Below are 55,485 nucleotides of genomic sequence, written 5' to 3'. Positions count from 1 at the left end.
TTCGAGTCTGAGGAGAGAAGTCAGAATCAACGCGGCGTCGCCCGTCAGCAGTGCGGAATCTCCCTCGATCTTGTGTTCGACGAGGCAATTCCGGAGGACCCATTCGACGTGATGCAACGTGATGTCGACCCGAACGTCACGTCCCTCCAGCCTGCTATTCTGACGGACCTCGGCCAAATCTGCGGGGCTGACCCTGTCGAATCTGGGAGTGTACGTTGGATGAAGTGGTATCCCTAGTGCTTTCGATATCGCCAGTGCCTCGGCGGCGGTTGGGGTCAGGCCTATGCCTAAGCTGAGCTGGGCCGTCCTTTCCGAAGCAACTCCGGCAGCTCCTAGTCTCTCTGTGGCACCCGGTGTGGTCGCGAGGGCCTGGGCGAAGTCCTGGACCCACCATTCTGAAACGTAAGGCGAGGGAGGTAGGTTCTTGTTGTTCTCTAGGAAGTCGCCGTAGCTGATCAGGACGTCCCCGAGGTCGATGATCTTCTCTAGGTTCTCCCGTCCCTGCTCTGCGTCGAGGATTGAAGAGATTCGTCGTATGCTGCCGTCCTTGAAGAGCACCGTCGGGCCCTCGATCGAATCGACGAATGCGATGGTAGCTGCTTTTCCTGGAAGGTCGACCTTCACCTGGGTGCCGCAGACGACCGGATAGTCGAGCAATACGGCCACGGCCGGGTGAATCCCCAGAGTGGAGAGCCCGGTGTTCATGGACCGTCCATATCTGAGCCTGAAGCCTCCCCTGGTCCGGGGCCTCGAGAGGACCGCCCTCCCTGAAATGACCTCCTCGAAGTGGGCCCCACCCTGTTCCGTCTCATTGCTGGTCTGCTGGGTCCCACCCTTGATCTCCGTTAGCCACTCCCAGCCCGAGATGTTGAGGGCCCCTAGCTTCTTCGCGAGCTTGTGGGCTCGGCCTATGACGCCGTCGTTCAGGACCCTGAGCGCCCCTCCCCTGAGCCTGTCGGTGGAGACCCGCTTCAGGTTCCTGTGGACTACAACTTCGATGGGGTCTGTTTCGAGTCCGTCGATTTCCACCGGAAGGTTGCCGATGGCCCTTCTGATGTCGTCGTCCGTCACCTTGTACTGGAAGTTGCCGACCTCCCTCTCGTAGATCCTGAGCTCCTCTGCGAAGCGGTCGATCTCCTCCTGCCTCGCCCTGTAGTTTGACAACCCGAGCTTCTTTCCAGTCGCGTCCGCTATGACGAGAGAGAAGGCGGCTTCCGTGCCACCTGCAGAGCGCATCGGGCCCGCATATGAGACCGAGACGTAGTCGCTGTTGTCGTCGTTCTGTTTTATCGTGACGCCGGAGATGCCCTCGAGGGGCGCCACCGTGACCCCGTCGGTCATTACCGCAAGGCCTGCCCGGACCCCGTAGCTCAGCGCTTCCTGCCTGTCGAGTGCGCCGAACTTGCCCAGTGCTATCTCCTGCGAGATGGTGAGCGCCGCCCGTTCCTTCGACACCGTGTGGAGGAGTTCTCTCAGCCTGTCGACCAGGCCTTCGAACTGGTCCAGCCGGAGCATCTGGTTGACCCTGTCGGCCAAGTCGAACACCGTCTTGCTCTCGATGTTGTCGACCGGGTCCAGTCCCATGGCCCTTGCTTTGGAGGCCGTCTCTTGCATGGATGCGTACTGTGAGAGGATGTCGTGGTAGTAAGAATCAAGGCTCGCCGGGAATGGTGCAAGCTTGCGGGCGCGCTCCCATGCGACTTCGGCGGAGAAAGACATTCAGGCCGCAGAGCCCCAAGTAGGTCTTAAGCTCTATCTTCGCTTAATCGCTTTTGTGATTTGTTTGAGGGTCTTGTCGAAATGCGGGGTTTGCAACAGGTTCCCCACGACAAGGATGTCCGCTCCAGCCTTGGCCGCCCTACCAGCCGTTTCGCCGGATGTGACTCCGCCACCGACGATCATGATTCCGTCATAGAACTTTCTCACGGCCCTGATTGTCTCTGCGGGGATAGGCTCGTTGGCTCCGCTGCCAGCTTCCAGGTAGAGGGTTCTCATTCCGAGATATCTAGCTGCAAGGGCGTAGATCACGGCGAGGTTCGGCTTCGAAGGCGGGAGGCTGTTTACCTGGCCGATAAAACTCGTAGCACTTGCGTTGCCAAAGACCAGATAGGCCATGGGTATGCTTTCGATTCCTGACTTGTAGACCTCCATTGCGCCCAGGGCCTGGGCACCCACGATGAAGTAGGGGTTTGTTGAGTTGAGGAGGCTGCTGAAGAGGATCGCGTCGGCGTGACGTGATACACCTGTGACATTCCCTGGAAACAGCACCACTGGTGATGTCACGCGCTTCTTGACGGCCTGCACAACCGCGTCTAATCGCCCTTGGTCCGCCAAAGTGGACCCTCCAACCAGAATCAGGGCTGCTCCGCACCTGATCGCGATGTCGGCAGTCTCCGCTGCTTGAGCTGGAGAGAAGTCCTCTGGGTCTATCAGAGCAGCACAGATAGGACTTCGTTTCGTTCTCACGATGAGGTGTTTCTCAATTGGTCCGGGAGGGTTCAACTCAGGCCCCTGCGCGAGCGAAGTCGTCTACGAACGTGTTGTAGACGTCGATGTCGGCCCTCTTGGTCGGGTACCTCAGCTCTCGGCGCAAGGCGCAGCCTAGGTTACCGCATGCAACAAGGAAGACTGTGTCTTGTGATGCCTCGTCTTCTTGTGATGTGATTCTGATCGTAATCATTCCGCACCGGGGACACGCGAAGACCTTTGGCAGTGTCCGCCTTGTTATCCGAAGTGCTTTCTTCCTTCTCCTACCCAATTAGTCTCACCCGTTCGTCTGTTATCTTGAGTAAATAAGCAGGCGTCTCAGGTGATTGGGGCCCCTCCAATGAAATCTGGCGCTGGAAGGGGAATACTATGCAAAAATACTCGGTCTACTCCGCTGAAATCGCCATTAGTTGCAAACTGGGGTTCCCAAGCCTTTATACGATTTAGTATGAAGGTGTGGGCGTTGAGCCTTCCCCTCGCGCTAGCTGACCAGTCGGTCCTCACGACCAAGCAGGTTGAATCTCTCCTGAGCTACGTTCGAGTGGTCAATGGTGAGATGCACTTGAGAGAGGCGGCCGGACTGAGAATCGGAAACCGAGGAAAACCAGTGTCTATCGGGTCTTACTATCGGACGGTGCAGCAAGGCAGACTAAAGATCAGGGGGTCGTTGACTACGCTCGCAATTGCCATGGCGACTGGACTTGTCCGAGTAGAAGATGTACGCCGGCTCTTCGATCTGGTGGGAAGAGGGTCGTCAGAGCTGTCTGAGGAAGAGGTTGACCGGTTTGTTGCCGTTTTCCGCTCTCTTCTCGATAAGATTGTGATGTGACAGCCAGAGGACATCACCCTTAAATCACGTAACGTCACGGCTTGCAACACGCATGGACGACCTTGTGACGTACGCGTTGCTTGCCTCGTCGGCCTTCTTCGTTGCGCTCGCGTTTGGTCTCCTGGTTCGCTATAGGCAAGCCTCACAGAAGATTGTTGCCTCGACTGACATGGGCAGGGACCTCTGGCAGGCTCTGGAGCAACGCCTCAGGAAGCAGGATGAGAGAATACTGGATATCATGGGCCGGATGGAGGTCATTCAATCCCGCGCTGCTGATCGGGCTGCATCGCCCGCGCCGATGGTTGCCCCTGCTCCTATCCCTATTGAGAAACGGATCATCCCTTCTGCTCAAGCCCCTGCGAGTGTCAGGCGACCTGTGTTGGTGACGTCACCCGACGCGACCGAGATGGCTGTGATTAGGCTTCTTGGCGATGGGTCGAGGAGTTCCGTGGAGATTAAGCAGTTGATTGGGAAATCAAGGGAGCATACCGCGCGGTTGATGAAGAGTTTGTTCGACAGGAATCTTGTAGTGCGTGATGACTCGAACCGGCCGTTTGTCTACGAGCTCACCGATGCCGGTCGGCGCTACCTTTCGGCTGGATGAAACGTGTACTGACTCCAGCCGATTTGTCACTGTAGTCTTCACCTTCCGGGCAATTGTTTTAGATTCTGTTTCTCTTCAGTGCCACTGTCGCCGTGGAGGAGATGCCGTCCTCTTCTGGCAGCCTCTGGAAGATCGGCCTGATCCCCCAGGCCGTTGCAAACGGACTTGCGAGCATACTCGTCCTGTTCTTTCTGATTTCTGACTTGAAAGGAGGGCTCGTCGATATTGGGTTGGTCGCCGGAGTGTCGGCCCTGGCCCTGATACCCTCGCAGATGCTGTGGGGGAGGCTGATCGACTCCGCTGGAAGGTGCAAGCCATTCCTCGTCTTCGGCTTCCTAGGCATGGGCGCCGCGTTCGCCGCCTTCCCTTGGGCAGGGAGTGTATCGGCGCTCATAGCCCTCGTTTCTCTGAAGTCGGTCCTCTACGCGGCGACCCTCCCTGCCCGGCAGCTCCTCACTGTGGAATCCGAACATCGGGATGGGTGGCAGAAAGGACTGGCGAACATGCAGTTTCTGACGGCTTCGGGCGAGACCATCGGGATGGGCATCGGGGCGGCTTTGGTGAGCAGCGTGGGTTTCGCTCAGCTGTTCCTAATGTGCGGAGCGCTCTGTGGAGTTTCTGGAATCGCGCTGGGAGTCCTCGCCCAAGAGCCAGGCCTGATGATTCAGAGGAGGCTCGTGGCGCTTGAACGTTCTACATCTGCCATAATCACCGTGTCGCACGTCGTAGGGACTCTGAGAACCTCATCCCATGGGTTCGATTACGGGAAGCTGTTAGGGTCACTGAACCGCTCGACGAAGTGCCTGATGCTCGGCATCTTCGGCTTCGCCCTCGCCGGATCGGCGTTCTATTCCCCGCTCCCGGCCTACTTCCTCCGATTCTATTCGCCGCAGTCGGTGTTCCTGGTGTTCTTCGGGGGTTCGCTGGCAGGGGCCCTGTCCTACCTCGTCGTAGGGCGTCGTGGCTGGGGTGCTGGTAAGAGCTTGGCCCTCTCATCGTCCGTGAGGGTGGTGGTGTTACCCCTCTTGCTCTTGGCGGCCCTGGGTGCTACTCCTGGGCTCGTGGCAGCTTTGGTGGTGCTTGCGGTGCTGGAAGGGGTCTGGTCGCTCTTCGATGTCTCCAGTACGTTCGCGTTTCTTGAGACTGCGCGGGTGGGACGGGCCGGGTTCTACGGCGCGCTTATGGGGCTGGGAAGTGCCGCGGGTGGATTCCTCGGAGGGTTCGTCTCAATGCGGTTCGACTTCGCGTCCCTGTTCGTGCTCTGCAGTGTAATTTGCGCGGGGGCCTTTGTGGCTTTCATGTTGCAGTTCAGGGGCTCGGGTTTGTTTGCGAGTTAGCCAGTTATCTTTCTGCCAGCTGGCTCGTCCTGAGATAGACCCGTCTGTACACCCAGGAGTTCCCGAAGCGTTCGCGTTTGATGTACTGCTTGTCGGCCAGCCTTGCCAGGTAGGTGGAGATCGTGCTGAGCTTCACCGGCTGGTTGTACTTGTCCTCGAACTCGCGCGCGACGTCTGAGGAGGAGAAGTCGCCAGCCGCGAACGTGGTCTCCAGCAGCGTCATCATCTTGCCGAAGAAGGTCCCTTCGTCGGGGGCCCTAGGTGAGTGCTCCAGTGGGACGTCCATGACTTCCAACATGTCCATGGCCTTCATCACCTTGTCGCGCGAGACCTTGCCTTCGAGTGCCAGTGTGTACTTGGTTCCTTCCTCGTCTTCGAGCTCAATCTTAATCCGTTTTCGCAAGGTGCCCGCGCTCTCGGCTCCCACCGTGTTTTATCTGCTAGTGGTGTGAACTTGTGAACAGGCCAGTAGGATAGTTTGACCATGCGTTGATACCGTTTTGCGCGTTCACCTGGCTTCACAGTGCATAAAAACGAGAGGGCCCGATACTGGTTCCAGTGGAAGCAATGGGGTCGGAATTGTGCCCGTTGAGCCCTTGGGGGCTGGACGGGCTCCACTGGAAACATTGGGGTGTATTCTCTCGCTAGGATCCTTAGATGGTTCACCGGTCTTCACCGTGTCCCCCGGCCCCCTATACTTCCACTGCGCCCTCTCCCCCTCTTGGTCTGACCTCTTGGTTCGTTCATCGCAAAGCCATCGTCTCTTGTTGTAGACCCCAAGGCATATCCCATCAAAATCGCATACCAAGTACGGGACATTATACTAGCGTATGATTCTCTTTCGCCCCCGAGAGACATAGAGCGGAAACAGGAGAAACCAAGGGGCGGCGGGGTAGGCTTATCTAACCAGTGTTTCCACTGTTCTTCCTTGTCAGGCATAGACGAGATCTTTCGGAGAGCGAAAGAAGGGAAGGCGCTTTTCGTCGACCGGAACGCGCTCAGCCCTGAGTTCATCCCCCAGAAGCTACCGTTTCGAGACTCCCAGACCAAAGCCGTGGCCGAGGTCCTTGCCCCAGTCCTGCACGGATCGAAGCCATCCAACCTACTTCTCTACGGAAAGACGGGAACGGGAAAGACGGCGGTTGCCAGGTACGTCCTTTCCAAGCTCAAACAGGAATCCGGAGGAGGCTCACTTGTGGTGGCTTACGTCAACACCAGGCTGGCCAACACCGAATATCGGGCTCTGGCCGAGCTCGGTCAGGCCGTCGATGTCCCGATTCCATTCACGGGCCTTTCAATCGGGGAGGTCGTCGGACGGGTCTTCAAAGAAATCCAGTCAAAGAAATCGCACGTGGTCCTGGTCATGGATGAAATCGACTACCTCGTCAAGACCTTCGGCGACGGGATACTCTACGAGTTCACCCGATCGAGCGAGAAGCTCACTCCCGGGTTCCTTTCTCTGGTCGGAATATCTAACGACCTGAAGTTCAAGGAGGGCCTGGACCCACGGGTCCTGAGTAGCCTGAGCGAAGAGGAGCTGGTCTTCCCACCCTACACCGTTGAGGAGCTCAGGGAGATACTAACCGAGAGGGCGAAGATGGCTTTCAGGCCTTCGGCCGCATCGGCAGCTGCAATCAACCTCTGCGCAGCCATGGCAGGCTCAGAGCACGGGGACGCGAGGCGGGCAATAGACCTCCTGAGGATAGCAGGAGAGGTGGCAGAAAGAGAAGGCCTCAAGCAGATTGACGACGACTGCATCCGCAGGGCCTCAGATAAGATGGAACACGACAGGGTCGAAGACGCAATCCACTCGCTGCCGGTCCAGACCAAGGCGGTCCTCCTCGCAGTCTCGAAGTTCAAAAGCGGGACCAACACCGGAGAGCTCTACCAGATGTACAGCAACACCTGCAAGAAGGCAGGCCTCGAGACGCTGACGCAAAGGCGGATCAGCGGGATACTCGCCGAGCTGGATCTGCTGGGCTTGATCGAGGCCTCGGTGGTCAGCAAGGGAAGGCGAGGGCGGACCAAGCGCATCCAGTTGCTGATAGACACTAAGGCCCTGGACAAGATACTCTCAGAAGACACCACGTTCGGCAAGGCAAGTTAGGAAGCTGGGAAGCCCGCCGCGCCGAAGTTCCGTCTGATCGCTTTCACCGTTGACAGGTCGAGGACGGGAATTACGCTCGGTGTCGGCTCGAGGCCCATGTTCGATTGGAAGTTAGTCTGCCCCTGCCACGTCCCGGAGTTGACTAGCATCGTCCCCCTGTAGTTCAGCTCTCCGAAGGTGTGGACATGTCCTGAGTGCAGGACGTCTGGCACCGGGTCTATGACCATGAAGTCGCGGAGCTCAGGGGACAGAGCCGTCCGCTTGCCATAGGTTGGCGCCAGATGTCTGGACCGCAGCAGGAGCTTCATCGCATCAGTCGGCCGATCATAGGCGAGGTCGGGGGTGGTCGCTATGATGTCGTCTAGGCTCTTGCCATGGTATACCAGGAACATGACACCGTGCAACTTGATGTATGCAGGGTCGCCCACCCACCTGACGTTGTCCATTCCGTACAGCGATTCCGCGAGGTCCACCGACACGGCCGGCTGGGGCAGGGCCTGCCTGACGGCGTCGTGGTTCCCCGGCGAGACCACGATCTGGACGTCCCCTGGAATCTGCTTCAGGAGCTCGGCTGCCATCTCATACTGCTTCTTGGGGTCCTTCTCCGCCAGCTGGAACTCCTGCCCAGGATAGACGCCTACCCCATCGACCAGGTCTCCTGCGATCACCACATACTTCACACGGTCCACTATGTCCTTGTCCCCCAACCCGCCGTTCATCCACTGCAGGAAGCGCCGGAAGTCATCTCCCAGGAACATCCTGCTCCCGATGTGTAGGTCGGAGAGGAGGACGGCGTAGACTCTGTGGGACGAAGACATTGGCTTCCTGTTTGGGACGTCGGGGAGGACGACCGAGTGGGCGTAGAGCTGGCCCGTCCTGCCGCGCGACACCTCGACCACGACCATGCTGTCCAGGGGCGCCTCCAAAGCAGACCTCTCGGCCAGCGGGTCTTGGCAGACCACACGCATCGTCCCGGACGGGTCGTCCACCTTCAACTCGACGCTTCCCCGCCTGCTGCTGCGCTCCATCAGGAGTCCTGCGACCTTGACCTTCTTGTTCGGCGGGAGGCCCTTCGTCGTGGAGACGCTGGCGCTCGTCTTGGTGTCCATCCTGCCGCGGAGGATTGAGTAGAGCCTCTGGTACCTGTCCCGAAAGAGCCGGTTGAACCCCTCAGACGCTTCAGCAGGAGCTATGGCCAGGGTCGGGTCCGAGATGACTTCCAGGTCCGCGAACTCGCCAAGGACAGCCTGGTCCTCCCGCCCCCCATGGCTCAGGCCCTCGGGGATGACCTTGGCGACGTCGCTCTCCGTGATGACTTTGCCCTCGCCCCCCGACCCGGCTTTCTGCTCGAGCAGTTTCTGGATGATGCCTTCGACGTCGAAGTCGGACGGAATCTGATTGATCATGTCAAACGCCTTCGCGTCCAAGATGTAGCCTGACGCCAGAACCCTGGCGACGGCCTTCGACTCGGACATTAGAACTCAGAGGCCTCGGACGCTATATAGAAGATTCGACGCACTGGATGCCCTGCTGCACCAGGACTTCGAGCAGCTGAGGGTCTTTCGATTCGCAGTAGACCCGCGTCTTCGGCTCGGTGCCTGACGGCCTGAACATGACCCACGAGCCGTCTGAGAAGACCAGCTTGTAGCCGTCCAGGGTCCGCTCCTCCCGCAGCCGATACTTCCTGAAAGAGGCCCTCGCCCCCTCCACCAGGGCCGGCATCCTTGCGGCGACGTTGAGGTTCACCTGCTTGTACCTCCACTGGATCTCCTGCATCACCCTGGCCAGGAGTCCTCTGTCCTTCGACAGCAGGCCTGACACGAGGGCCGAGGCGTTGATCCCATCTTCCCACAACCCCCACCTGGGATCCACGATCTTGCTCGGCTCCGCGGCGAAGACCCCGCCTTCCGCTTCCAGAAGTGCGAAAGACTTCCCGACCCTGCTCCTGACCACGCGCAGGCCGAGCCTCTCTGCCTCCTCCTCCACGGCGGTGGAGGTGTTCTCAGAGATTACCGCCACTCCACTTGAGACGTCCAGTGCGCGCAGGGCCAGAATTGCGAGGACGCAATCCTGGACCACGTTCCCTAGGGCGTCGAGCATCACCAGCCGGTCCGCGTCCCCGTCGTGGGCCAGGGCAAAATCAACCCCAAGGTCCGGGATCATCTTTGAGAAGCCTGCAAGGTTTGCGGAGGTCGGCTCCGGAGGCCTGGCAGGGAACCTCCAGGAGACCTGAGCATTGACAGGGATTATGTGATGCCCCAGCCTCTCTAGAATCCGTGGTGTTACCGAGCCTCCCGGCCCAGAAGCACAATCGATCGCAATGCGGAGCGGGTCCGAGGCCCTTTCGTAGCGCGCCAGGACCGCCTCGACGTAGTCGTCCACGGCACCTTCGTCGGGAACGAGCTCCCCGAAGACCCCCGACGGCTTCATCACGTCGACCCCCATCGCCCGCTCGACCCTTTCCTCGTCGGACGTCGGCAGCTCCATCCCCTTGGAGTTGAACACCTTCACCCCCGAGAATTCAGCGGGGTTGTGAGAGGCAGTCACGGCGAAGCCAGCGACGCAGGAGCGCGACCTAGTGGCGAAGGCCACCACTGGCGTCGGCACGAGGCCGAAAGAGTAGGCATCGCTCCCTACCACGTTGACCGCAGACATCACGCACCTGGCCAGAAGCGCCGAGGCCTTGCGCCCGTCCCAGCCTACCCCAAATCGACCTCTCCCCGACGCGAACGCGATGGTCTCAACCAGGCGGTAGACCTGCTCCGGGGTCTGAGTCCTGTTGAAGACGCCCCTGACTCCAGCCGTACCGAAGGCCTTGACCAAGTGTTATCTCTCGATGATCTTCGTCCAGAGTTCGGGCGTGGCTTCGCGGGCTAGGTTCAACAGCGTCTCCGCGAGCTCCCTGATCTCCCACTGGGCCTGAAGGGCCGTCCGCTGCCAGACCAGGTGCATGAGGCTCCTCGCGCTCAAGGTCATCACAAGCTTCGTCTTAATGGAGGTGGGGAGGACGTATCGAGCGTCTTCCTTCGGGACCCCTGCGGCGACCATCTTCTCATAGGCGGCGTAGACGGCCTTGAGGGCCTCATCGTAGGCCTTGTAGGCGGCCTCGTTGGACTGGACGCTCGGAGGGGTGACGACCCCCTCTCTGGTGGCTGCGGAGAAACGCTGGGATTCCTGGTCGTAGGACGCGACCCGGTGGCGGACGAGCTGGTGGGTGGTCACCCTGCTGACGTCTTCGATCTCGAACATGTAGACGACGTGGTCCATCAGCGCCTCCGGCTCGAAGGGCACCCCCTTCTCCGAGAGGACCCGCTTCAGGGCTCCCAGGTCGGTGCTGTAGAGGAGCTTAATTCGCATGGGCCCTTTCACCGAAAGCGACGGCGTTGAAGATCGGGCTGACTTTCCTTCCATCCAGCTCCGATACGATTGGCTCCGCGAAGGCCTTCCCCGCGGCGTCCCGCCAGAGTTCGACAAGAGTCCGCGCGTTCATCGAGACGAGCCAGTCGGTCTCGTTAAGGCGCAGAGCGCGGAGGTAGGGAAAACGGAGGACGAGTTTGCTCGCCTCGACTTCGCCGAGGCCCTCGACCAGGACGCTCATGGTAAAGTGCTCGAGGACGTCGAGAGACTTGTCCTGCATGGCCTTCGTAAGAAGATACTTCCAGTACTCAGCTCCCTTCTGCTCCAGCTCCGCTTCTATCTCTTCAATCACCTTGGTGCTGAAGCATCGCCTCATTGCGACGGCTATGGTGCGCTCGGGGTTGGGACTAGCCCACACCAATGAAACCTTCATCGTAGGTTCAAAGCTGAACTCAGATTCAATTTAAACATGGGGGATTCAGAAGTCGCTGTAATTGCCCAAAGGCACCCGGACGCGGACCAAGGCCGACTTCTGGGTCGTCCCGAAAAGCGCTTCCGGTTGCGTCGTCGTCTTCCACGAAGTGTGGGGCCTCGTCTCCCACACAGAGGACGTCTGCAAACGACTGGGCAAACTTGGGTTTGCAGCCACGGCGCCTAACCTGTACAAAGGGCACGACGACATCCTCACACCAGACAACATACAGCGCACCATGGAGGGGGTCTGGGAGCTCTCTCTGGCCAAGAGGCTCGACAAGGCAAAGGTCGCCGACGCCCTCGACAAGAAACACGTAGGCCGGGAGGTCAAAGAGGCGGCATCGATCATCTACAACCAAGAATTCAGGGACAGGATGCTCGCCGACGCAGTCTCTGCCGTCGAGGCCGCCAATTCGAGATTCGACGGCGTGTCTACCTTGGGGTTCTGCCTGGGAGGGGGACTCGCCCTGAAGGCCTCCACCAGGAGCCGCCACCTTGTTTCAGCGGCGGGGTTTTACGGCGTGCCTCCGACCGGCGAGGAGGTCAGGCGGATCACCATCCCCATCTTGGCAATCTATGCGAGCAAGGACGAGATCATCAACCAGAGCGTGCCGGCTTTCGTCGGAGCGATGCTCACCGAGGGGAAGGACCTGACGCTGAAGACGTACCCGCGGACAAGGCACGGTTTCTTCAACGACAGCAGAAAAGACGTCTACCAGAGGAAATCCGCGGCCGAATCGTGGGAGCTCACGAGGTGGTTCCTTGAAAGAACACTTGGAAAGCTCTGAGCTGATCGACTGTTTCGTGACCTGGAGCTACATCGAGGAGAAGAGGCACCGCACCCAGCGTCCTTCTCCCTCAAAGAAATTATAGAGGCTCAGGCAGGCACCAGTTCGGCCGGGGTGGCAGAGTGGTTAATGCGCGGGCAATCCGCAAGGCGACGAACGGATCCGCAACTCGAGATCGGAACAACCAGTCAGCCCGTGACCTTTGGGTCTCGTGGGTTCGAATCCTACCCCCGGCGTCCAAGGGGCGTATCCCCGCTGACTACCCAGTCGCCGTCCCGTTGAAAGTCTGGGCATCACAACCCGCCCATTGACCAAAAGGCCGTTTACCCCTCTCTGGTTCTAACTGTCGAACGACTCTCTTTGGTCTAATGTCTGGGATCACACGTTACGCCGCGGCTGGAGGTTACTCAGACCTACGCGGTCTTGAACGACTCGCCGCATCCGCAAGTGGAGACGGCATTGGGGTTGCTGACGACGAAACCGCCGCCCATCAGCTTCTCCGACTTGTAATCCAGGGTCGACCCAGCGATGAACGGGGCACTCGACCTGTCGACAGCCACCCTCGCTCCGTCGACAACAATCACATAATCATCATCCGATGGCTTCTCGTCCACGACCATCCCATAGGAGAGCCCGGAACACCCACCCGCGGTCACGAAAATCCTGAGCGCGGCTTCTGGCTTCCCCTGCTTTGCGAGGTAGAGCTTCAACTCGGCTGCGGCCCTCTCGGTAAGCTCGACTATCGGCTTCACAGCCGTCTCTTGGGTCAATTCAAGATCATCACGACTTTCCTCGTATAAAAACAAGGGGTTACCTCGACTACAGAAGCGTCAGAACCAGGGGATCGCGAACCAGCGACCCCTCAATCGGCTCACCTTCTCGGCGGCATGGCCAGCTTCTGGGCCGCTTTCACGACCTCAGCGTATGGCGGCTCGTCGGAAGGCACGTCGGTGACCCACTTGAAACGCAGGGCGCCCTTCTTGTCTACCACGAAGACTGACCTCTTCGCCACCCCCTTGTACCCGAGGCCCACCCAGGGGTCCTGAAGCACCCCGTAGAGCCGCGTGACCTTCTTGTTGAAATCGCCGAGGAGGGGGAACTGCAGGTTGTAGGTCTGAGCGAAGGCCTTGAGTGAGTAGGAACTGTCCACGCTGATTCCAACCAACTGCGCGGCCGCGCCTTGCAGGGCCCCGAAACCATCCCTGAATGTACACATCTCCTTGTCGCAGGTCCCCGAGAACGCGAACGGGAAGAAAGCGATTACGACCGTACCCCGGCCGGTGAACTCGGCCAGCGAGCGGGTCTTTTTGTCAGAGTCTGGGAGGGCAAACTCCGGCACCTTCTGGCCGATTCTGAGAACCACGACCGCGAAAACTGTCAGGTTTCCGATTTAAGGCCTCTGCTACTTCTGAGGGAGTTTCTGGAGAAGGTCGAAGTACTTCGTCATCAGCGACACGAGCTGGTCCTGCTTCGAGCGGTCGGTCTCGGTTCCCAGCGCTGCCGCGGCTTCATTGAGCTTCGAGAGGAGCACCTGCCTGGTTTCAGCGACGGCCGTCTCCATGGAGACGACTTCGGTCTTAAGAACCGAGGTGAGATCCTCATGGCCCGTGCAGTAGACCTTCCCATGGTACCTGACCTGGATTCCCCCGCACTGCGGACAGGGCTCGCCGAGTATGGTCGCGCCCTTCCTGACGAGCTCCACAGCCACTTTTATCTTGTCCTTGGTAGGCCTGCTCAATGCCCCGCCCGCGCTCTGCTTCTATAAAAGACGCCTTGCGACGAAAAGCACTTATCCCCACCAGTACGGAGACCTACTCGACGAACCCCGGGATTCTACATGAGCACCAAATTGAAGAAGCAGCAGGAGAACGACGCCAAACTGGCCAAGGCTACGGTCAACCTCAACCAGATCGCCGACTCGAACCTTACCCCGCGGAACATCCGCAAGACAGTCAAGGACTCGATAATGATGCTCCAGGACCAGAAGCAGAGCCTGGCCGTCCGGGCAGCCAACGCCATCAGCCTCCTCGACGACGTCGCCCAGGACCCGAATATGCCTTCGTTCGCCCGGGTCACCCTTTGGTCGGCCGTCTCCGAGCTCGAATCGATTCGCGAACAGTAAACCTTTAACACGTTCTCACCCGCCAGAGACGCGATTGCCAAACTGCCCGAAGTGCGGGAATAAGGAAGCCCTGCCCTCAAGAAGTTTCACAGTGATGGTCGAGCCATCAAAGGGCGAACGCGGTATGACCGAGCGAAGGGTCGGGATGTACGAGTGTTCGAGATGCGGGACGAAGTTCCCGACCGTGATCAGCAGGCAGAGATACCTCATCGTGGCCGAGGAACAACTGAAGTCCATTCAGGACGAGCTCAATTCGATGAAGAAGGGGAACGAGGACCTCAACGCGAAGGTCCGCGGGATGGCCGAACAGCAGAAGGAATTGGAGAGCGGCATGGAGAGGACGGCCAAGGAAAACGAAGTAAAGCGGCTCCAGACGAGACTGGCTGACCTTGAGAGCTTCGTCTCCTATCTCAGAAAAGAAAAAGGCGAACTCGAGCAGAAGGCATCGAAGCTTCGGTAGGCTTTAGACCCCTTCGGCCGCGGTCTGCGGAAGTTCGTATCCCGCCTCAGCTTCGTAGGTCGCAGCCTTCTCGTCGAGCACTGCCTTCTCCGTTCGAAGCGCCTGCACTTCGCTGTCGAGAGTCGCAGCGGACTTCTCCAGCTCGTACGTGGCGACCTTCTCCTTCAGAGAGGCGATGCCGGCAAGTAGTGAAGCCTTCTCAGCTTCCAGCGACCTGATCTTCTCCTCGAGCTCTGTCCTTTGGTCAGCATATTCAGTTACCACTTCCATGGTTGTCGAACTTACACGCCGCCAAAGCTTACTTGGCATGTCAAACCAAAAACTGTTGATAAGCTCGTAAAAGTGATTCAATCGAATCGAGTCAGGAGGGAATCACATCGGCACGGTTTGGGGAACGCGGTTTTGTCCGAGTTCCTGCCAGACGGCCATCAGAAACACCACCAACGGAAGAAAGAGCAAGAACTGCTGGACGCTGTATTTCCGAACCAGGTGCTTGTTGCGGGCCAGGTCCTCGGCGACTTCAGCTTGGGCAGAGTCCTTTCTGACGATTACCACCGTGTAGATCAGCAGCGGCAGATAGTTCACTCCAGTGAGCACAAGATAGATGCCCAGGATCAGGGGGCCTGACAACGTCAAGGTGGTCCCGACAGCAATGATGGCTGGAGTGCCTATGCCGAACTCGGCCATGATGAAGCGCGGACCGTGCAGGGTGATGTCCAACGCGACCAGCCGGCGTACGTTGACGAGGCGACCCTCCACGAGAATGCCTTTCCAGCCTTGAATTAGAACATTGGGAGCTTCTCATAGGACGACGTCGTTTTCAGGCTGAGGTGTCGATTGGTTTCAGCATAGTGCGGGGGGAGGGATTTGAACCCTCGAACCCCTAAGGGATGAGGTCCTGAGCCTCACGCCGTTGACCAGGCTGGGCGACCCCCGCGCAGAGTCGCGAGCCCATACCTTGGATTATTAATCTTGAAATCCACAAAGCCTCGAGGTCATATCTGTAACCGAGGATAATCACAATTCCAGAACGACGACCAGAACGGCCTGTCGGACGGGTTGACCGTCGAACCACTTGGCACCTCGATTCCAACATGACCTACGAAAAACCCACATTGGAAGAACGCGAAAGACGGCGAAACCAAAGCCGCGAAGTCTGGCCCTCCGCCGAAGTTCGCCGTTGTCTGGGGAAGGAAAGGCGTGAGGAAGAAAACGACTCCGACAACCAGAACAATTCCGCCGAGCCGCATTGCTCTCCTCATTCACCACGTTCGGACTGACAGAAACTAATAACCATCACCCGAACACTTTCGGCCGTCTCCCTCTCAGACAAATCCATCTATCAGACATCCCGCGTTAAATCCTCTGAGAACCTTCGGCCTTCGTCACAATGTCCAGACTTCATTATCTGTACGAGCAACAGGGAAGCGGCAAAGAGCGCTTCGTCTACTACTGCCTGAGCTGTAGCTGCGTCCTGCGGGTGAGGCGGGACCTCGGGCCCACGAGCGAGACCATCGACTCACTGAGCGGCAGGTGCCTCGGATGCGGCCGCCCGCTCGAGGGCAACATCGAATGCAGGCTGGCCCCGGTGCCCGACGAATGGTCTGACATCTACCTGACCAAGACGACCGCTTTCGAAAGGAAGAGCACCCCGTTCCGGCCCGCGTCATCATTCCCGCACTTCTCTCTGGGCTTCCCGCGCCTCGATTCGCTGCTGAGGCCGTTCACCCAGGAACGGCTGATCGTGCTGAGCGGAGGCCCGGCGTCGGTCGTGGCAGAGCTCGCGGCGTTCAGGGCCCAGCTTCCCCTGGAGGCGGGCGGCCTCGATTCCAGCGTCCTGTTCGTCGACGGGGGGAACCGCTCCGACCCGTACCTCTTCTCCTCCTTCGTCAAGCAGCGCGGCCTAAGACCCACCACGGCGATGAGAAGGGTGGCCACCTGCCGCGTCTTCACGATGTACCAACTCGCGGACCTCATCTCGAAGCACCTGGTCCGCGCCGCTGAAGACTACGGCGCCCGGCTCGTGGTGGTCGCCGACCTGCTCGGCACATTCAACGAACCGGAGCTGGACGAGAGGGAAGCGAGGCGTCTCCTGAGCGCGGTCGAGGACGGGATCAGGCGAGCGAAGAAGAACGCGCTGGTCATTACCACCCTGGCTTCGCCCAACAAATACGACGACATGGTCGCCTCCTGGGCCGACACCTCGGTCCACATGTCATCGTCCAAGGGCGTCGTAGAGGCGGAGCTCCTGAAGCACCCGAGCAAGCCTGCTGCAACCTCCACGTTCAAGCTCAAGCAGCTCCTGAGGCCTTTCAGAGCGAGGTCGGGGAGCTGATGGGCCGGACCATCCCGTCGTTCAGGATAGCCGAAGCTCAGGAGGTCACGGAATGGAAGGCCTTCAGGAAGGCCCTGCCGAAGAGGGACAGGGGGGCCTTCGACCAGATGCTCAACTCTGCCAGGCTCTACACGTCGGCCTCCTCCGCCGCCGTCAGGACCTCGAGGTTCGAGGGGATGGCCATGGCCCTGGTCTTCCACCACTACAGGATGCTGGCGCGGACCCTGGGGACGATAGCCGAAACCAGGCGGACGGAGGCGGGGCGATGACCCTCACCGACGCCGAGATCATAGAAGAGCTGGACAGCTGGGGGCACTTTGCGGACGCCCTCAGGGCGGAGGACAGGGAGCTCTTCAAGGAGATGCTGAGGCTCTGCTACGAGTACTTCCCTGCCATGCAGGCGAGGGAGTCCCCCTTCCCCAGCGAGGCGCTCTTCATGAGCATCCTGCTGACCCAGCACAAGACCATCGTCTGGCTTGCCGGGGAGGTCGAGAAGCTGAAGGCAGAGAAGGATGAGGGGCTGGATACTTGACGCCTACCCGGGCGACCCTGGGGAGATGGTCGTCTGGCTCAAGCGAGAAGACGGCCAGGCCGTAAGGCTGGTTGACCACTGGTCCCCCTCGATATTCATCGCCACCGACCAGATGTCCGACCTGAGCGCCCCCCTGAGGATAGTCGGCGCCGACCTCGCATGGACTAGGACGGCCCAGAAGCGCGAAAGGGTCACCGACGCCGAGAAATCGGAAGTCGTCGAGGCCAGGGTCAGGGACGCCAGGAAGGCCCAGCAGATAGCCGGGAGGATCGAGCGGCTGGGGCCCTTCGGCACCTACAGGCTCTACAACGCCGACGTCCCACCCAACCAGAGCTACCTCTACGAGCGCGACATCTTCCCCCTCGCCTGCTGCGAGGTGACGCAGACGGGGGACACCCTGGAGTGGGACCCCAAAGACGACGTCTGGGCCTACGACTACACCGTCCCGAACCTGAGGAAGGTGAAGGTGGACGTGGAAATCGAGAAGGAGGGGAAGCTCGCCCGCTTCACCGACCGGATCGCGGCCATATCCCTCCAGAGCGACGCAGGGAGGATCACGATCGACGGGGGCAGCGAGGCGGACAAGCTGCTGGAGCTGGTCCGGACCATCAAGGAGACCGACCCGGATTTTGTCATCACCAACGACGGGGACACCTTCCTCCTCCCCTACCTGGTCAGACGGGCAGAGGCCAACAGAATCGCGGACAGGCTGACCCTCGACAGGGACGGCGCAGTCCTGAGGGTCCCTTCGAAGGGGGGCACCTCCTACTTCAGCTACGGCAGGATCCACTACAAGCCTTCGGCCATGAAGCTCTACGGCAGGATACACATCGACGCCAACACCTCGTTCACCTACTCGGAGGCCGGGCTGGAGGGCCTCTTCGAGCTGAGCAGGACATGCAGGATGCCGCTGCAGACGTCCAGCAGGGCAAGCATAGGGAAGGCTCTCTCCAGCCTCCAGTTCTATCACGCCTACAGGACCGACCTACTCGTCCCCTGGAAGCCGACTCTGGTGGAGCACTTCAAGGACAGGAACGAGCTCCTGGTCGCGGACCGCGGGGGCTTCATCTTCGAGCCGAAGATGGGGGTCCACGAAGGCGTCGGGGAGCTGGACTTCCACGCTTTGTATCCGAACATCATGTTCAGGAAGAACATCTCCGCGGAGACAGTGAAGTGCCGGTGCTGCCCCGACTCCAAGAACCGGGTGCCGGAACTCGGCTGGAACGTCTGCGAGAGAAGGACAGGGCTAGTCCCCACGGCGATCAAGATCATAGTGGAGAAGAGGCTCCACTACAAGGAGCTGAAGAGGAACTCGAAGGGGACCGACTACGACAGGTACAATGCCCGCCAGGCCGCCCTCAAGTGGCTGGGGGTGACTACCTTCGGCTACCTGGGATTCAACAACGCGAAGTTCGGCCGCATAGACGCCCACATCGCGGTCTGCGCCTGGGACAGGAAGGTCCTCCTCGACGCGGCCAGGCTCGCGGAGCGGCGGGGCTTCGAGGTGATACACGGCATCGTCGACTCCCTATGGGTCAGGAAGGAGAGGGCGGGGCGAGACGCGTATCTCGAGCTGAAGTCCGAAATCGAGTCAGAGACCGGCTTCGCCATGTCCTTCGAGGGGATCTACAAGTGGGTGACCTTCCTCCCTTCGAAGGTCGACGCGGACGTGCCCGTCCTCAACAGGTACTTCGGGGCCTACCAGGACGGAGAGCTGAAGGTCAGGGGCATCGAGGCGAGGCGCCACGACACGCCGCTGGCGCTCAAGAAGTGCCAGATGGAGATCCTGAGGGTCCTTGCCAAGGCCGACTCGAAAAGGGAGGTCAGGACCAAGACCTCCGAGTGCGTCAACATCTTCCTCCGGCACGCCGAGGCCCTCGAGCGCCACGAGACCCCCGCGTCGGAGCTGGCCTTCACGACCAATCTATCGAAGGGCCCGGAGGAATACACTACTATGACAGTCCAGCACGCGGCCATCAATCAGCTGGTCGGGGAAGGGGTCCAGCTCCACGCCGGGGAGGGGATACGCTATGTCGTCACCGACTACGGGGGCCGAGACTCGAAGCGGGCGACCCCCGTGGACATCCTGAAGGATGAAAGCGCCTACGACTCGAAGCGCTACATCGAGCTCCTGGCAGAGACGTGCTCGTCGGTCCTGGAGCCCTTCGACCCGCGCCTGTCGGCCGAGGGACTGCATTCGCTCTACGAAGCCCACCGAAGCGTGCCGCTGGTCTGACCCGGCCTACCACATGACGGCTTTGGTGGGTTTGACCTTGAGTATCGGAGACTCGCCTTCACCCCAGGGATTCCTCCTGTAGAAGACGAACCTGTCGAAGAGAATCTGAAGGAGGCGGAGGTATTCCTTCCCCCGCTCGGAGAGCTCGCAGTCCCCCTCGACCATCAAGCCGCTGTTAGGCCGGTATTCGTCCACGACCAAGGCGACCTTGGGTTCTCCCTGAGGTTCTTCAGCTTCTTCGTCTTGTAGTCTATGGCGATTATGATGTTCTCCCCATCAACGGCGTAGACCACGGGGACCACATGCGGCTTCGCGTCCTCGGAGGCCGTGGCGAGCCTGCAGACCTCATGGGCCTTGAGGAATGTCAACTCCCGCGCCTTCAGGACTCCCATGTGGCGAAGAGCTCCCGGGGGCTGGAAAAGGATTGCTCGACTAACCCTTTAACGAAGCGCATAGCACTGCCAGCCCAGCGTGAAGTTTACCACCTTGGGAAGCACAGGCCTGAAGGTCTCTAGACTCTGCATCGGGTGCATGAGCTTCGGAGGACCGGACGCCCAAGGCTTCGAATGGACCCTCGGCTACGAGGACTCGAAGCGCGTCATCGACAGGGCCGTCGACCTCGGAATCAACTTCTTCGACACCGCCGACGTCTATTCCAACGGCAGGTCGGAAGCCATAGTCGGGAGGGCGCTTCAGGGAAGGAGAAACGACGTGGTCATCGCCACGAAGGTCGGGCTCCCCACTGGTGCCGGCCCCGACGAACGCGGCCTGGGCAAGAAGCACGTCAGACGTAATCTGAAGAGGTCGCTCGCCAACCTGAAGACCGACAGGATAGACCTCTACCAGATCCACCGCTGGGACTACAATACGCCGATAGAGCAAGTGCTCAGGACCCTGACCAAGGCGGTGAGGAAGGACAAGGTGGTGGACCACGTCGGCGGGTCGAGCATGTGGGCCTGGCAGTTCGCCAAGGCTCTCTACACCAGCGACAGACTGGGGCTGGAGAGGTTCAAGACTATGCAGGACCACTACAACCTGGCCTACAGGGAGGAGGAGAGGGAGATGATACCACTGTGCAAGGAAGAGGGAATCCCTGTCCTTCCATGGAGCCCTCTGGGAAGGGGATTCCTGACAGGCAAGTACAAGCGCAAATCGCAGCCGAAGAGCATCAGGTACAGGAAGGACGCCTACCTGGGCAAGAGGTACTTCCGGCCCGAAGACTTCGACGTCCTTGAGCGATTGGAGGAGGTCGCCAGGGAGAAGGGGGTCAAGCAGGTGCAGCTGGCGCTCGCCTGGCTAGTTCACAAGAGGGCAGTGGCTTCTCCGATAGTCGGGCCGACGAGGGTCGCACAGTTGGAAGATTTGGCGGAGGCCGTCGACATACATCTGAAATCGGATGACATCAAGAGGCTCGAGGAGCCCTATCGACCTCACCCGGTCCTGGGACACGAATGAATTGCACTGACTGAAGGACAAGAGCCACGGGTGGGATTCGATCCCACGACCTACGCCTCTTTGTGAGGTATACCAAGGCGTCGCTGTGGCCGAGTGTTTCTCTAACCAGGCTGAGCTACCGTGGCCCGAACCGACACCAAACGGACGCGGTTTTTAATCGTTGAAGCAGAAAGTGGAGTGCCGAGGGAGGGAGTTGCGCCTTCGGCGAAGGTTTCGCACCCTCGACCCCCAGATTTCGCATCCTAGCCCAGGATTATGAGTTTCACCCTTGCGGGCGAGCCTGGTGCCATGACTAGGCTAGGCCACCTCGGCACTGGCGCAAGAGGCCACCAATTGACGTTAAAAGACTAATGATGAAACGCCGTGTCGAGAACGGCTCTCCAGTAACGCTTATTATGAGACAATCGCTCGCGGGCCAAAGGAATTGCACCTCCCATTCCTAGACCTGAACAGCTACTACAATTTCCTCGGCACCATGATGATGGTGCTCTTCATCGCGGGACTGGTGGTGGTCTTCGTCTACGAGTACGAAGCCCTCAGGCGTTCCAAGACCTAACCCCGACCCTTCAGTTTCTCAATCACGCTGAGATTGGACACCTGCAGCACCCAGGCACCCAGCTTGGTTGACTTCGGCGAGACCCCCACCACCCTTAGCCTCTGGCCGGGCTGGATCCCCGCCATCCGCTCCGACAGGTCCCGCCATGCGACGAGCTTCATCTCGCCTGTGTCGTCTCCGATGGTGAGCTCTCCCTTCTTCACCACCGAACCATCCTTCAGGGAGACCTCTTCCACCGTTCCATGAGACAGCGCGATGACCTCTACCATGACCTGTGAAGCCTCGTCCTTCGCATCTTTCAGCTTCGTGGCCAGCGCATCCAGGGCAGGGAGGGCCGCTTCGTCGCCGACCTCAAGAGACCCCTCGGTCTTGCAGTAAAGCCTCCCGTCTGTCTCGCTGTCAGGCGTCACCACCACGACCTCATCTTTCGAAGGCTTCTTCGCCTTCGCTCCCACTTCCACCACCCAGACCTTCCCCTTTTCATCGAGGGCCAAGAGGACCGCTCCGGAAGCGAGAGGGCTCACTGCCGCCACCCTGAGCTTCGTCGGCTGAGCGCTCGTCATCGGAACGATCGCGCTTCCGGCGTCCCCGTGGATTTCATACTCGCCGTTCGTCGAGCGCTTCGACCTCACATTCGTCACGACCAGCCTCTGCCCTTTCTTCAGCTGCGGCTGGTTCGTCGGACTCCAAATGACGATTCTTATCTCCCCCTTCGCTCCTTCGCTGACCACGCCGAACTGGAAAAGGGAGCCCGGAGACCCATCTTGCCTTACGAATTCACTATAGCGGGGCTCAGAGCTCACCACACACTCGAGCGCCACGAACTGCTTCTCCTGAGAGACCTTGGTCAGCTTTTCTGTGACACTCGAAAGTGTCGGAAGCCTCGCCACCGCTTTCTCGTCGGACACACTCTCCATCCGTCCTCGTTTTCCGAGGTTCAGGTTGGGTTTCCCGTCAAGCCCCTGCTTGACGTATCCGTTGGCCACCCTCACCGCCGAGCCTACCTCAAACCCCGACTTCGCGATTTCATCTGCTTTCTCATCCCAGGCAGTCAGCTTGGCCGAGTTGCGACCGTCGAAAAGGACGACCCTGGCGTACTTCCCGGTGCCGCCGTCCTTCTTCTTGAAGCTCGCGGCCGGGTAAAGTGCGAGCAACCGCGCGACGACGGTCACATCGTTGGCGCCGATGTACATGTCCTTGATTGTCAAATCAGACGAAGCGTCGGCCTTCCGCAGGGAAACGCCCAGCTCCCCCGCGACTAGGAAGAGTGCACCCTGGTCGGTGAGATAGCCGGCCCCGACCGTCCGCTTCTTCTCTTCGATCCTTCGGATGAGCTCCTCCCTGCCAAGCTCTGGCTTGCTCTGCAGAAGTTCGCCCAGCAGGGCGTCGAAGTCAGACATGACCTAGCCTTTCGTGACCATCGAATTGGTCTCGGCAATCCCTTCTTCCAGGATGTCCAGGCCCTCGTCCAGTTCGGCCTCCGAGACCATCAGCGGCGGAATCACACGAAGCGTGTTCCTGCCCGCAATGATCACCAGAAGCCCGTGCTTGAAGCAGTAGTTCATTATCCTCTTTGCCTCCTCTTCTCCCCTCGTCTTGCTCCGCTTGTCCTTGACAATTTCGACGCCGATGAACAGGCCCATGCCTCTGACGTCCCCCACCACCTCGTACTTCTCCTTCATCTCCTGAAGTCGTTTGATGGCCTTCCCTCCGAGCCTCTCAGCATTCTCCATCAACCGCTCTGACTTGATAACCTCCAATGTAGCTATGGCCGCCTCGACGGCAACTGGGTTCGCCCCGAAGGTCGACGCGTGCTGGCCAGGCTTCCAGGTGGCCATCACCTCGGACTTGGCGACCGTTACGCTGAGAGGCAGGCCAGAAGCTATCCCCTTAGCGAGCGTGACCACGTCAGGGACTACGCCGAAGTGCTCGACCCCGAGGAACGTGCCCGTCCTTCCCACTCCAGTCTGGATTTCGTCCGACACGAAGAGGACCCCTTCCTTCCTAAGGAACTCCATCTTCTTGAAGTACTCTGGCGGAGGCACCACGTACCCTCCTTCTCCCTGGATCGGCTCGAAGAAGTATGCCGCAATCTCGTCGACGGGGACGAACTTCTCTAGATACTGCTCCTTGAAGTAGTCGACGCAGTAGTAATCGCACTCGGGGAAGGTCTGCTTCCAGGGGCATCGGTAGCAATAGGGGAACGGGAAGTGGACCACATCCTGGACGAGGGGAAGCGAGCCTTTCCTCTGGATTGGCTTGCTCGCCGTGAGGCTGAGGGCGCCCATGGTCCTCCCGTGGAAGCTCCCGGAGTGGGCGAGGAATATCGGCCGTCTGCTGTAGTTCCTCGTAAGCTTCATCGCCGCCTCGATTGCCTCGGCGCCGCTGTTCCCGTAGTAGACCATCTTCGAGAACTTGCCGGGGATTAGGGAGACGAGCTTCTCCGAAAGGTCCACCAGGTTCTCGTAGTAGAAATCAGTGTACGAGTAATGTATGAACTTCTCAGCCTGGGTCTTGATGGCTTCGACCACCCTCGGGTGGGTCGACCCCGTGCTAAGGACGGCTATGCCGGCCGCGAAGTCGATGAACTGGTTCCCGTCCACATCCTTGACCAGCGCCCCGTGGGCCGATTCCACCACCAGGGGATAGAAGTGTGATATCGAAGGCGAAAGGTACTCCTGGGTCTTCTTCACGACCTCTGTGGCCTTCTTGCCAGGGACCGTGGAGCTGACCTTGGCGAATTTCCTGGCTTTCAAGAGAACCTCGGCTCGGCCAGTATTGTGGGGCTAAAATACCTATTGAGGAATGGAGAGTTCTATCTCAAGGACTGGGAGGTTCAGCTGCCTTCCGTCCCTTGAAGTGACGTTCTCGCCGTCGATGGTGATATTCGATATCTTGACGTTGCTGATGAAGTGTTTCTTGAGCTCCTGGTAGACCTCCACCGCCATGTTGATCGCCTCTCCCCTGGCCCTGAGAACGACCTTCTTTGCGCCGCCGTTGAACATGGTTATGCACGCGGTCACGTAATTGAGGAGTGGTTTTGACTGACCGACAATTACCGTCTTTGTCTCTTCAGACATCCTGTGAGACATCCCCCGCGGTCGGGCTATAAACGCTATCCTCCGAAGCCCACTCGACCGAATCGTATTTCTGGACGAACCTGAAGGGAGGCGCCCCGATGGTCAACAAGCCCCGGGCGAGGAAGAAGACCAGCCACAGCAGGGCCTACCTGAGCGCCGGCGTGGTCGCGGTCCTTCTTATCGCGGGAACGGGATACCTGTACGTTTCAGGGACATACCCATTCGCCAGAGGCGAATCCACCACCACAGCGTCCTGTTCGCCGCTCACCCTGCCGGTCACCTACACCACCCTCTCGTCCTCCAACCCCGTCTACGCGCATTTCAACACGAGCCTGGGCAGCTTCGAGGCCGAGCTCTTCCCCGCATCGGCGCCGAAGACAGTCTCGAACTTCGTCAGCCTGGCAGACTCTGGCTTCTATGATAATCTTGTATGGCACAGAATCGAACCCAAGTTCGTCATCCAGGTCGGAGACCCCACGACCAGGTGCGGCCTCGGAGACAGGTCGACCTGGGGACAACGCGGCTCCAACGTCACCGTCCCCCTCGAAATCGACAAATCACTTCACAACTACGAAGGATACCTAGGCATGGCGAGGAGCACTGACAACAACAGCGGCAGTTCCCAGTTCTACGTCAATCTGGGGAACAACACCGCGTCCCTGGATGGGAGATACACTGTCTTCGGCGAAGTCACGGGCGGCATAAGCGTCGTCCAGGCCCTGGGAAGCGTGCCGGTGCAGACCTACGGGAACCAGAATGAACCGGTGAACCCGGTGTACATCTACAGCATCAACATTACCAGCGTCCCTTAGTCTTCAGCTGGGTCTGGCCTCGGGGCCTTCTTTGCCGACGCTGTCCGACTGTGAGCAGCAGTCTGGGGGACAGCAACAGCAGCAACACGACACCTCGTTCACCTCGTCCATGGTATGACCCCGCAGGTAGTTATTGACCGACCTTCCGCCTGTATTTTCCCCTGACTCGTTCTATGGCTCCGTAGACCAGGAGCCGCTTCAAGACACGGGACACGATCTCCTGGTGGTACCCCACCGACCTCTTGAGGGCCGAGAAACCGATTGGAGTACTGCTGGAGCAGACCGCCTCGCAGATCTGGAGCTCCCGTTCTGTGAGCTGAAGGGGGACTTCGTTGCAGGTCGGACAGGAGATGCAGCAGGCTTGCGACATTTTCCTCTGGATAATCATCTGGCAGGTGCTATTTATTGACCGACTGCCTCGAAGCCTCTGATAGGATATAAACGGAGGCAGTCCCGGCCGGTTGTTAGGGGTCGTCGGCTAGTCTGGTCTAGGCTTTCAGCCTCGGGCGCTGAAGATCGCTGGTTCAAATCCGGCCGACCCCACTTTCAAAACACCTTAAATTCGGACTGGGGCCCCTTTCTCATTCTTGAACCGGGTCATCGGCCACATCGACCTCGACTACTTCTACGCCCAGGTCGAGGAGGTTGAAAACCCCTCAATCAAGGACAAACCCGTCATCGTATGTGTCTTCTCCGGAAGGACCGAGGAGAGCGGGGTCGTCAGCACTTCGAACTACAAGGCTCGGGCGTTGGGCGTAGGGTCGGGGATGCCGATTGCGGCCGCCAAGGCGAAGCTTCAGGGCCACGACCCAGTGGTCATCAGGATGCAGCACGAGAAATATGAGGCCGTCTCCGACCGAGTCATGCAGCTGGTCGCCGAGCGCGTGGACCTGCTCGAGAAGACGGGAATCGACGAGGCCTTCTTCGACGTCTCAGCATCCACTGAAGGAGACTACTCGGCCGCGACCCAACTTGCCAAAGGAATCAAGAGCGTCCTCTATCAGAGCGAGCACCTGACCTGCTCCATCGGCCTCGGTAGGAGTAAGGTGGTCGCCAAGGTCGGGTCAGACTTCGCCAAGCCTGACGGCCTTACGATGGTGTCGCCCGAGTCGACCGAGACTTTTCTCAACCCACTCAAAGTGACCAAACTCTACGGAGTGGGGCCGAAGACTGCGGCCTCCCTCGCCGAGGTCGGGGTGAAGACTGTGGGGGACTTGGCGAGGGCCAACCCCTCCGAAATCGACCGACGCCTCGGAAGGAAGCTTGCTTCATACTTGCTTGCCGCTGCAACGGGCACAGACGCGGACCCAGTCCTGGTCGACCAGCAGCCCACGCAGTTCAGCCGCATCGTCACCCTCAAAAGAGACACCCGAGACGCAGAGGAGGCCTTCGGTCAGCTGGCGCAGGGGGTCGAGCACATACAGGGAAAGCTTTCGGCGTCCGGCAAATCCTTCAGAACGCTATCAGCCATCGGCATCCTGACCGACCTTTCCACCAAGACGAAGAGCAAGACGTTTGACACACCCATCAGCGACGCGGCCACGATCAAAGATTCGGGGCTGGCCCTCTTCAGAGACCTGGCATCTTCGGTGGACAAGGACTTCCGCCGAGTCGGCATCCGCGTCTCCGAACTCAGCGACGTCGGGGGCCAAAAGCCACTCTCCGAATTCCTGGAGGAGGCCCGGTGACACAGTGGCCGAAGAGCGGGATGAACTGAGAAAGAAGGTCGAGGAATTCGCGAAATACGGCCGCAAGTTCGAGAAGGCCCTGGACACTGTCCTGGCTGGAGGGGTCAAAGAGTGCAGGTTCGCCCCGAGTGAGAGGAAGGTCTTCACCGTCGTGGGAAAGGCGGGGGACGAGTTCATCGACCCCGAGAAGCCCTACTGCTCCTGCAGCGACTTCTTCTTCAAGGTCACCAGGGGAAGGGACGAACTCTGCTACCACCTGTTGAGCCACAGAATCGCGGCAAAAACAAACAGGGTCGACGTGGTCGAATTCAGCGATGACGAATACCTCTCATACATGTCGGCGACAATCGGGGATGTCTTCCAAGTCCTAGCCAGAAGCAGCGACTAGAGAATCCGTGCGGACAAAGGAGATAAACCGAGAGCGGGGGCGCCAGAGTCGCGCCACGGTAGCTCAGCCTGGCTAGAGCAGCTGCCTTGTAAGCAGCAGGTCGTGAGTCCAAATCTCACCCGTGGCTCGCTGTCCAGCAATTCCTCTTGACGCGCTAGGTCTAAAGCAACAGAAACTCCTGACCCTGGCCTGCATGGAATACAGGAAGCTGGGGAGGACAGGGGAGAAGGTCTCCACCATTGGGATGGGAACCTGGAGAATGGGCGTCTACAGCCACCCCGGAGAGAGATCCACACAGGTGGCGGCCCTCAGGAGAGGGATTCAGTTGGGCATCAATCTGATCGACACCGCAGAAATCTATGCGGGCGGAAGGTCGGAAGAGGTGGTGGGGGAAGCGGTCCGGGGCGTCCGCGATGACGTTCTGATCGCCACGAAAGTCTCCCCCAGCAACCTCGGCCACGACTCGGTCATCTCGGCCTGCGAAGGAAGCCTCAGGCGGCTCGATACTTCGTACATCGACCTCTACCAGGTCCACTGGCCCAACCCCAGCGTCCCCATCAAAGAGACCATGGCTGCCATGGAGGAACTCGTCCGCGCCGGGAAGGTCAGGTACATCGGAGTGAGCAACTTCACCGTCGACCAGACCGTGGCCGCCCGCGAAGCCCTGGCGAAGGAGGAGCTCGCATCCAATCAGGTGGAGTATTCCTTGCTGAACCGCAGCGTAGAGGCTGACCTGCTTCCATACTGCGAGGAGGAGCGCCTGTCGCTCATCGCCTACACGCCGATCGCCAAGGGGAAGATACCTGAGTCAAAGACTCCTAGGGCTCTTCTTGAGAAGTACGCGATGACCCCGGTCCAGCTCGCACTCAACTGGGTGACGCACAACGAACAGGTCCTGGCGATCCCGAAATCATCGAGCATCGCACACACGGAGGAAAACGTAGGGTCGGTCGCGACCCGATTCACCGACTCAGAGTACGACCTGATTTCGAAGGCCTAGGCGAGCTACTCCGTAGGGAGGGGAACAAGGCAATCGGCGCAGGTCTCGTAGACCAGCTCAAGGCTGTTGGTCGGGTTCACAGCGTTACCACACCAGATGCACCTGACGACGGCGAAGCTCTGCATCCAAATCCCACGGTGCGGGGTTCGTATTTAAGCAAGGGCAATCAACGAATCAATCTACTGCAAACGACGATGTTGGATGAAGCGCAGCTACTTCGTCAGGTGGTGCATCCGGACGAGGTCCTTCTCGAAGTGCTTGAGGTTCGCCGGAATCTTGGCATTGATCGAGTCCTTGAGCGCCAGCCCCTTGTCCCGCTTTGTCTTCCACACCTGGGCGTTGAACTCGAGTATGCCCTCGTTCATCTTTTCCGTTACGTCGAACCTCTCGGCCCTCGGCAGCCTTTCCAAATGGATGCTCTGGGTCCCGTAGATCTTCCTCCAGACGTAGTCCGTGATGTACGGCGTTATCGGAGCGAGCAGCAGCAGGATGCTCTTGACCACCTTGTGTAGCGTGTACCATGCGGCCTCCTGCTCCTCCTTCGTACCGTCTCCGTAGGCCCTGCCCTTCGCCATCTCAAGGTAGTTCGACGCGAAGACGTTCCACAGGAACTCCCTGACCTTGGTCGAGACAGTGAAGACGTCGAAGTTCTCGTAGGCCTTGGTGCACTCTTCCGTCAGCTTCCCTAGTTCGTTGAGCATCCACTTGTCCGTCCAGTTGAGCTGGGCTGTCTCCGGTTGCGGGAAGGAGCTGATGAACCTGCACGTGTTCCAGAGCTTCGTGAGGAACTTCCCGGCGCCGAGGATCCTCTCTTCGCTGAATCTGAAATCGTATCCGAGGCCCGACTCCGAGGCTCCCCAGTACCTGAAGGCGTCCGCTCCCGACCTCGTCAGCACTGGCTCGATGTCAACGAAGTTACCTAGGCTCTTCCTCATGGCACGGCCCTGTGCATCCTGTCCGAGGCCTCCTATCCAGGCGTGCTTGAAGGGCGCCCTTCCAGTCAGCTGGTAGCACTTGAGCAGGGTGTAGTAGAGCCACGTCCTGACGATGTCCTTCCCCTGCACGCGGATCGTCGCAGGGTAGGTCAGTGAATGGAACTTCGCATTCTTCAGGTACTTCGTGATGAAGAGTGGAGAAAGGCTCGAGTCCATCCACGTGTCGAAGGTCCTCGTCTCGCCGTTGAACTTGATGTTCCCGCACTTCTTGCACTTCTTGAACGGCGCTTCGTCCCTCCACGGCCTGTAGTACTTGCCTGGCTTGGGCAGGTGCGGCGTGTTGCACTTGCTGCAGTACCAGACCGGAATCTCTGTGGAATAGTACCTCCTCCTGGAGATGGGGTAGTCGGTGGTCAGCACGTCTATCCAGTCCAGCAGCACCTGCCTATGCATCGGCGGGTGGAACTCGATCTTCCTCGCGAGCCTCTTCAGCGCGGCCTTGAACTCCAGCTGCTTGAGGTAGTACTCCTCCATAGGTATGATTTCGATGGGGGTGCGGCTCCTCTCGCAGAGGGGCGTCCTGTGCTGGATCTGCTCCACCTTCACAGCCAGGCCCATCTCCTGCAGGTCCTGGATTATCTGGGACCTCGCGTCCTTCACAGGAATCCCCGCGTACTTCCCTGCGACGGCCGTCATCTTCCCGTCCAGGTCTATGGCCACCACTTCCTTCAGCTTGAACTCCCTGAACAGCATCACATCGTTGTAGTCCCCGTAGCTGCAGACCATCACCACGCCGCTCCCGAACTTGGGGTCTACGCTCTTGTGGGCCCTGACGGGCACTTCCTTGTTATAGATCGGCACCACCGCCGTCTTCCCGATCAGCTTCCTGTACCGCGCATCGCTCGGATTGACCACCACCATCTGGCAGGCCGCAAGCAGCTCGGGCCGAGTGGTCGCCACCTGGAGCTCCTGCTTCGTCTCCTTTACCTTGAACCGGTTCGTCACCAGATATGTGGGAAGTTCCTCATATTCGATTTCAGCATCAGCTATCGTCGTATTGCAGTCGATGCAGTAGTTGTTGGGCCTGTTCGCTAGGTAGATCAGCCCCTTCCTCCAGAGCTCGATGAAAGACCACTGGGTCAGAGCCCGGAATTCCTCCGAGTCCGTCCTGTACTTGCCCCGGAAATCCCCGGAAATGCCCAAGGTCTTCAGAAGGCCCACCATGTAGGCCTCCAGGTCGTCCAGCGCGTGCTTGCAGAGGTTGATGAACTCCTCACGCGGCGTCTTGCGCATCTGGACCCTGTACTTCCTCTCGGCGAATATCTCGACCGGAAGCCCGTTCCTGTCTATGCCGACCGGGTATAGGACCTGCAGCCCTCTCATCCTCGCCGCCCGGGCCATCATGTCTATCTGCGAGTACTGAGTGAGTGCACCCGGGTGCCAGGGCTTCCCCGACGGGTAGGGGGGCGGGGTGTCCATCACAAAGTTGCCATTCTTGTTGTTCTTTGGATGAAACTCAAAGATATTTTCAGTATCCCATATCATCCTCAACTCGGCTTCCAACCTGGGGTCCCAAGAGGTGGCCTCAAGCTTGGCCGAGAACTGTGGCTGCAAACGCTGTGAGCGTGCCTCTCACGGCCTATTTGAAGTTAAGACGGTTTCTGGGTCGCTGGGATAGTCCTTCGGTTGATCACCCTGTCCACCGCCTTCAAGAGGGCATAGCCCCCTATCCCGACTGCTACTATCTCCCCAGCGGCGATTTCCAGGAACATCAGCCAGAGTGGCGTATCAGTGAGGCCTGCCAGATAGCTCCCCACGATCAGGCTGACCGCGATCACCTCGGCAGCTATCGCCGCTACCCAGGCTCCCGTAAACCTCCTCCTGCCTATGTACAAGGCAAGGGCTGTCGCAACGAAGTTTGCTATCGTCCCGCCTATGATGTCGACCCCGCCAAAGGGACTGGCGTAGAAGTTCCCGACAAGCACCCCCAAGGTGAGGCCTGCCACTGCGGCCGGTCCGAACAGGATGGACAGCGGGAGGAGCACGTCGGCGATTCGTACCTGGATGGCCTGGAAGCTTATCGGAGCGAAGAAGACTACATCAGCCGCATATAGAGCAGCAAGGACGGCGGCAAGCGCAACATCCCTCGTTTTCGACGGTTTCTTTCTTGTTTCCACTTCCTCCAACTCCGGGATTTCTATGGCGGATCGGGTGGAGGTCACTCACCCGCCTTGCCGGCAGGCCCCTATTCCAGCGATTTAAGCGATTACAAGAAACGGGCTTCCAACTCTGCCGCGTCCTCAGCCGTGATCTCCCAGTCGCTCGCGCCGGCGTTCTCGACAACATGTCCTGGCGAGGACGCCCTCGGAATCGGGAAGACGTTCTGCTTCCTGGCCAGCCATCTGAGCGCAACCTGCGCTCGGGTCTTTCCGTACCTAGCCGAAACCCCATCCAGTCCAGAGTTTGAAACGAGCTTCCCGTGCCCCAGCGGATAGTAGGCAAGGAGCGCGATTCCTTCTCTTTCGCAGTAGGGGAGTATTTCACTCTCGATGTTCCTGTGGATCAAGCTGTAGTCCAGTTGTACAGCACTGAGCTGTGACTTCGGGAGGGCGGCGTTCGCCTCTTCCACTTGCGTCAGGTTGAAGTTGCTCACTCCGATGTGCATCAACTTGCCGGCCTCGACCAGCTCTTCCATGGCAGCCATGGTCTCTTTGATGGGGACGCTGGGGTTGGGCCAGTGGACCTGGTAGAGGTCGATGTACGAAGTATCGAGCCGCCTGAGGCTCTTCTCGAACGACCTGATCAAGGCGTCCCTGTGTAAGTGGTTCGACCAGACCTTGGTCGCCAGGAAGACGTCCTCTCTCTTCCTATGCCTGATTGCTTCCGCAACCAGTGGCTCAGAGCCGTAGATCTCGGCTGTGTCCACGAGCGTGATCCCCGCATCCAGTCCCCCCTCGACGGCCTTCACCTTCTCGCCGCCCCCCCTCTTCCACCCAAGGAAAGACGTCGCAATCCAGAGCGGGTCGTAGTAGGTCCCCATCCCGACCTCGGAGACCTTCCGTCCTGTTCTCGCGAAATCTTTCAGCTTCAACTATGCCTCGTCCGAAGTCGCTGGTATCTATTGCTTAAGAAAAAACAGGCCCGGCTGCCTGCCAAGCCCCAGACGTGCTCCGTACAACCGATTGCTACGGCTGAGCTCGCTTGGCCCCCTTCGGGCTGGGGGCCGCCTCCGCGAGGAGGACCTCCTTCGGTAGGAGGGAGTAGATGTCCGGGTGCTCGGCCTTGATCGTCGAGAAGGTCGGGGGCAGGAGGCCGTTCCTCCGGGCCCTCCTGACGTTGTATTCCACGAAGCGCTTCAGGTCCCTTGTCTCTCCGCCCACCGACACGAAGGCCCTTATCTTATCAATCGCCTCCACGTCGTCCACCTTCTTGACGTTGACCAGATAGGGTGCGAGGACGAGCCAGACGAGCCGGTGCCTACCATCCGTGACCGGATGCTTCAGCAGGTCTTCGACGTAGAGGTACCCCTTCCCGGTCTTAGGCCTCTGGGCCGGCACGTACTGCATGACCTTACCCTTGGCTTCGAGAAGCTGCTTGGGGAACGGAGCCCGCCTCAGGTTCTTGACTCCCTCCGCCACCACTGCCTGTGCGCAGTCCCCGAAGAGGTCGTTGAGGAGGTTGTCGCTGACGAAGACAACGCCGTCTTCGAGGGCCTGCCTGGTCAGCTTCCACTTCGGCGACTTCGCCAGCTCGAACTTCGAAACCAGGGAAAGATATCCCTCGAAGGGCACCGAGTACCTCGGCCGACCGTCCCCACCGCCAGCCTCCTCGAACTTTCCCCCGAAGCACTCCGACATGACGAACACCTTCTCCCTCGGCCCCTCCCGCATGAAGTACTGCTTCGCCAATTCCGCCTCCTTCTTGGAGAACCTTGAAGCAAGCACCGAGTCCTGGCTCGCGACCAGGGCCGAGGCAAAGAAACTCGAGAACTCGATCAGCCCGGACATATGCGGTTCGTACCTCACCCTCCCGAGGGCGCTCAGAAGCCTGTTCTCAGTCTGCTCCAGGACTTCGCGGCTGGCCAGCCCCTCCTCGACGGGAATGGCTTCGAAGAACTTCCTCGATTTCGGGGCGAAGGGGTACCTGAGCTCCAGGTCTGACAGATGGGGCCCTCCGTGTGACAACTCTCTCTGAAGGAACAGAGCACTCAGGCTCTTTAAGGCTCTCGTTAGCTTCTCTTGGCAGTCGATATGATGGACAGGACATCCCTGTCGTGGAGGACGTAGTTGGTCGGGAGGTGCAGGCCTGTCCTAACGTCAACGGCGTACACCAGGCCCTTGACCAGGTCCGAATGGACGGTCCCTGCGAGCTCTTCCACCGTGGACCCCGTCGGCATCAGATAGACGTCGGGCAGGACGCGTCCATGTTTGTCCGTCAGCTTCTCAGCGTCCGCCACGGGATAGATCGCGTTCATCTTGAGCAGCTTGAAGACAGCGATGTTGAGCGCGAACTGCACCCCGGTCCTGAGGTACTCCCCGAAAACCTTCCGCCTGATATAGGCCAGGGCGCTCCTCTGGGCGTCATTCAGGTCCTGGGGCTTCAGGATCTCAAACCTCTCCTCCCCCGGCACGTATTTGATCAGCTTCTTCGCCTCGGCCCGCCTCAGGGTCAGCTCCGCCTCTCCGCTCGTCGGCACGACTATCAGGCCCTTGTACTTCTCCCTCAGATTCTGGAAATTCTCCGAAGCGAAGGGCAGGTCCATCTTGTTCGCTATGACCAGGGTAGGCTTCGAGAACTCACGCAGCGACCAGCAGAAGCCCTGGATGTCCTTCTCGTTCCACGAGTCGAAGGCCTTGTCGCCTAGCACGACCTCGTTCATCGCCATCACGACGTGCTCCTTCCTGACCCCTATGCCCCGCATCACCTCCTCCACCGCCGTCGGCACGCCATATCCCGGAGTCTTCGAGAGCTTGGAGATCTTCGGCAGGTTCGCGGTGAACAGTTTGGTGTACCAGAGCACGAGCTCGAGCTCGACGTCCGCCAGGTCCGCCATCGGGTCGCCGGTCCCTGGCTCTGAAATCTTCCCGTCCTTGTCGACGCTCCCCGACGCGTCCACCACATGTAGCAGCGCGTCCGACTGCGCCGCCACGCTGAGGAACTGGTTTCCCAGGCCTTTGCCCATCCAGGCGCCTTTGATCAGGCCGGGCAGGTCTGTCACCTCCACCGGAACGAACCTCCACCCGTCGTCGCATCTGGAATTGGCGGGGTTGTCCAGGACCCCGAACTCCTTGTGGACGCAGGGCGTCACCGCGCTGGCTATCCCTGTCTCCGGGGTCTTCGTGGTGAACGGATAATTGGAAATCTCCCCCGACAACAGCGTCATCGAGTTGAAGAGCGTCGTCTTTCCCGCGTTCGTCTTCCCGATGAGCCCGATTCTTATCATCGGTCTTGGTTTTGGCGCAGGCCGTCCTACTTATACTTGAAAGACCCGTTCGCCGAATCCAGCGAATCCTATCAGGGAGACGGAACCGACCGCCACGCTCGCTGTGCCTCGTACCAGAAAGCGGCGGCCGAGAAGACCAACGCGGCAGAGAACCACCCGAGTACGGGGAGCAACTGGAAGTACGGGTAGGCCACCACAGTCAGGTAGGCTGCGAAGACGCTGGTGAAAACGGCATAGAAGATGAACCTCGGCACGATGAGCGTCCCTACCCTCAGGAAGTCCCTCATCACGTCGACCTTGACTTCATTCACAACCTCGTACTCGCCATTGTTCTCGGCTACGAGTCCCAGCTCCCTCAGTTTGTTCAGGTGGTACTGGGCAAGCGAGGGGTTAGACATCAGAAGAGCGCGCTGTACCTCCCTGACCCCAACCTTCCTCTTCTTGATGGCGTAGACGTACACCCTGAGAGTGTTCCCCTTCAGCTCCGCGTCCACCATCCCTGAGGTCTTCTTCTCTGGCGGGGGTGGAGCGGGCTGACTCAATGAAACGACCGGGTACCGCACCCAGGCACTCCACGTTCAAAAACGTTGGTTGATAACCTCATGATGCACTGGTTGAGACGTGGAAATCAAAATCAAGGCAGCGGCCTACGGAGTCGTCGGCCTAGCCTTGGCTGCCGTCATGATCTTCTCTGGAGCCACTCTTGGCGTCCTGGGTCCGACGGGGGCCCTGAACGTTGGTTCTCCAGGCTCGGTCTCGATTCTTCTTACTGACCCGCCGACCGTTCCCGAAGGGGTCTCGGCTGTGTACATCTCATACTCGAACCTGGCCCTGCACCTCACCACCCTCGGAGACAGCGGGTGGGTGAACGTCGAGGGGCACGGCACAATCGACACCATGGGCCTAGTCAACCTGAGCCAGACGATTTCGACCGGGAACGTGCCGAGCGGCAGGTACAACCTCCTGGAGTTCAACATAACCTCGGCGAAAGTCAAGTTCCTCGGGACGAACTACTCCGCTACGGTGAACAGCGGGAAGCTGATGGTCCCGATCATCGGGGGCCTCGAGGTCAACTCCTCTACAACTGCAGCAGCGCTGGTGGACATACAGCCGACGGTCCTCAACCTTGGCAACGCATCCAACCCGAATTTCGTCATAACGACGGGAGCCAAGGCCTTGCAGCTCCCACAGGGCGAAGTGGTCCAGTCGCTAAAGCACGTGGGTCATCAGTCCTCCATGGAAGGGCAGGACTGGTTCCACTCCTTCGTCTCCAACCACTCTGACAACCTTACGATCAGCGGACTATCACTCTCGACCCACTCCTTCTCCTTCTCTGCTTCCAACCCCGGCACCGATTCCATAGTCATCCGAATGGTCATCCTGACCGCTACCTCTCCCGGAGAGAGGTCTGGGTCGGCGCTCGCCTCTGTCGGCAATTCTGTTGTCTTCGCTGTCGGGTCCGACGGCTCGTTGCACCTGTTGGGCGCGGGCTCCATGAATAGCAACCACGGCGAAGGCAACGAAAACGACGCCGTCGACTCTGCCCTTTCCTCAGACGGCTACCAGCTCACCGGGGGCGCCTCAGCCACCTTCACCTACTCGGGGACCATCGCTTCGATGATGTCGTCGGGAGGAATCTTGAGCGGGGCGACCTATTACGTCGTCATCATGGGCTCGCACACTCTCGCCCTAGAGACCGTGAAGTCTTCCTAGTCAGTTCGTTCTGTATCTAAGCAGCGCCGCAACTCCGCCGAAGCTCTTGAACATGCTCCCCTCCTCAGTCCCCGACGAGATCACCTCGACCTTCGAGCCTACCTGGTAGGCCGTCTCCTCGAGGACGTCAACCAGGTCCCTCTCGAGGAGGTCGTAGTCGGTCGCTCCGCACTTCGTGCATGCCGCGGAGATCAGCTCCTGCTTCTTCTGCACCTTCCCCGACCCCAGGGTCACCTCCGCCTTGACCATGCCGCACTTCCTGCACTTCGCCTCCACCCTGACCGTGTCCACCGCGTCCGATACCAGGACGACCTCCACGTTGGCTTTGCTCATCGCGTCGAAGACCCTCGGGATCCCGTACACCGCCAGCCCTCCCGGCCTGTTCACCTCTGACAGGAACTTCTGCACCAGCTTCTTCTCCTCCACGAGCCGCACATCCTTCAAAGTATCCGAGGCTTTTTCGACCAACTCCCTCACTCCCTCCCTGCCGGAGTATCCGAGGTCTATGACCGCCAGCACCTTGTTCTGCAGCTCGTAGTGCAGGAACCCTCCCTTGAGGAACTCCTCCTTTGTGGGCCCCGGTCCTCCCACTATCATCCCCGTGACCTTGGCACCCTGGATGAAGACCCTGGTGGCGTGCTCCGATACCCTGTGGTAGTAGTAGGTGAGCTCCATCTCCCTGCCCCTCTCGTATCTCCTTGCCGACTGCCCTCCCTTCCTCGTCTTCCCCGAGATGCCGGAAGTCAACACGTCGGGAATCTCCAGGCTGTCGCCGCTCAATATCCCCAGCCCCGCCTCGCTTGCGTCGATCGCAAGGATCCCGAAGACCTTGTCTTCCCTCAACATGTCCTTCAGCCAGTCGAGGTGGAAGTGGTCGTCGCACATGTACAGGTACGCGGTGACGGGCTTCGGCGGCACAATCTCGTAGAGGTTCACCACTTCGCTCCCCGGACCGTTGGTGGGGAGGGCACCGGAGAATATCACCAGCCCAGTCTCAGGCGCAGTCCTGTACAGCTTGAGCTTCTGCATCGTCTTGGTGAGTGCGTCCTGCACGTGGTTCCTGGTCGTGTCCGACTTGATGTTGCCAGCCGTCCCCCACTCCTCCCGCAGGTTGGCAATGACCTCGTGAATGGGCTTCTTCGGGGGCACGTAAAGGGACACCAGCTCGGTCCCCCTCCCTTCCTTGGACGCGAGTTCGGAGATGAGCTTCCTGACCTTGTATAGCCTGACCGAGTCGGGTTTTGTAGACAATGCGGAGCTACCTCTGCGTCAGGCCGAAGTGGCGGACGCGGAACGGGAGGTAGCAGACATTGGAACGGTAAAATGACCCCTCACCCATTTATAAAACCTATCGCGCAATGAAACCGCGAAAGGGAGAGTTGACCAATTGAAGACAGTGCTCAGGATCGGTGGGTCGGTGCTGAAGTCTCCGCCCGACGCGAAGATCGTCGACGCCTACGCAGAGGTCGTCTCCGACCTGAACTACGAAGGGCACTCGGTCGCGGTGATTGTCGGGGGCGGCACAGTATCAAGGGAGTACATCAAGTCCGCAGAGCAGATGGGCCTGTCACCCTACCAACAGGACACCATCGCTATACACGCGTCAAGGCTGAACGCCCGCCTGGTGGCCATGAAGCTGGGCGGAGTAAGCTCGGTCCCCACGTCCATAGACGGCATGCTTCAGAGGCTCGCGAGGAACAGGGTGGCCGTGATGGGAGGACTGAAGCCGGGCATCACCACCGACACCGTGGCCGCGATGGTCGCCCAGAGGTGGAGGGCCGACCTCCTCGTCAAGGCCTCGGACAGAGACGGGATCTACACCGCAGACCCGCGGACCGACAAGAAGGCGAAGAAACTGGATCAGATCTCCTACGAGAAGGTCAAGGAGATCCTCGGCGGAGAGCACAGGCCCGGAATCCACAGCATCGTCGACCCGGTAGCCGTCAACCATCTCGTAGAGTCGAGGATCAGGCTGGTGGTCCTGAACGGGGCCGACCCCAAGGGAGTCCTGAAGGCCGTCCACGGCGAAAAGATAGGAACACTTGTCACCTGAAGGCGGTAGGCCGGGCAGAGGAATCTCCATTTGACCAGTCCAATCGTCTACATCGCCCTGGTGGCCGCTATCTTCGTCGCCTTCTGGTCATCCCTCATCGAGGCGACCTACCTGACGCTCCGCCCGTTCTCCCTGAGCTCCTCCATCGGCGGCGGCTCGAAGAAAGCGGCCCAGGCACTCGAAATCGTGAACGAGAAGACGAGGCTGGTAAGCGTGACCACGTTCATCGACACCGTCTCCAACGTCGTCCTTGCTACGACAATCGGTCTGGTATTGTCAGATTATTTCGGGCCCATCGGTTGGGTTTACAGCGCTGTCGCGGGCTCTTTCGTCATCATGACGCTCGTCTCCCTACTTCCCAAAGCCATCGGAATCGAGAACGCCCTGAGGATGTCGATACTGCTGGCCCCAACCTCAAAGGCGTTGACGAGCCTGTTGGCACCTATTGCGGTCCCTATGACAACCTTCGCACGGTGGCTTTCCGAAAGGCTGGTCGGCAAGCCTGGGTACAAGGAGGTGGACCTCGCCTCGGAGTTCGAGGACGTGGTGACAATGCTCGAGAAGGCCGGCCATATCGAACCTGACGCGGGCAGGCTCCTCAGAACTGCCTTGGCTTCCTCGAAGAACACGGCGATGGACGCCCTCACTCCGATCGAGGGCATAGTTTCGATAGAGAGCAGCGCGACAATACTTGACGCAGTGAAGGCCATGGGGAAGACCAACCATCCGAGGATGCCGGTCTACGACAGCAAGAAGAAGACATACGTAGGGGCGGTCACCTTCCGAACCATATCGAAGGCCATGGGCAGGGAGCTACTGGACGCCAACATCGGAAACTACATGATCCAGCCGGCCAGCGTCGACAAGGACGACGGCCTGGCCTCGGTCATGGAGAAGATGCAGGACTCTGGCACCACCATCGCCTTCGTGTTCGACGGCGAGCGCATGGTCGGCATGATCACCCTCTCCGACATCATCGAACAGATACTGGGCGTAAAGGTCTGAGAAGAGTCTTCTATTTCCTGGGAGACGCCAAGGAGTTCAATTCGTCGAAGCCGACCGCGCCCTCTACCAGAGTCTCATAGGTCCCTTTCTCCATGACCTCCTTGGCAGCACGCTTCAGCAGGCCCATCGTCGCGTAGGACGCGCTCGGACCGAAGCTCACTCTTGCGACCCCCAGCCTCACGAGCTCCGATATCGGCGGAAGCCCCTTCCTCACCATCACGTTGACCGGGAAATCTACCGCGTCCACAACTTCTTTTATCGAGGCGCCGTCGACGAGTCCCATCGGGTAGACGCAATCCGCACCGACATCTCTGTAGGCGACGCATCTTCTGATCGCCTCATTGAGCCTCGACCGTTCATCTCCGGGAGCGAATCTGTAGGCGTCTGTGCGGGCGTTAATCACGAACGGGACTTTCATTGACGAGCCGAGCGCTTTCAGGACCTTCAACTTCTCGACCTGCCTTTCAACGGGGACCAGTTCCTTGGATGCGTGAACGAAGTCTTCGATGTTTATCCCCACCGCTCCTGCCTGGACGACCTTCTCGACCATTGAGGACACCTGGTTGGGGGACTCGCCGAAACCCCCGACGACGTCAGCGCTCAGCGGCACAGTGAGCGTGCCCGCAATCCGCTTGATGGCAGAGAGGAACTCATCCTTGTCGATGACCTCCCCGTCAGGGTAGCCCAAAGAGACCATCATCCCCGCGCTCGACGTCGCGACTGCGGGGAACCCCGCCTCCTCGAACATCCGGGCGCTCGGCACGTCCCAGCCGTTGGGAAGTATCAGGATCCTACCCGATCGATGGAGATTCCTGAAAGTCTCTGCTTTCTCTGCTTGGTCCTTCAAGATGGCCTTGGGACTCATCTATCGAGTTAAACCTTCATTTCAGGGGCTCCTTCATGTCCCTGGAAATCAAGCCCCACCGGGCCAGCTACTTCGGTCTTCGCCTGTCCCTACTTAGATTGCCCATAAGGGGGCCGAGATAACTGTGGGCCTTCAGCACCTCATGAAGTCTCTGTCCTAGATTGGTCTTCACATATTGAACTCTCCCATCTTGCGTCTCCGCCCTAATCAGGTTGCATTGCGAGAGGTAGTCCACCCAGTCGTTCAGAATCGCTTCATTCCCAGCAATCCTGAGGAAATCCATCCGTTTCGCTCTGCCTGACCCTTCGTCTATCTTGTTTAGATATTGGAGAATCTTCTCGGAGACACGCGGGAGAGAGGACGACTCGTCCACCCCCTCAACTTAGTTTCTTGGCTGATTCGTATAGTTCGGAATACTTCTTTCGCAGTCCAGAGTATTTTGTTCGATATCGCACGCCCGTCAAGGATGTCAGGGCTCCAACCCCTAGCATGAAGCCCGCTATCAGTCCAAGACCGGTGGACAGAGTGAACCCCACTTCGCGCGTGGTGAGCGACCCCCACACGAATAGCGGCACGAGAGCGAATGCCACAAGAGCAAAACCAAACGACATCCGTGAAGCGGACTTCCAAAGCGAGACTCCCTCGAGCAAGTCCAGCAGCATGTCCTTCACGTCCCTCTTCAACACGCCATAGACCTCGGCCAAATCCTCGAATTTCTCTTCGTCGACGCTTTGTTCGGTCACGAATGCCAGGATATCACTCCGCTGATTTATGTGATGCGGATGTTACCTTGGCCTAACGTCTGGACAATCTGTTAAGTATTCTCTGGGTGTCTGCAAGGTCCAGCTTGAATCCGCTCCCGGCAATCCTGCAGCTGGTCTCGCCGAACACGGGGCCGAGTCTCGAGAACCTCGTCTTTGATCCCACGTACTATGGATTGACGGCCCTGATTATCATTGTCGCAGTGGCTGCCGCCGTATTCGGCCTCAGAATGAGGATCAAATTCACCGACCACGGACTGAGGACTCGAGCCACCGGCACAGGACTGGCTGCCTTTGGCTTTGCGATGATCTTCGTCGCCACGACTTCCTTTTTGGCACTCGACAGGGCCGCCCTGCTCGGAGGTTTCCTCTATCAACAGGCGCAATTCGTAGTTGTGTACGTCGGGGCAGCGATGATGCTCTATGGAGTGACCAGGACTGTGTTTCCTGAGGCGGACGCCGGCTTGGAGACTCAGCGCGCCGATCGCGAGAAAAGATTTCTGGCAGCTCTATGGATTGCATTCGTGGTTTCCGTTGTAATAGCTCTCACGTACTTGTTCAACCCGTCAACATACACCGTGACCGTTTCGGGAGGAACGCAACGCGTAGCCCAAGAGGGGATATTCTACCTTCCGCCCTTCGTCATCTTTGTTGCAGGTGCGGTGGGCTTGCCTGTCTTCGCTCTGAGGCACAGGGATTCCTCGATCCGAAGGCACGCGATTTGGTTCGGCCTGTTCTTCGTTCTGGAGCTCTTTGGAGTCCTTAGAGAATCCACGCTGATACCGTCCGCTGGCGACCCATTCGTAGACCTCCTCGTGGCCTTCATCCCGTTCACTGCTGGAGGGTTCTGCCTTTTCGCGAGTGCCCTTAGCCTGCGTCCGACCGGGCTTCCCCCCTCGAACCAGGTTGCGGCCGGCTCTGGGTTAGCCTAGAACACTCTTCAGTTAATCGACTTACCCGCAAAGAACACCAGATGTCTCAAGTGCGGAAACATGAAGGCCAAATCGTCCAACTCACCAAAAACTGCTAGGCTATATCCGCCCAAGATACTCCAAAGGCATATCTTCATCCAAGTCTGACCAAGGGGGTAAGAGGATGAAGGCAAGCGAATTCGCAATAGCGTTCGTCATTATCTTGGTGGCTGCCTCAGTGATAGGAGGAATGCTATACTACTTCAGGAATGCTCCTGCGACCCAGACGGTTAGCGAGACAACCCCGAACGCAAGAGCGACTACGTATTCGACAGAGGGATTCCAAGAAACAGGAAGCGTATCTTCGGTAGATTCAGGGGGAGGACACTATTCAATTCCAAGTGTCGCGTTTGGAAATCCGCTATTGATAGAACTGACCTCCAGCCAACTTTCTCTGGTTCAATACGGGGAGGACTTTGAGGTCAGAGTGACATACACTCCATCGCAACAAACGATGCTTGAGGCGATGGGGAAGGTTATCGACGTATCCTCTAACGGGGGTTGCCCGACCCCGAGTTTTGTCTATTTCCCACAGCCGTGCACCTCCGTTGCTCTACTGGATGCGAATGTCTCGAACACCATACCCGGCGCTTGGAACCCGAAGGTGGGGGGTCAAGTAGTCCTTTCCTTGGCACCCGAAACTTCGACTCCGTTGATTGCCATAACGGGAATCCAATCCAGTGTTTCAACCACCGAGTCTACAGTGGGATTTGTTAGCCCCGCATGCCTTGCACAAACTATCATCTATGGAACGGGCGCCGGATACATCTGTGTCTTCAAAGCCTCAGGACAAGCCTTGATGATAGGACTCACGTATTCCCACCCGCAACCTTCTAATTCACTTCCTCTTGTTTCTATTACTGAGAGCGATTCTGGTTTCTCGGTCTCCAGTTTCCAAACCACCTATTCGATCTACGGTGATGGTATGGAAACACTAACTCTCACATTGCCCACCACAGATTTCATCGGGAACATTCACCTGCATTTCATATTCTCTTGATGTTTTTCCGTCCAACACCACCAAAACTGCCTGGTTCAAATCCGGCCGACCGGTGACATCATCCATGAGTCGGAATGGTAGCCGACCTTTAACCCCTAACGTTTGCGTATACACACTGAACGCACAATCATCTCAAATCCCACCGTGCCCTCTATGACCGCCTGAAAATCCGAGAGTTGGCCTTGGGTCTTGGCAAGATTCCTTACGGCCGTAAGGATGCGGGGGGTGGGATTTGAACCCACGAACCCCTAAGGGACGGGATTTCCCTTCCGAAGCATGGCTGGATCTTGAGTCCCGCACCGTTGACCAGGCTTGGTTACCCCCGCGCCGAAGGGTCCAGCTCCGGTTCCGATAAAGAAGCTATTGTCCGAAAAGGACCTCGCACGATCGGCCCAACGAAGAAGTTCTCCACTCTAGGATTCGGTGCGCTTCCGCCTTGGTTTGTTTTCCTGCGCCTTCTTCTCTACCCTCTTCCCGATCCAGGCTTCGTAGGCATCCTTCTCGTTCGGCACGACTCGCCTGCCCTTCTCGGGCTGCGTCGCCTGGGTCTTCAGCCACCCTTCATAGACATCGACCGGGAGCTTCGTCTTCTCAATCCTGGATGACTCTCTCAATTCCTCTCAACCTCCACCACGGCCTCCTTCCGTATAAGCTCGACGAGGCAGATGAGGCAACTCTTCGGACTAGCTGGCGCAGTTCTCAGTGGCCGGCATCATGCATCGCTTCCTTCATGGCCTCGACCTTCTCCTTCATCAGCGCGAGGGCCTCTCCGAGCTTCCTGCACCCTTCCTCCTCTCGCGAAAGCGCCGCCTCAAGGTCGCTTATCTTGCTCGGAGCGCTTTCGAGGTCTCGTGTTATCTGTCCAAGCGGGGAGTAGTCCAGCCTCCTCGGCATCCCTGAGAAGAGTTCCCGCTGCACCTGGTTCATCTCGCTCATCTTCCTCTCGTCGGTGGCCGCGAGCCAGGAGACCTCCCTTCCTGCCCTCAGACTTTCGTAGAGCTGGTCCTGGAGGCTGACGTAGGCTTCCCAGTACTTCATCCACGCCTCGTTGAACGAATCGAAGATCTCCTTCAGCTTCTCATCGCGGACCCTCGAAGTCGAAGACATTACATCGAAAACCCCAGAATCCCCACTAATATGGTTTGGACGTGCCCTTATTAGGGCCGAGAAAACGAACCATCCGTGAACCAACTACAACCAGAGTCGTGCGTAACCCATCGAATCAGGCTCCAGCAGGACGGCGACTCCACCCACCTCATCTGCCCAGTCTGCGCACAATTGAGCAACCAAGAGATGCAACGAAGAAGGTCCAGAAGGCGTTAGTTCCATGAGAGCATCCAGCCAGCAGCCGCAGCAGTCCCAGAAGCTCCCACAACGGCTCCCCCAGGTCTGCCCGAAGTGCGGGTTAGTCGCACACCTGTACAGGACGCCACGGGGCCTAAGATGCGGAGATTGCGTCAGGACCATGGACTCCTCCGGCCTTGGCTTCAGGTAACGGCCACGGGTCCCAGCGGACGCATCCTTAGAAACCCGCACAGCGCGAGGCCAGACTGAGAGTTCTACATGCCCTTGAAAGCCACGATAGTCACTTACCCCGACGAGTTCTCCAAAAGAGAGGTCCAGGAATTGGCCAAGGCCGCTGGCTACTCGGTCGAGGCGGTCCTGACCCAGAAGCAGATAATCAAGTCCGGCTACGGGGTCGGGGTAGGAAAGGCCGCCGAGCTCTTCGAGCTCGTCAGCGACAACGGGTCCGACACCCTGATCATAGACGAGACCCTCAGCTCGTCCCAGGCGAACAACCTCGCCAAGGTGACCCACGTGGAAGTGATCGACCGGGAAAGGCTCATCCTCAATATATTCGCCCTCCGGGCCGCGACCACCGAAGCCAAGCTCCAGGTCCAGCTCGCGGAGCTCCGCTATGAAATGCCCCGGGCGAGAGACGTCGTGCGCTTCTCGGTGAAGGGCGAAAGGGCGGGGTTCTCAGGCATGGGGGAGACCGCCGTCGACATCAAGTTCAGGGCCCTCAGGAACAGGATGGTGACCATCAGGGCCAAGCTCGCCAGCGCCCGTTCTAACAGGGTGACCCAGAGGAAGGAGAGGCTGAGGATGGGGGACCCGCTCGTCTCCTTCGCAGGCTACACCAGCAGCGGAAAGACCACCCTCTTCAACAGGCTCGCCTCCGAGACCAAAGAGGAGTCCCCCAAGCTCTTCACGACCCTCACCACGACGACCCGCGCCATAACGAGGCCCGGCTCGAAGGGGAAGGTCATGCTCTCGGACACCGTGGGTTTCATCTCAAGGCTCCCCACCTACCTTGTCGAGTCGTTCAAGTCGACCCTGGAGGAGCTCACCTACGCCGACCTAGTGCTCCTCGTGGTGGACGCGAGCGAAGACCCCGAGAGCGTCGCCATCAAACTCGGGAGCTGCAAGGACATCCTGGGTCAGCTGGAAGTCGACCCGAACAAGGTCCTCCTGGTCCTCAACAAGGTGGACCTGGCCCAGGGCCGGGTCAGCGCCATCCCTGCGGATGGCCTCTATGAGGGGTTCTCGACTGTCGCCACCTCGGCCACACGGGGGGACGGCATGAGACAGCTGAGGAACAGGATATTCGAACTGACCAGAGAGAAGGCCCGGGCCCTGAAAACAGCCTCCTAGGAGCCCGCCAGACCTGAAAACGAGGTTCGCCCTTTATATATAAGTGGCTCGGAACATCATTAGAAATATCCGTATTTCGCCTTATTGGTTTAACATGTCAAACAGCACAAACTTTTCGCGGCTCCTCAAGCAGGAGAGGAGTTCGGACAAGTGCCCCAGGTGTGGGAAGAACCGCATGGTCATAGACGGCACTGGGTCGGAACTGTACTGCAGCGACTGCGGGCTGGTTGTCAAGGAGAAGATCATAGACTCAGGTCCCGAGTGGAGGTCCTTCTCCAGCGACGAAAAGGGGGACCGCAGCAGGGCCGGAATCCCCACATCGATCGCCATCCACGACATGGGGCTGGCCACGGTCATCGGAGGCCTCAACAAGGACGCTTCTGGCAGGTCACTCTCCGGGTCCATGAAGTCGACTGTGGAGAGGCTCCGGACCTGGGACAGAAGGAGCCAGGCCCACGAGTCCACCGACAGGAACCTACGTCAGGCCTTCAGCGAACTGCGCAGGTTCTCGGACAAGCTCACGGTCTCAGAAGCGGTCACTGAGAAGGCCGCGTACTTCTACAGGAAGGCTCTCGAAAGGAACCTCGTCAGGGGCAGGTCCATCACTGCGATCATCGCGGCTTCCCTCTACGCCGCCTGCAGGGACTGCGAAGTCCCGCGGACTCTGAAGGACATCGCCGCCGTCAGCAACGTGAAGAAGAAGGACCTCGCCAGGTCCTACAGGCTCCTGCACAGGGAGATGGACTTCAAGATGCCCGTGGCCGAAGCCACCAGGTGCGTCTCAGGCATCGCCTCCAGGGCGAAGATGTCTGAGAAAACCCAGAGGAGGGCCCGGGAGATTCTGCTTAGGGCCAAACAGATAGGGATTTCGGCGGGAAAGGACCCCATGGGACTCGCAGCTTCAGCTCTCTACGTCGCCTGCACCCTTGAGGGCGAGGAGAAAACTCAGAAGGACGTCGCCGAGGCGGCGGGCGTGACCGAAGTCACAATCAGGAACAGGTACAAAGGCCTCCGCGAGGCTCTCGGAATCTAGGGCCCGCCAAACACCTCAGACAACCTACGCCGAACCCCGTCTTCTAGTGCTGAATCGTTGCCACTCGGCTGCTCTTCCTCAACAGCCTGTGTGAAGCGATCTCGATGATGATGTTGCAATACCGCGCCAGTTGGGCGAACTGCGACGCCAGCACCCTCGCATAGCCGTACTCCCCAGAATCCAGCATCTCGCGCGTGATCTCCCTTTCCATCCTGAGGGTCTCCTCCACCAGGGCCGAGGACCTTCCGATGGTCCTGATGTCCGGAGTGAGCAGGCCCTCCACAGTCGTGTTGAACGCTTCCCCCGCCTTCTCTGCCAGTTTCCGTATGCCCTCGACCACATCCGCGTCCATCTTAGTCCCCTTCCCCCTTAGCCGGGCGAGCTCCTCGGCCACGTCTAGGATGATCCCGCCGATCTCGTCCAGGGTCTTGGCGCTGACCCTGTCTCCCGACGCGTGCAGCGGTGATTCGATCCCTATCTCCGCCGAAAGCTCCCTCCTATTCAGGGCGACCAGCAGCTGCCTGACAATGAGCCAGTAGAGTTCGTCTATCTCGTCCTGGACCCTCTTCACGTCGTTGAGGCTCCCCGTGTTCTTCAGGTCCAGGGCCTCCACCACGTTCTCTAGGCTCCTGGAGACGAGGATCTGAAGCCTCTTGATCAGCGAATCGACCGGGAACTTCGTCGGGTCGGTGAAGCTCTGGGCGACGATGTGCCTGTCGTCCGACTCCACCACTTCGAGTCCCCGAAGGCGCTTGACCGTCTCGAGGGCCTTGTCCGCCCTCGTCCTCCCGAGGGGCTCTCCGCTCGCGACCTCTATGGTGTCGTAGCCCAGCGCATAGCACCCGATGATGAGCTTCGTGAGCATCTCATCATCCTGCACCAGGTCCGCCTTGATCGTGGCCCTGCTCGACTTCTCCGCGCTGGTCGCAGGTATCAGCCTGAGGGTCCCGTCCGCATCCTCCCTGAAGAGCAGGCTGTCCCCCTGCTTGAGGTTCAGGTCCTTCGCGAACTCGCTCGGTATGGAGACCGACAGCGTCGAGTACCCGACCTTCTGCACCTTCCTTAGCTGGTCCAATGTCTCCACCTATGGTATTTACTATATATACTATAGTCTTAAACGACAACCTTACCAGTTAGGCCCAGGTCAGTATGAAGAGGACCGATTTCTCATGGATGATCGGCGGAGTTCAGGGCAGCGGTGTAGACACCTCAGCCAACGTCTTCGCCAGGGCCGCGGCGGGCGGAGGCCTTTCCGTCTTCGGCAACAGGGAGTATTATTCTAACATCAAAGGGGAGCACAGCTACTTCCGGGTCAGGGTCTCCAAGGACCTGGTCAGGTCCCACGTCGACACCGTCGACATGCTCGCGACCTTCGAGGAGGAGACGATATTCAGGCACGCCCTCGAGGTCAGGAGCGAAGGCGCGATAATCTACGACCCGGACCAGGACACAAAACGCCTCGACGGGGTGCCGACCATCGAAGCCCCCGTGGAGAAGCTGCTCCTAGACGAGCTCGGCAAGGCCGGTCTCTCCGCCGACGTCAAGGGTATCCTCGAACTCGCCCGGAGGAGGGGGGTCCACGTCTATCCAATCCGCTACAACGACCTGCTCAAGGCCGTGGGGGCTAAGTTCGGCGAGACCTCCCTCAGCACCCTCCAGAGGATGCTCAACGTCATGGCCGTCGCCGCCTCCTTCGCACTGATGTCCTACGACCAGAATCTGGTAAAGGACGCCATAAGGAAGCAGTTCAGGTCCAAGCCCAAGGTGGGCGAGATGAACGCCCACGCCGTCGAGGCGGTCTACGATTTCGTGACCGAGAAGTACGCCGGGAGCTTCGCCTACAAGCTGGAGCCGGCGAAGTCCGAAGGAGTGCGGCTCTTCGTCAGGGGCAACTCCACCGTCGCCCTGGCCAAGGAGCTCGCCGGCTGCAGGCTCCAGACCTACTACCCGATTACCCCTGCCAGCGACGAGAGCGAGTTCCTCGAAGGCCACGCTGAAATGGACCTCGACGGTTCAGCTTCCCAGGATAATCCACAGGTGGCCGAGGTCGCCGCCATGAAGACCAAGGGCAACATCGCCGTTGTCCAGTCCGAGGACGAGATAGCCGCAGTGACCATGGCAATCGGCGGAGGCCTCGCCGGCGTCAGGTCCTCCACGTCCACGTCGGGGCCGGGCTTCTCCCTGATGGCCGAAGGGCTCGGATACGCCGGGATGAACGAGGTCCCCATAGTCGTCACGCTTTACTCCAGAGGCGGCCCCAGCACCGGGCTCCCGACCCGCCACGAGCAGGGAGACCTCAGGTTCGCCCTCCACGCAGGCCACGGCGAGTTCCCGAGGATCGTCCTCGCCAGCGGCGACCTGGAGGAGTCATTCTACGACACTGTCAGGGCGTTCAACTACTCCGAGCGCTACCAGACACCGGTCATCCACATGGTGGACAAGGCCCTCGCCAACTCCGACGCCACCATGCCCATGTTCGACGTGAACAGGGTCAAGATCGACAGGGGGCTCTTCGTCAAAGGCCCGATCACGGACGCGGTCAGCGGCGAGTTCAGGCGCTTCGCGCCGACCCCCAACGGCATCTCCCCGCGCCCCCCCGTGGGCACAAAGGGAGGGGTCTACTGGCACACAGGGGACGAGCACGACGAGCTGGGGCACATCAGCGAGGACCCTACCAACCGTGACCTGATGATGGAGAAGAGGATGGGCAAGCTGGACGTCGCCGCCAGGGAGATCCCCCTCGAAGACAAGGTCAACTTCTTCGGCCCCGAGGACGCCGCCATCACAATCGTCAGCTGGGGCTCCACCAAGGGAGCGATCCTCGACGCCATGGACTGGCTGAAGGCAGACGGCATCACGGTCAACTTCCTCCAGGTCAGGCTGGTCAACCCCTTCCCCACCGAGTACGTCGCGAAGGTCCTCTCCAAGGCGAAGATGGTGGTCGGCGTCGAGATGAACTACTCTGGCCAGCTCGTCGGCATAGTCCGAGAAAGGACCTGCATCCCCGTCGAACAGCTCGTCGTCAAGTACAACGGAAGGCCCATGTCCTCCGAGGAGATATACGACGCAATCAAGATGATTTCAGAAGGAAAGGCCCCGAAAAAACTGGTTTTGACCCATGGCACTTAAGCTCTCAGACCTGAAGACGACGGCCCACAACGACTGGTGCCCCGGCTGCGGAGACTTCGGCATCCTCAACGCCGTCCAGATGGCCCTGGCCGAGATGAACGTCGACCCCTCCAGCACCGTCGTGGTCTCCGGCGTCGGCTGCTCCTCCAAGGCCCCCCACTTCATCAAGACCTACGGGGTCCACACCCTCCACGGCAGGCCCCTCCCCTTCGCCACAGGGATCAAACTCGCCAACCCCAACCTCGAGGTGGTGGTCGAAGGAGGGGACGGAGACGGCCTGGGCATCGGAGCCGGCCACTTCGTCAACTCCGGGAGGCGCAACCTCGACATGCTCTACATCGTGCACGACAACGAGGTCTACGGCCTGACCAAGGGGCAGGCGTCCCCGACCATGGGCCTGGGCATGAAGACGAAGTCCCTCCCCCTCCCCAACATCAACCAGGGGATCAACCCGCTCCTTCTCGCCATCGCCTCGGGCTACACCTTCGTGGCCAGAGGCTACTCCTACGACGTCCGCCACCTGAAGGACCTGATAATCAAAGGGATACGACACAAGGGCTTCGCCTTCCTGGACGTCCTCCAGCCCTGCCCCACCTACAACGACATCCAGACGAAAGAGTACTGGGCCGGAGAAGGGAACCTGGACGCCAGCGGGAAGAACCAGCCCCGGACCTACAAGCTCGAGGAGACCGGATACGACGGCGTCGTCCACAACCCGAAGGAGGAGGAAATGGAGCAGAAGGTCCAGCAGGCCGTCCTGAAGACCTTCGAGTTCGGGGACCACACCCCCATAGGAGTCTTCTACCAGAACGAGTTCGTCCCCACCTACGGCGACCGCCTCACGGCGAGGATGCCCTCCTACAAGACCAACCCCCCCGCCTCCCAGGAGATCTCCCACGAGGACGGCACCCCCTTGACCAACATCCAGAAGCTCCTCGACGAGCTGCGCGTGTCCTAGATATCCACGGTTAATACCACAGACAGGTCTGAAACCAGCGTGATAGTCGCCGTCGGCACCAAGAACCCGGCCAAGCTCGAGGGGGTGAAGAAGGCCTTCGCGAGATACTTCCCCGACGTCCAGCTCCGCCCCGTCGACGCCTCCTCCGTGGCCAAGGCCCAGCCCACCGGGCTCGACGAGATGACCAGCGGGGCCATCGCCAGGGCCAGGTACGCCCTCTCCCAGGTCGGGGGGGACTTCGGGGTCGGCGTCGAGGCCGGCATCTTCACCATAGGAGACGTGTACTTCGACCACCAACAGGCCGCCGTCGTGGGGCCCTCGGGCAAGGCCTCCCTGGGCCACTCGGCTGGCTACATGCTCCCGAAGAAGGCCATGGAGGACCTGATCAGAGACGGCAAGGAGCTCGAGCGCTGGGCCGAGGCGCTCAGCGGCATAGACCAGGTGGGGGACAAGGGGGGTCTGATCCGATACCTCACCGACGGGCAGATGGACCGGGCCGAGCTCACCGAGCAGTGCGTCATCACCGCGCTCGTCCCCTGGCTCCACAAAGACGTCTACGGATTTTGAAATCCTTTAATCGCCGCCGACGGCCGAACCCATCGTGAGGTTCGGGCAACTCTTCCCGAGGAAGCCCATCATCGGCATGGTCCACATGCCTCCTCTCCCGGGGTCCCCCGACAGCAGGATGTCCATGAAGGAGCTCACAGAGTTCGCGCTCTCCGAAGCGGACAAGCTCGAGGCCGCCGGCTTGGACGCCTGCATCGTCGAGAACGTCGGAGACGTCCCGCTCTTCAAGGAAAACCTCCCCCCCTACAGCGTGGCCGCTATGGCCAACGTGACCCGGGAGGTCGTTAGGCACACGAAGATGAAGGTGGGGGTCAACATGCTCCGCAACGCCTGCGAGGAAGCCCTGTCTGTGGCCCATGTCTCCGGCGCCCAGTTCATCCGCTGCAACATCCTCATCGGCGCCTACGCCACGGACCAGGGGATAATCGAGGGGTGCGCCGCCAGGGTGGCCCGGCTGAAGAAGATGCTTGACTCGGACGTGCTGGTCTTCGGGGACGTCCATGTCAAACATGCTTACCCGATATTCAACGTCGAGATAGAATACGCGGCCCAGGACCTCGCCGAGAGGGGAGGCGCCGACGCCGTCATCGTCTCCGGACCCCGCAGCCCCGTCCCGCCCTCCTTCGAGCGGGTCAAGAAGGTGAGGGACGTGATAGAGAAGCCCGTCCTCATCGGGAGCGGCATCAGCCTGTCCAACGTCAGGCAGTTCTACCAGAAGTCAGACGGGATAATCATCGGGGAGCCGGACTTCAAGGTCAAGGGCGTATGGGGGGGCCCTAGCGACGAGAAGGCCTACGCCAGGGCGGTCAGGGTGTGCAGGCCATGAGCTGGAACCTTCTTCCGGCGTTGCAATCGCTGTTCGTCCGCTGGGCATCGGTCCGCCTCCGCAGGGCCTCCGGCGAGCCCGCCGGCGCGGGTCCGGCACCACTCCCCGACCCTTCGTTCAGGAGGATGATGGTCTACGTCTTCGTGGGGAGCCGCGGAGGCCAGAATAGGGTCAAGATCGTCGAGATGCTGAAGGGAGAGCCGGCCAACCCCAACAAGATTTCGGAGAAGCTCGGCCTGGACTACAAGACCGTCCAGCACCACATCAAGCTCCTCGAGCAGAACCAGGTCATCGTCGCCAGCTCGAAGGGGACCTACGGGGCAGTCTACTTCCTCACTCCATACTTCGAGAAGTACTTCGAATCGATAAGGTCAATGTGGGCAAGATTTGGGCAAAGTTAGATATAGAATGAAGGGGTCAGAAGACTGAGATGGCATTCGACATATTCTGGATGAACGTCGCCGCCGTCTTCGCCTTCCTGAACGTGGCGTTCGTCCTCCTTCTCATCGGCCTCTACTTCCAGAGCTGGCGCAGGCTCCGCTCCTCCCTCAGCGTAGCGCTCCTGAGCTTCGCAGTCTTCTTCCTCGTCCAGAACGGGGTCATAATCGTCTTCTGGTACGTCTTCTACTCGGCTGTAGCCGCAGCGCCCTACCTCGTTGCCATCAACGCCATGGAGACCTTCGCCCTCGCGAACCTCCTCAGGATCACCTGGCGCTGACCCAGCCCACCCGAAGATTTGGGCAAGATTTGGGCAAAGTGCTAATTAGCTTCGGGCGAAATTCAATCCATGACTGGTTTCTCAGCCGACCTGAAGCAGGTCTGCGGCTGCAGCTGGGCAGCGACTGGCTCCTCCTCGGACGAAGTGACCAAGAAGGTGGTGTGGCACGCGAAGGAGACCCACGGTATGAACGAAGTCCCTGCCGAGATAGCCCAGAAGCTGCACGACGCCATGCGTCCAGTGATGTAAGTTTTCCCGGGAGGCGCGAGCCTCCCCTTTCTTCTTATTCCGAAGGCCCCACATGACAAAGCATATGGCAGACCCATGGCGCCCTGTCCTCGCTTTGCCAAAGTCCAGGGGCCTCCTGCAGTCCGCCTCCAAGGTTGTCATCCTCCTCTTCCTGGGGGTGGCCGCCCTGCTGCTCACCACCTCGATCTTCATGCTGGTCTTCGTCCCCCTCGTGGGCGCCTACATCTGGGACGCCAACGACAAGCTCAAGGTCCTCGAAGCACGTCTCGCGATGCTGGAGAAGCCTGCTCAAGCGACCAAACCCGAACAAGCCTAGGAACGCCGATGACGAGCCAAAACCCCGCCGCCAAGCATGGCCTCGCCTTCCTCACTCTCCTCTCCTTCCTCGCCAGCTTCCTCGCCGCCAGGGCCTTCACCACCCTGACCCCGGCCACAGTGGTGGTCACCGGGGGCATCCACTTCCACCACTTCTGGTACGGCCTCATCATGGTGGTCGCCGCTGGATGGCTCGCCATAGTCACCGACCACCCAGAGCTCGACCGCATCTACGCCATAGTCTTCGGCCTCGGGGGAGGGCTCATCGGGGACGAGGTCGGCCTCCTGCTCACCCTCGGCGATTACCAGTCCGAGCTGACCTACGTCTTCTTCGTGGGCATCCTCTCCTTCGCAGGTCTGTCGTACCTCATCCTGCGCTACCGGGAGCAGCTCGCGAAGGACGTCGTATCGCTAGGTAGAGGGGAAAGGCTGCTTCACTTCGGAATCTTCATCGCCGGGGTCTCATCGGTGGCCTGGGCCTTCGGCCAGTTCGCGCCTGCTTCGGTGGTGCTCGTCTTCGGCCTAGTCCTCGTTTCGCTGGGCCTCGTGGTCCATCGAAGGAAAGCCTAGCCGCACCAATCTTCTGCCAGCCCCTCCGGGAGGCCTTCATCCCGCCCGCCCCCGCACGGTCGCCCCCGCCCCTTGCTTCGCACCTGAGAATTCCCGCACGATACCCGAGACTTGGCTTGCCTGAAGGGTGTCGATTTAACACGGGAATGCATATATACGAACCCAAAACCCTCGGCCAATTTGCGCATTAATTGGCGGCGTCTGCCTTGAGCATAAAGGGCATAGCCCCAACGCAATGAGAATGCACGACCTCCAGGTGCGCGTACAATAGTGGAGATCTAACGTCATTAGTTAGATCTGACATGGGTTGTGCTTTACACCTCGCAGAAATGCGTGGTCGTACTCCTCGATAATCGACTCCGGTTGATCCTGCCGGACCCGACTGCTATCGGATTGGGATTTAGCCATGTTAGTTGTGCGTTCTCTGGCTACAGGGGACGCAGCGTACGGCTCAGTAACACGTAGTCAACCTGCCCTGGAGACGCGGACAAACCCGGGAAACTGGGGCTAATCCGCGATAGATGACCTCATCTGGAAGGAGAGGTCGTCCAAAAGGCGGCACGGGTATGCTCCGTGCCTTTCGCTCCAGGATGGGACTGCGGCCGATCAGGCTGTTGGCGGGGTAATGGCCCACCAAACCTGTAACCGGTACGGGCTTTGAGAGAAGGAGCCCGGAGATGGACACTGAGACAAGGGTCCAGGCCCTACGGGGCGCATCAGGCGCGAAAACTTCGCAATGCGCGAAAGCGTGACGAGGCTAGTCCGAGTGCTTCCTGCTAAAGGGAGCTTTTCTCGGCTGTAAATAAGCCGGGGAATAAGGGGAGGGCAAGTCTGGTGTCAGCCGCCGCGGTAATACCAGCTCCTCGAGTGGTCGGGACGATTATTGGGCCTAAAGCACCCGTAGCCGGTTCAGTAAGTCCTCTGTCAAATCCAGCCGCTCAACGGCTGGCCCGCAGAGGATACTGCTAGACTAGGAGGCGGGAGAGGCGGACGGTACTCCGCGTGTAGGGGTAAAATCCTTTGATCCGCGGAAGACCACCAGTGGCGAAGGCGGTCCGCCAGAACGCGCTCG

At 59.5% G+C, this 55,485-nt stretch carries 66 protein-coding genes, 7 tRNA genes and 1 rRNA gene (1 of these 74 only partly in view); 38 read left to right on the top strand and 36 right to left on the bottom strand.

The features are described 5' to 3' along the window. The 3 genes in view from polC to OK438_05335 are tightly spaced (at most 33 nt apart) and all read right to left on the bottom strand, a layout consistent with a single transcriptional unit that may run on beyond the window. Positions 1-1,719, bottom strand: partial view of a DNA polymerase II large subunit gene (gene polC / locus OK438_05345; GenBank protein ID MDA4124855.1) — the start only. The gene continues 1,761 nt to the left of window position 1, outside the view; the window shows 1,719 of its 3,480 coding nt (coding positions 1-1,719); the start codon lies at positions 1,717-1,719; its stop codon lies beyond the left edge, outside the window. Positions 1,720-1,752: 33 nt separating this feature from the next. Then, complete coding sequence (locus tag OK438_05340; GenBank protein ID MDA4124854.1) at positions 1,753-2,502, bottom strand: geranylgeranylglyceryl/heptaprenylglyceryl phosphate synthase; 750 nt, start codon at positions 2,500-2,502, stop codon at positions 1,753-1,755. Between the two features lies 1 nt (position 2,503). Then, positions 2,504-2,758: a hypothetical protein gene (locus tag OK438_05335; GenBank protein MDA4124853.1), complete on the bottom strand. Its 255-nt coding sequence runs from the start codon at positions 2,756-2,758 to the stop codon at positions 2,504-2,506. A 192-nt stretch (positions 2,759-2,950) separates the two neighbouring features. On the opposite strand from OK438_05335, the gene OK438_05330 reads away from it, so the two are divergent. From OK438_05330 to OK438_05320, 3 genes are all read left to right on the top strand, one after another. Then, positions 2,951-3,316: a hypothetical protein gene (locus tag OK438_05330; GenBank protein ID MDA4124852.1), complete on the top strand. Its 366-nt coding sequence runs from the start codon at positions 2,951-2,953 to the stop codon at positions 3,314-3,316. Positions 3,317-3,368: 52 nt separating this feature from the next. Next, positions 3,369-3,920 carry a hypothetical protein gene (locus tag OK438_05325; GenBank protein MDA4124851.1) on the top strand — a complete coding sequence of 184 codons (552 nt, stop codon included), beginning with the start codon at positions 3,369-3,371 and terminating at the stop codon, positions 3,918-3,920. A gap of 101 nt (positions 3,921-4,021) precedes the next feature. After that, positions 4,022-5,257, top strand: a complete 1,236-nt coding sequence (locus OK438_05320; GenBank protein MDA4124850.1) for an MFS transporter — start codon at positions 4,022-4,024, stop codon at positions 5,255-5,257. Between the two features lie 4 nt (positions 5,258-5,261). On the opposite strand, the gene OK438_05315 is transcribed toward OK438_05320, so the two are convergent. After that, positions 5,262-5,660, bottom strand: a complete 399-nt coding sequence (locus OK438_05315) for a BlaI/MecI/CopY family transcriptional regulator (GenBank protein ID MDA4124849.1) — start codon at positions 5,658-5,660, stop codon at positions 5,262-5,264. Between the two features lie 525 nt (positions 5,661-6,185). On the opposite strand from OK438_05315, the gene OK438_05310 reads away from it, so the two are divergent. Further along, positions 6,186-7,364, top strand: coding sequence for an orc1/cdc6 family replication initiation protein (locus OK438_05310; GenBank protein ID MDA4124848.1), 1,179 nt, complete (start codon positions 6,186-6,188; stop codon positions 7,362-7,364). Here the strand turns inward: OK438_05310 and OK438_05305 are convergent. Genes OK438_05305 through OK438_05290 form a run of 4 tightly spaced genes read right to left on the bottom strand, consistent with a single transcriptional unit; the run spans position 7,361 to position 11,154 of the window. Beyond that, the gene (locus OK438_05305; GenBank protein MDA4124847.1) at positions 7,361-8,839 is read right to left on the bottom strand and encodes a DNA-directed DNA polymerase II small subunit; all 1,479 of its coding nucleotides are present in this window, start codon (positions 8,837-8,839) and stop codon (positions 7,361-7,363) included. The two genes, OK438_05310 and OK438_05305, sit on opposite strands and share 4 nt — an antisense overlap. A 22-nt stretch (positions 8,840-8,861) precedes the next feature. Beyond that, on the bottom strand, positions 8,862-10,187 hold the full coding sequence (locus OK438_05300) for a hypothetical protein (protein ID MDA4124846.1): 1,326 nt from the start codon (positions 10,185-10,187) through the stop codon (positions 8,862-8,864). A gap of 3 nt (positions 10,188-10,190) precedes the next feature. Continuing rightward, positions 10,191-10,721 carry an FAD-dependent thymidylate synthase gene (gene thyX, locus OK438_05295; GenBank protein ID MDA4124845.1) on the bottom strand — a complete coding sequence of 177 codons (531 nt, stop codon included), beginning with the start codon at positions 10,719-10,721 and terminating at the stop codon, positions 10,191-10,193. Beyond that, a complete protein-coding gene (locus OK438_05290; protein MDA4124844.1) occupies positions 10,711-11,154 on the bottom strand; it encodes a hypothetical protein in 444 nt (147 codons plus the stop codon). Before OK438_05290 ends, thyX begins: the two co-directional genes overlap by 11 nt. 61 nt (positions 11,155-11,215) lie before the next feature. Here OK438_05290 and OK438_05285 point away from each other — a divergent pair, with 61 nt between their 5' ends. Together OK438_05285 and OK438_05280 are read left to right on the top strand one after the other, a co-directional pair. Then, positions 11,216-11,983 (top strand): dienelactone hydrolase family protein, encoded by a 768-nt coding sequence (locus tag OK438_05285; GenBank protein ID MDA4124843.1) that lies wholly within the window; start codon positions 11,216-11,218, stop codon positions 11,981-11,983. 108 nt (positions 11,984-12,091) lie between these two features. Further along, positions 12,092-12,219 (top strand) — tRNA-Ser (locus OK438_05280). Positions 12,220-12,396: 177 nt separating this feature from the next. Here the strand turns inward: OK438_05280 and OK438_05275 are convergent. The 3 genes from OK438_05275 to OK438_05265 form a co-directional block, all read right to left on the bottom strand. Next, a complete protein-coding gene (locus OK438_05275) occupies positions 12,397-12,753 on the bottom strand; it encodes an iron-sulfur cluster assembly accessory protein (protein ID MDA4124842.1) in 357 nt (118 codons plus the stop codon). A 101-nt stretch (positions 12,754-12,854) separates the two neighbouring features. Beyond that, the gene (locus tag OK438_05270) at positions 12,855-13,346 is read right to left on the bottom strand and encodes a redoxin domain-containing protein (GenBank protein MDA4124841.1); all 492 of its coding nucleotides are present in this window, start codon (positions 13,344-13,346) and stop codon (positions 12,855-12,857) included. A 39-nt stretch (positions 13,347-13,385) separates the two neighbouring features. Further along, on the bottom strand, positions 13,386-13,721 hold the full coding sequence (locus OK438_05265) for a hypothetical protein (GenBank protein ID MDA4124840.1): 336 nt from the start codon (positions 13,719-13,721) through the stop codon (positions 13,386-13,388). Positions 13,722-13,820: 99 nt separating this feature from the next. Here OK438_05265 and OK438_05260 point away from each other — a divergent pair, with 99 nt between their 5' ends. Continuing rightward, positions 13,821-14,105, top strand: coding sequence for a UPF0147 family protein (locus tag OK438_05260; GenBank protein MDA4124839.1), 285 nt, complete (start codon positions 13,821-13,823; stop codon positions 14,103-14,105). Positions 14,106-14,229: 124 nt separating this feature from the next. Next, entirely contained in the window at positions 14,230-14,565 is a 336-nt protein-coding gene (locus tag OK438_05255; GenBank protein MDA4124838.1) for a hypothetical protein, read from the top strand. Between the two features lie 3 nt (positions 14,566-14,568). On the opposite strand, the gene OK438_05250 is transcribed toward OK438_05255, so the two are convergent. From OK438_05250 to OK438_05240, 3 genes are all read right to left on the bottom strand, one after another. After that, a complete protein-coding gene (locus tag OK438_05250) occupies positions 14,569-14,835 on the bottom strand; it encodes a hypothetical protein (GenBank protein MDA4124837.1) in 267 nt (88 codons plus the stop codon). 102 nt (positions 14,836-14,937) lie between these two features. Further along, positions 14,938-15,324: a hypothetical protein gene (locus OK438_05245; protein ID MDA4124836.1), complete on the bottom strand. Its 387-nt coding sequence runs from the start codon at positions 15,322-15,324 to the stop codon at positions 14,938-14,940. Between the two features lie 93 nt (positions 15,325-15,417). Continuing rightward, positions 15,418-15,502 (bottom strand) — tRNA-Leu (locus OK438_05240). 453 nt (positions 15,503-15,955) lie between these two features. On the opposite strand from OK438_05240, the gene OK438_05235 reads away from it, so the two are divergent. From OK438_05235 to OK438_05220, 4 genes are read left to right on the top strand one after another with little or no spacing between them, the layout of a single operon-like run. Beyond that, the gene (locus tag OK438_05235; GenBank protein MDA4124835.1) at positions 15,956-16,900 is read left to right on the top strand and encodes a hypothetical protein; all 945 of its coding nucleotides are present in this window, start codon (positions 15,956-15,958) and stop codon (positions 16,898-16,900) included. Further along, on the top strand, positions 16,900-17,169 hold the full coding sequence (locus OK438_05230) for a hypothetical protein (protein ID MDA4124834.1): 270 nt from the start codon (positions 16,900-16,902) through the stop codon (positions 17,167-17,169). The genes OK438_05235 and OK438_05230 overlap by 1 nt, the downstream gene beginning before the upstream one ends. Next, the gene (locus tag OK438_05225) at positions 17,166-17,432 is read left to right on the top strand and encodes a hypothetical protein (protein MDA4124833.1); all 267 of its coding nucleotides are present in this window, start codon (positions 17,166-17,168) and stop codon (positions 17,430-17,432) included. Before OK438_05230 ends, OK438_05225 begins: the two co-directional genes overlap by 4 nt. Then, complete coding sequence (locus tag OK438_05220; protein MDA4124832.1) at positions 17,413-19,668, top strand: hypothetical protein; 2,256 nt, start codon at positions 17,413-17,415, stop codon at positions 19,666-19,668. The genes OK438_05225 and OK438_05220 overlap by 20 nt, the downstream gene beginning before the upstream one ends. A gap of 6 nt (positions 19,669-19,674) precedes the next feature. Here OK438_05220 and OK438_05215 read toward each other — a convergent pair whose 3' ends face one another. Both OK438_05215 and OK438_05210 read right to left on the bottom strand, forming a co-directional pair. After that, positions 19,675-19,863 (bottom strand): hypothetical protein, encoded by a 189-nt coding sequence (locus OK438_05215; GenBank protein MDA4124831.1) that lies wholly within the window; start codon positions 19,861-19,863, stop codon positions 19,675-19,677. After that, positions 19,833-20,060: a pyridoxamine 5'-phosphate oxidase family protein gene (locus tag OK438_05210; GenBank protein ID MDA4124830.1), complete on the bottom strand. Its 228-nt coding sequence runs from the start codon at positions 20,058-20,060 to the stop codon at positions 19,833-19,835. Before OK438_05210 ends, OK438_05215 begins: the two co-directional genes overlap by 31 nt. A 79-nt stretch (positions 20,061-20,139) precedes the next feature. Here OK438_05210 and OK438_05205 point away from each other — a divergent pair, with 79 nt between their 5' ends. Then, complete coding sequence (locus OK438_05205) at positions 20,140-21,123, top strand: aldo/keto reductase (GenBank protein ID MDA4124829.1); 984 nt, start codon at positions 20,140-20,142, stop codon at positions 21,121-21,123. Positions 21,124-21,145: 22 nt separating this feature from the next. Here OK438_05205 and OK438_05200 read toward each other — a convergent pair. After that, positions 21,146-21,248 (bottom strand) — tRNA-Thr (locus OK438_05200). Positions 21,249-21,301: 53 nt separating this feature from the next. Beyond that, positions 21,302-21,435: transfer RNA gene (locus OK438_05195), tRNA-Met, on the bottom strand. A gap of 112 nt (positions 21,436-21,547) precedes the next feature. Between OK438_05195 and OK438_05190 the strand changes: the two genes are divergently transcribed. Then, positions 21,548-21,679 (top strand): hypothetical protein, encoded by a 132-nt coding sequence (locus tag OK438_05190; GenBank protein MDA4124828.1) that lies wholly within the window; start codon positions 21,548-21,550, stop codon positions 21,677-21,679. On the opposite strand, the gene OK438_05185 is transcribed toward OK438_05190, so the two are convergent. From OK438_05185 to OK438_05175, 3 genes are read right to left on the bottom strand one after another with little or no spacing between them, the layout of a single operon-like run. Continuing rightward, positions 21,676-23,079 carry a hypothetical protein gene (locus OK438_05185; protein MDA4124827.1) on the bottom strand — a complete coding sequence of 468 codons (1,404 nt, stop codon included), beginning with the start codon at positions 23,077-23,079 and terminating at the stop codon, positions 21,676-21,678. The genes OK438_05190 and OK438_05185 overlap by 4 nt on opposite strands. 3 nt (positions 23,080-23,082) lie before the next feature. Next, positions 23,083-24,435 carry an acetyl ornithine aminotransferase family protein gene (locus tag OK438_05180; protein MDA4124826.1) on the bottom strand — a complete coding sequence of 451 codons (1,353 nt, stop codon included), beginning with the start codon at positions 24,433-24,435 and terminating at the stop codon, positions 23,083-23,085. Positions 24,436-24,474: 39 nt separating this feature from the next. Further along, positions 24,475-24,759 (bottom strand): RNA-binding protein, encoded by a 285-nt coding sequence (locus OK438_05175; protein ID MDA4124825.1) that lies wholly within the window; start codon positions 24,757-24,759, stop codon positions 24,475-24,477. A gap of 98 nt (positions 24,760-24,857) precedes the next feature. Between OK438_05175 and OK438_05170 the strand changes: the two genes are divergently transcribed. After that, positions 24,858-25,571, top strand: a complete 714-nt coding sequence (locus tag OK438_05170) for a peptidylprolyl isomerase (protein ID MDA4124824.1) — start codon at positions 24,858-24,860, stop codon at positions 25,569-25,571. A 130-nt stretch (positions 25,572-25,701) separates the two neighbouring features. On the opposite strand, the gene OK438_05165 is transcribed toward OK438_05170, so the two are convergent. After that, positions 25,702-25,941: a hypothetical protein gene (locus OK438_05165; protein MDA4124823.1), complete on the bottom strand. Its 240-nt coding sequence runs from the start codon at positions 25,939-25,941 to the stop codon at positions 25,702-25,704. 97 nt (positions 25,942-26,038) lie between these two features. Here OK438_05165 and OK438_05160 point away from each other — a divergent pair. From OK438_05160 to OK438_05140, 5 genes are all read left to right on the top strand, one after another. Next, a tRNA-Pro gene (locus OK438_05160) sits at positions 26,039-26,114 on the top strand. A 44-nt stretch (positions 26,115-26,158) separates the two neighbouring features. Then, positions 26,159-27,259, top strand: coding sequence for a DNA polymerase IV (locus OK438_05155; protein MDA4124822.1), 1,101 nt, complete (start codon positions 26,159-26,161; stop codon positions 27,257-27,259). Between the two features lie 4 nt (positions 27,260-27,263). Next, positions 27,264-27,647, top strand: a complete 384-nt coding sequence (locus OK438_05150) for a hypothetical protein (protein ID MDA4124821.1) — start codon at positions 27,264-27,266, stop codon at positions 27,645-27,647. 52 nt (positions 27,648-27,699) lie between these two features. Further along, a tRNA-Thr gene (locus OK438_05145) sits at positions 27,700-27,774 on the top strand. Positions 27,775-27,840: 66 nt separating this feature from the next. Beyond that, entirely contained in the window at positions 27,841-28,647 is an 807-nt protein-coding gene (locus OK438_05140; GenBank protein ID MDA4124820.1) for an aldo/keto reductase, read from the top strand. Between the two features lie 212 nt (positions 28,648-28,859). Here the strand turns inward: OK438_05140 and OK438_05135 are convergent, their stop codons facing one another. The 6 genes from OK438_05135 to OK438_05110 all read right to left on the bottom strand — a co-directional run bounded on the left by OK438_05135 (position 28,860) and on the right by OK438_05110 (position 35,567). Continuing rightward, entirely contained in the window at positions 28,860-31,196 is a 2,337-nt protein-coding gene (locus OK438_05135) for a valine--tRNA ligase (protein ID MDA4124819.1), read from the bottom strand. Between the two features lie 35 nt (positions 31,197-31,231). Next, positions 31,232-31,804 carry a QueT transporter family protein gene (locus OK438_05130; protein ID MDA4124818.1) on the bottom strand — a complete coding sequence of 191 codons (573 nt, stop codon included), beginning with the start codon at positions 31,802-31,804 and terminating at the stop codon, positions 31,232-31,234. A gap of 44 nt (positions 31,805-31,848) precedes the next feature. Then, on the bottom strand, positions 31,849-32,673 hold the full coding sequence (locus tag OK438_05125) for an aldo/keto reductase (GenBank protein MDA4124817.1): 825 nt from the start codon (positions 32,671-32,673) through the stop codon (positions 31,849-31,851). 94 nt (positions 32,674-32,767) lie between these two features. Further along, complete coding sequence (gene priX, locus OK438_05120; protein ID MDA4124816.1) at positions 32,768-33,766, bottom strand: DNA primase noncatalytic subunit PriX; 999 nt, start codon at positions 33,764-33,766, stop codon at positions 32,768-32,770. Positions 33,767-33,810: 44 nt separating this feature from the next. Further along, positions 33,811-35,025 (bottom strand): YchF-related putative GTPase, encoded by a 1,215-nt coding sequence (ychF, locus tag OK438_05115; GenBank protein ID MDA4124815.1) that lies wholly within the window; start codon positions 35,023-35,025, stop codon positions 33,811-33,813. A 71-nt stretch (positions 35,026-35,096) separates the two neighbouring features. Continuing rightward, a complete protein-coding gene (locus OK438_05110) occupies positions 35,097-35,567 on the bottom strand; it encodes a hypothetical protein (GenBank protein ID MDA4124814.1) in 471 nt (156 codons plus the stop codon). A 79-nt stretch (positions 35,568-35,646) separates the two neighbouring features. Here OK438_05110 and OK438_05105 point away from each other — a divergent pair, with 79 nt between their 5' ends. Next, a complete protein-coding gene (locus tag OK438_05105) occupies positions 35,647-36,738 on the top strand; it encodes a DUF4382 domain-containing protein (GenBank protein ID MDA4124813.1) in 1,092 nt (363 codons plus the stop codon). Here the strand turns inward: OK438_05105 and prf1 are convergent, their stop codons facing one another. Beyond that, positions 36,739-37,989, bottom strand: coding sequence for a peptide chain release factor aRF-1 (gene prf1 / locus OK438_05100; protein MDA4124812.1), 1,251 nt, complete (start codon positions 37,987-37,989; stop codon positions 36,739-36,741). A 145-nt stretch (positions 37,990-38,134) separates the two neighbouring features. On the opposite strand from prf1, the gene pyrH reads away from it, so the two are divergent. Continuing rightward, positions 38,135-38,791: a UMP kinase gene (pyrH, locus tag OK438_05095; GenBank protein MDA4124811.1), complete on the top strand. Its 657-nt coding sequence runs from the start codon at positions 38,135-38,137 to the stop codon at positions 38,789-38,791. Between the two features lie 30 nt (positions 38,792-38,821). Continuing rightward, positions 38,822-39,796, top strand: a complete 975-nt coding sequence (locus OK438_05090; GenBank protein ID MDA4124810.1) for a CNNM domain-containing protein — start codon at positions 38,822-38,824, stop codon at positions 39,794-39,796. Between the two features lie 10 nt (positions 39,797-39,806). Here the strand turns inward: OK438_05090 and OK438_05085 are convergent, their stop codons facing one another. The 3 genes from OK438_05085 to OK438_05075 all read right to left on the bottom strand — a co-directional run bounded on the left by OK438_05085 (position 39,807) and on the right by OK438_05075 (position 41,404). Beyond that, the gene (locus OK438_05085; protein MDA4124809.1) at positions 39,807-40,643 is read right to left on the bottom strand and encodes an isocitrate lyase/phosphoenolpyruvate mutase family protein; all 837 of its coding nucleotides are present in this window, start codon (positions 40,641-40,643) and stop codon (positions 39,807-39,809) included. Positions 40,644-40,728: 85 nt separating this feature from the next. Then, positions 40,729-41,034, bottom strand: a complete 306-nt coding sequence (locus OK438_05080; GenBank protein MDA4124808.1) for a hypothetical protein — start codon at positions 41,032-41,034, stop codon at positions 40,729-40,731. 4 nt (positions 41,035-41,038) lie between these two features. Next, positions 41,039-41,404, bottom strand: a complete 366-nt coding sequence (locus tag OK438_05075; GenBank protein MDA4124807.1) for a hypothetical protein — start codon at positions 41,402-41,404, stop codon at positions 41,039-41,041. A gap of 104 nt (positions 41,405-41,508) precedes the next feature. Between OK438_05075 and OK438_05070 the strand changes: the two genes are divergently transcribed. Both OK438_05070 and OK438_05065 read left to right on the top strand, forming a co-directional pair. Continuing rightward, on the top strand, positions 41,509-42,354 hold the full coding sequence (locus tag OK438_05070) for a hypothetical protein (protein MDA4124806.1): 846 nt from the start codon (positions 41,509-41,511) through the stop codon (positions 42,352-42,354). A 163-nt stretch (positions 42,355-42,517) separates the two neighbouring features. Further along, positions 42,518-43,393, top strand: coding sequence for a hypothetical protein (locus tag OK438_05065; GenBank protein MDA4124805.1), 876 nt, complete (start codon positions 42,518-42,520; stop codon positions 43,391-43,393). 217 nt (positions 43,394-43,610) lie between these two features. Here the strand turns inward: OK438_05065 and OK438_05060 are convergent. The 3 genes from OK438_05060 to OK438_05050 all read right to left on the bottom strand — a co-directional run bounded on the left by OK438_05060 (position 43,611) and on the right by OK438_05050 (position 44,500). After that, positions 43,611-43,719: transfer RNA gene (locus tag OK438_05060), tRNA-Leu, on the bottom strand. Positions 43,720-43,806: 87 nt separating this feature from the next. Then, a complete protein-coding gene (locus OK438_05055) occupies positions 43,807-44,007 on the bottom strand; it encodes a hypothetical protein (GenBank protein ID MDA4124804.1) in 201 nt (66 codons plus the stop codon). A gap of 85 nt (positions 44,008-44,092) precedes the next feature. Beyond that, on the bottom strand, positions 44,093-44,500 hold the full coding sequence (locus tag OK438_05050; protein ID MDA4124803.1) for a hypothetical protein: 408 nt from the start codon (positions 44,498-44,500) through the stop codon (positions 44,093-44,095). Positions 44,501-44,720: 220 nt separating this feature from the next. On the opposite strand from OK438_05050, the gene OK438_05045 reads away from it, so the two are divergent. The 3 genes from OK438_05045 (at position 44,721) to tfb (ending at position 47,081) form a co-directional block, all read left to right on the top strand. Further along, on the top strand, positions 44,721-44,888 hold the full coding sequence (locus tag OK438_05045) for a hypothetical protein (protein MDA4124802.1): 168 nt from the start codon (positions 44,721-44,723) through the stop codon (positions 44,886-44,888). Positions 44,889-44,962: 74 nt separating this feature from the next. Then, the gene (gene hflX, locus OK438_05040) at positions 44,963-46,048 is read left to right on the top strand and encodes a GTPase HflX (GenBank protein ID MDA4124801.1); all 1,086 of its coding nucleotides are present in this window, start codon (positions 44,963-44,965) and stop codon (positions 46,046-46,048) included. Between the two features lie 94 nt (positions 46,049-46,142). Further along, positions 46,143-47,081: a transcription initiation factor IIB gene (tfb, locus tag OK438_05035; protein MDA4124800.1), complete on the top strand. Its 939-nt coding sequence runs from the start codon at positions 46,143-46,145 to the stop codon at positions 47,079-47,081. 43 nt (positions 47,082-47,124) lie between these two features. Here the strand turns inward: tfb and OK438_05030 are convergent, their stop codons facing one another. Continuing rightward, positions 47,125-48,156 (bottom strand): phosphate uptake regulator PhoU, encoded by a 1,032-nt coding sequence (locus OK438_05030; GenBank protein ID MDA4124799.1) that lies wholly within the window; start codon positions 48,154-48,156, stop codon positions 47,125-47,127. A 74-nt stretch (positions 48,157-48,230) separates the two neighbouring features. Between OK438_05030 and OK438_05025 the strand changes: the two genes are divergently transcribed. From OK438_05025 to OK438_04980, 10 genes are all read left to right on the top strand, one after another. Then, positions 48,231-50,210, top strand: a complete 1,980-nt coding sequence (locus tag OK438_05025; protein ID MDA4124798.1) for a 2-oxoacid:ferredoxin oxidoreductase subunit alpha — start codon at positions 48,231-48,233, stop codon at positions 50,208-50,210. Then, positions 50,200-51,168 (top strand): 2-oxoacid:ferredoxin oxidoreductase subunit beta, encoded by a 969-nt coding sequence (locus OK438_05020; GenBank protein ID MDA4124797.1) that lies wholly within the window; start codon positions 50,200-50,202, stop codon positions 51,166-51,168. The genes OK438_05025 and OK438_05020 overlap by 11 nt, the downstream gene beginning before the upstream one ends. 39 nt (positions 51,169-51,207) lie before the next feature. Continuing rightward, entirely contained in the window at positions 51,208-51,735 is a 528-nt protein-coding gene (gene yjjX, locus OK438_05015) for an inosine/xanthosine triphosphatase (protein ID MDA4124796.1), read from the top strand. Positions 51,736-51,769: 34 nt separating this feature from the next. Continuing rightward, on the top strand, positions 51,770-52,561 hold the full coding sequence (locus OK438_05010; GenBank protein MDA4124795.1) for a BtpA/SgcQ family protein: 792 nt from the start codon (positions 51,770-51,772) through the stop codon (positions 52,559-52,561). Further along, a complete protein-coding gene (locus tag OK438_05005) occupies positions 52,558-52,962 on the top strand; it encodes a winged helix-turn-helix domain-containing protein (protein ID MDA4124794.1) in 405 nt (134 codons plus the stop codon). The genes OK438_05010 and OK438_05005 overlap by 4 nt, the downstream gene beginning before the upstream one ends. A gap of 29 nt (positions 52,963-52,991) precedes the next feature. Then, on the top strand, positions 52,992-53,279 hold the full coding sequence (locus OK438_05000; GenBank protein ID MDA4124793.1) for a hypothetical protein: 288 nt from the start codon (positions 52,992-52,994) through the stop codon (positions 53,277-53,279). 69 nt (positions 53,280-53,348) lie between these two features. Continuing rightward, positions 53,349-53,528, top strand: coding sequence for a DUF1059 domain-containing protein (locus OK438_04995; GenBank protein ID MDA4124792.1), 180 nt, complete (start codon positions 53,349-53,351; stop codon positions 53,526-53,528). A 94-nt stretch (positions 53,529-53,622) separates the two neighbouring features. Beyond that, positions 53,623-53,844, top strand: coding sequence for a hypothetical protein (locus OK438_04990; GenBank protein ID MDA4124791.1), 222 nt, complete (start codon positions 53,623-53,625; stop codon positions 53,842-53,844). 8 nt (positions 53,845-53,852) lie between these two features. After that, complete coding sequence (locus tag OK438_04985; GenBank protein MDA4124790.1) at positions 53,853-54,413, top strand: hypothetical protein; 561 nt, start codon at positions 53,853-53,855, stop codon at positions 54,411-54,413. A 356-nt stretch (positions 54,414-54,769) separates the two neighbouring features. Continuing rightward, positions 54,770-55,485, top strand: a 16S ribosomal RNA gene (locus tag OK438_04980); the annotation flags it as partial.

The organism is Nitrososphaerota archaeon (genome assembly GCA_027887005.1).
Taxonomy (GTDB): Archaea; Thermoproteota; Nitrososphaeria; order Nitrososphaerales; family Gagatemarchaeaceae; genus UBA183.
Note: the sequence above shows the minus strand (reverse complement) of the source record. Positions and strands in the feature narration are given on the sequence as shown.

What these genes read in the sequence shown, in the direction of transcription:
- OK438_04985 (MDA4124790.1), top strand. Translation starts at nt 53,853, where the DNA reads ATGACGAGCCAAAACCCCGCCGCCAAGCATGGCCTCGCCTTCCTCACT.
- OK438_05170 (MDA4124824.1), top strand. Translation starts at nt 24,858, where the DNA reads ATGGTCAACAAGCCCCGGGCGAGGAAGAAGACCAGCCACAGCAGGGCC.
- OK438_05140 (MDA4124820.1), top strand. Translation starts at nt 27,841, where the DNA reads ATGGAATACAGGAAGCTGGGGAGGACAGGGGAGAAGGTCTCCACCATT.
- OK438_04995 (MDA4124792.1), top strand. Translation starts at nt 53,349, where the DNA reads ATGACTGGTTTCTCAGCCGACCTGAAGCAGGTCTGCGGCTGCAGCTGG.
- OK438_05220 (MDA4124832.1), top strand. Translation starts at nt 17,413, where the DNA reads ATGAGGGGCTGGATACTTGACGCCTACCCGGGCGACCCTGGGGAGATG.
- OK438_05320 (MDA4124850.1), top strand. Translation starts at nt 4,022, where the DNA reads ATGCCGTCCTCTTCTGGCAGCCTCTGGAAGATCGGCCTGATCCCCCAG.
- OK438_05225 (MDA4124833.1), top strand. Translation starts at nt 17,166, where the DNA reads ATGACCCTCACCGACGCCGAGATCATAGAAGAGCTGGACAGCTGGGGG.
- OK438_05020 (MDA4124797.1), top strand. Translation starts at nt 50,200, where the DNA reads ATGGCACTTAAGCTCTCAGACCTGAAGACGACGGCCCACAACGACTGG.
- OK438_05210 (MDA4124830.1), bottom strand. Translation starts at nt 20,060, where the DNA reads ATGGGAGTCCTGAAGGCGCGGGAGTTGACATTCCTCAAGGCCCATGAG.
- thyX (MDA4124845.1), bottom strand. Translation starts at nt 10,721, where the DNA reads ATGCGAATTAAGCTCCTCTACAGCACCGACCTGGGAGCCCTGAAGCGG.
- OK438_05005 (MDA4124794.1), top strand. Translation starts at nt 52,558, where the DNA reads ATGAGCTGGAACCTTCTTCCGGCGTTGCAATCGCTGTTCGTCCGCTGG.
- OK438_05045 (MDA4124802.1), top strand. Translation starts at nt 44,721, where the DNA reads ATGAGAGCATCCAGCCAGCAGCCGCAGCAGTCCCAGAAGCTCCCACAA.
- OK438_05325 (MDA4124851.1), top strand. Translation starts at nt 3,369, where the DNA reads ATGGACGACCTTGTGACGTACGCGTTGCTTGCCTCGTCGGCCTTCTTC.
- OK438_05165 (MDA4124823.1), bottom strand. Translation starts at nt 25,941, where the DNA reads ATGTCGCAAGCCTGCTGCATCTCCTGTCCGACCTGCAACGAAGTCCCC.
- ychF (MDA4124815.1), bottom strand. Translation starts at nt 35,025, where the DNA reads ATGATAAGAATCGGGCTCATCGGGAAGACGAACGCGGGAAAGACGACG.
- tfb (MDA4124800.1), top strand. Translation starts at nt 46,143, where the DNA reads ATGTCAAACAGCACAAACTTTTCGCGGCTCCTCAAGCAGGAGAGGAGT.
- OK438_05175 (MDA4124825.1), bottom strand. Translation starts at nt 24,759, where the DNA reads ATGTCTGAAGAGACAAAGACGGTAATTGTCGGTCAGTCAAAACCACTC.
- OK438_05185 (MDA4124827.1), bottom strand. Translation starts at nt 23,079, where the DNA reads ATGTCTGACTTCGACGCCCTGCTGGGCGAACTTCTGCAGAGCAAGCCA.
- OK438_05065 (MDA4124805.1), top strand. Translation starts at nt 42,518, where the DNA reads ATGAAGGCAAGCGAATTCGCAATAGCGTTCGTCATTATCTTGGTGGCT.
- OK438_05235 (MDA4124835.1), top strand. Translation starts at nt 15,956, where the DNA reads ATGTCCAGACTTCATTATCTGTACGAGCAACAGGGAAGCGGCAAAGAG.
- OK438_05255 (MDA4124838.1), top strand. Translation starts at nt 14,230, where the DNA reads ATGACCGAGCGAAGGGTCGGGATGTACGAGTGTTCGAGATGCGGGACG.
- OK438_05000 (MDA4124793.1), top strand. Translation starts at nt 52,992, where the DNA reads ATGGCATTCGACATATTCTGGATGAACGTCGCCGCCGTCTTCGCCTTC.
- OK438_05290 (MDA4124844.1), bottom strand. Translation starts at nt 11,154, where the DNA reads ATGAAGGTTTCATTGGTGTGGGCTAGTCCCAACCCCGAGCGCACCATA.
- OK438_05050 (MDA4124803.1), bottom strand. Translation starts at nt 44,500, where the DNA reads ATGTCTTCGACTTCGAGGGTCCGCGATGAGAAGCTGAAGGAGATCTTC.
- OK438_05230 (MDA4124834.1), top strand. Translation starts at nt 16,900, where the DNA reads ATGGGCCGGACCATCCCGTCGTTCAGGATAGCCGAAGCTCAGGAGGTC.
- OK438_05305 (MDA4124847.1), bottom strand. Translation starts at nt 8,839, where the DNA reads ATGTCCGAGTCGAAGGCCGTCGCCAGGGTTCTGGCGTCAGGCTACATC.
- OK438_05250 (MDA4124837.1), bottom strand. Translation starts at nt 14,835, where the DNA reads ATGGAAGTGGTAACTGAATATGCTGACCAAAGGACAGAGCTCGAGGAG.
- OK438_05260 (MDA4124839.1), top strand. Translation starts at nt 13,821, where the DNA reads ATGAGCACCAAATTGAAGAAGCAGCAGGAGAACGACGCCAAACTGGCC.
- OK438_05025 (MDA4124798.1), top strand. Translation starts at nt 48,231, where the DNA reads ATGAAGAGGACCGATTTCTCATGGATGATCGGCGGAGTTCAGGGCAGC.